Consider the following 56,565-nt stretch of genomic DNA (forward strand, 5'->3'; position numbering starts at 1 on the left):
GGCGGTCGGCCTCGGCGGCGGCCCAGTCGAGAGCGCGGTCAGAGTCCTCCGAGCCGTCGACGCCTACCACGATGTCTCCGGCCCAGGTGCTGGTGGTCATGGCTGCCTCCCGCGCTCATCGCCCCGCGTACTCGGCCGCCGCCCGCACAGCCTCCTGGCGTGGGGACCTCTTCGGCAGCCGTCTCCCGGATGGTCCGCGCCTCGGACTCGGCCCCCTCCAACAGGGCCAGGGGTGGTGCCAGCTCCGCGGAGCGGTCGGCGGGAACGCCGGTGGCCGTCGGCCCGGGAGCGCTGGCCGGACGGAACCGCGTCAGGAAATCCCTGAACCCAGCCACGAGAGACCTCCTCACGGTGAGCCTCTGCCTCCGCTGCCTCTTCCAGGTTCTCGTACGGCCGGACACCTGTCGTCTGGAGAGGCGGGTTTCATTTGACTTCGGGGCGTATGGCCCGGGTTCGGGGCTAAGGACTCATGGCAAAAAGGGGCCTTCAGGCGGCGCCAGCAGATGATGCTGCAGCCGAGGGTGAGGAAGGCTTCGTGGAGGTCGCTGCGGATTTCCCAGCGGGTGCGTAGGCGGCGGAACCAGTGCAGGAGTCCGAAGGCGGCTTCGACGACCCAGCGGTGGACACCCAGGCCAGGATCCCGCAGAGCACCCGCCGGTCCTCCAGCCGTCTGCGCCCCGGATACCGCCGTCTGCGCTCGACCACAGGCAGCAGTCCACCGTCCAAGTGCTCTATGCCGTCCGGAGCGGCGGTGTGAGACTGGCCTTGAAGGCAGGCCGTGAGTGTCGTGACGGGTGCTGCGGGAGGTCACGATGAGCCAGCACGAGCACCATGCCGCCGGGGCGCAGGCACGCGGAGCGGTTCCCGGCCGCGATTGGCGCCCCGACGAGGCACACCATCAGGAGACGCTACTGCGCTACCTGGGCGCGGTCGCCTCGGCATCAGCGGCGCATGCCACCGAGCGTCCACCAGCCCATGTTCTCGGCCAACCGGTCCCGGCGGCGGAACCGGAGCCTGAAGGCCCTGCGGGAATCCAGGTCCGGGACGTGATGGACGTGTCCGCCGTACCTGTCCCGGGCGACATGCCCTTCCTGGACATCGCCCGGACCCTTTCGCGGGAACACCTCGGCTCGGTACCGGTGGTGGACGCCGAAGACAGGGCGGTGGGCGTGGTGTCGGAGTCCGATCTGCTCTCCAAGGCCGCGGTCGAGGCCGCCGAGCACCGCCCTGGCCCGATCCGCAGGCTGAGCGCCTACCGGCTGTACGAAAAGGCCAGGGGTGAGACGGCGTCCACGCTGATGACCAGCCCCGCGATCACCGTGCTGCCCGGCACTCCGGTCGTCGAGGCCGCCTGGTTGGCCGCCCGCTCCCGCCCGAAGCGACTGCCAGTGGTCGACTACAGGGGGCGACTGGTCGGCATCGTCCGCGGGGACGCGCTCCTTGGTGCTCTGGTCCGCGATGACGCGAAGATCCGGGAAGGAATCCAGTCCAGGATCATCGAGCACGACTTCCACCTCGATCGCGCCTCCCTCCAAGTCAGCGTCGACAACGGCGTGGTGAGCGTCGGTGGCACGCTCGACTCCACCCCGACTTCCCCAACTACTGGACGAGATCAGGCAGGTTGAGGACGTGACGGACGTGGTCGATCGGCTCACCGCCGTCTGACAGCGGACCGGCAACGCCCGGACATGGCACCCAGCGATGCGGGAGGAGACCATGGCAACTCCCCGAACAAAACGCCCCGTTGTCGTCGGCGTGGACCCGGACCCCGCACATCGCCTGGCCCTGAACTGGGCGGCCGACGAGGCGAGCCTACGACACCTGCCGCTGCGCCTGGTGCTCGCCCAGGGGATGCCGACCATCAGGGTCACCGAGGCGGACCTGGTCCCCTCCTGGGAGGAGTGGAACCGAACGCTGCACACCACGGGCCAACGCGCACTGGACGACGCGGTCGCCTTCGTCGAAGCCCACTACCCGCAACTCCCGCTGTCGGCCCAACTCGCGGAGGGCGAACCGGCATGGGTGCTGCGTGAACAGGCGCGGGACGCGGCCATGGTCGTCCTCGGCTCGAACCGGCTGCCCGCCGCGAAGGAGATGTTCACCTCCGCATCCGTGGCCCTGCCGCTGATGGCACACGCCCCGTGCCCCGTGGTGGTCGTACGCCGCTCCCAGGACACCAGCGAGGAGCGCCCCCACTACGTGGTCGGCGTCGACGGCAGCCCGACGTGCCAGGCGGCCATCAACTTTGCCTTCGAGGAAGCGGCGCTGCATCACGCCTCGCTGCGCGCGATATGGGCCTGGCACCGGCCGGTCCTGGGCAGTCTCGACGAACACGCCGCGCAACAGGAGTGCCGCGAGCTGCTCTCGGAAGCGGTGTCCGGCCGGGCGTCCGTCTATCCGGACGTGGAACTGCACCACGAGGTCGTGCCCGGCCACCCTGTCGACGTACTCACCAGGGAGTCCGCCCACGCGCTGGGCCTCGTCATCGGGACGAGAGGACACGGCGGCTTCACCGGCATGCTGCTGGGCTCCGTGGGCCACGGCGCACTGCACCACGCGGTCTGCCCGCTGATCACCGTCGGCCCGCAGACGGAATGAGACGTGGACCAACCCGGCAAACGAAACCAGGAAGCCCGAACATGAAGATCTCCGACCTGATGATCTCGCCGCCCGTCACCGTCGCCCCGCAAGCGTCGGTACGCGCGGCGGCATTCCGCATGGACGAGCAGTCCGTCGGATCGGTACTCGTCGCCGAGGACGGCACCCTGAGGGGCGTGCTGACCGATCGTGACGTCGTGGTGCGGGCGGTCGCCCCCGGTCTGCCGACGGACACCACCACCGTCGCCGAGTTGATGTCCACCCACCCGGTCACCGTGGACGTCACCGACAGCGTCGACGCCGCGTACCGTGCCTTCCGCAGGTCAGGGGTGCGCCGCCTGCCCGTGGTGGACGGTCGTCGACTCGTCGGCGTACTCACCATCGACGACCTGTTCCTCGACGTCTTCCAACGCTTCGCGGACCTCCTAGGGCCGGTCTCCTGGAGCACCCTCCAGGAACCACCGGCGCGCCAGCAGCACCGCCCCACCGTCCAGTCCTGACCGCGTCGCCGCGATGGCTCCCACTCAGCCAACCCGACCGCGGACGATGACGACCGGGCAGGGGGCGTGCTGCGTGCAGTGCTGACCGACCGAGCCCAGGAGCGCCTCGGCGAACCCACCGTGGCCCCGGCTCCCCACGACCAGCAGCGAGGCGCCGTCGGCGGCGCGTAGCAGGACGTTCGACGGGTTGCCGTGCTCCACGGTGGTACGGATCTCCACCGGCGGCTCCGGCCCCACGGCTTCCTTGATCGCGTCCGCCAGAATCTGCTCGGCGATGCCCTCCAGATCGAGTGCCTTGGCGTCGGGTGGCAACCAACCGAACGAGGCGTAGGCCAGCGGAATGTCCCAGGCGATCACCGCCTCCACAATGCCGTGGGTCAGTTCCGCCTGTCGTACGGCCCAGCGGAGGGCTTCCTTGGACGAGGTCGAACCGTCCACGCCGACGACGATCCGGGCCGTTTCACCGTGGCTTTTCGACATGACCACCTCCACTGCTCAGTTCGCCGCCGCTTCCCTTTCGGTATCGATGGCTGCCGCGGACCCCGTGAGAGATCGTTCGACCGGTTCCGTCAAGCGTGCCCGTGCGTCCAGCGTGGCTCCACCTCGGCCCACTCCCGCTCCCACGCCCGAGCACGGTGTCGTTCCAGTTCGAAGCGGACCACGGCCCGCCGGGCGCCAGCCGCCAGCGCACATACCCCGATGGCGACGCAGCCACCCGCCAGGTCCGCCAGCGCCGCCCTGTCGTCCGAGCCCAGTGGCGGATGGCGAAGTCGGCCCTTGGCATCGATCCAGACCGTTGTCGACGTACCAGCCTTGGTTCCCGCCGGCACTTCCGTGGCCGCGCTACGGGTGGAACGGTCCGGTGCCGACCACCGCACCGTCGCCTCGGCCTGCCCGGTGTCCGCCGCGCCGGTCGTGGTGAAGGCGGCGTCACCCGTCAGCACGGCCGCGGTACGGTGCCAGCCCTGCTGCTGGTGTACCAACAGCGCACTGGTCGCTTCGGCGGCAACCACCCCCGCCAACGGTGCGAACACGGCCGCCAGCAGCACCGTCAGCAGTCCGACGCACGCCTCGACGACGTCGGAACCGCGTCGAAGCGGACAATGCCGCCTCATCAACCGCCAGGTCTGCGCACTCATGGCCGTCACCCTCTTGTGCTTCCGGGCCCAGCCTGCCTCCACGCTCACGCGTCCGCACCTGCGCGGTGAACGCCGACCTGCCGTTGCCAGGGACCGTCCGTCCAGGAAGGAAAGCGGTCATGGTGCGAGGCCTTGTCCCCACGGACCACCACGGCGAGGCGTGTGTCCGGTGGCGTGGCCTTGGCCCATTGGGCCGAACCTCCTCGTTCGAAGGCCGTTGCGCCCACGCCAGCCGGCCCGCGGACTGACAGGCTGCGGAGTGAGCCCCACCGTGATTTCACCGAGAGGCGGCGAAGAGGCATGTCCCTTCCCTTGGTCGTGGGCACCGACGGTTCGGACGCCGCACTGCGCGCGGTGGACTGGGCGGCCGACGAAGCCGCCCTCCGCGGGGCACCGCTTCGCATCGTGTACGCGTCACTGCTGGCGCACTACGAAAGGGTCGTGCCGTCCGTGCGTACCGCGCCCGCCTCGGGAGCGGTGTTCGCCGAGCACATCGTGGCCTCCGCCAGCGAACGCTGCGAGCGGCGCCACCCCGACCTGACCGTCTCGACCGAGATCCTCGCCGAAGACCCGGCGGAGGGACTGCTCGGGCAAGGCCGCAACGCCCTCGCGATCGTCGTGGGCAACCGCGGGCGCGGTGAACTCGCGGCACTGCTGCTGGGCTCGGTCGGCCTGTCCGTCGCGGCCCGCGCCCAGTGCCCGGTGATCGTCGTACGGGGCGAGGAAACGAAACCAGGCAACGGCCAACGCTGGATCGCGCTCGGCCTGGGCGACCGGGGCACCGGGACGGCCACCGTGGACTTCGCCTTCACGGAAGCGGTGCTCCGCGGCACCGGGGTAGCCGTCGTCCACGCGTGGCGAAGCAACTACCCGGAGACGCCGACAGCCCATACGGGCCAGTTGGACGATGCCAGACAGTCCGCGCAACGCGAGGCCGAAGAGTGGCTGGAAGAGGCGCTGCGCGACGCCACGGCCAAGCATCCCGAGGTCCGGGTACGTCGTGAGGTCGTCGAGGGACACGCCCGCCAGTCGCTGCTGGACGCGGCCCGATCCGCCGAACTGCTCGTGGTGGGCGCCAGGCGACGTTCGGACGCCTTTGGCCTGCAACTTGGTCCGGTGAACCACGCGATGCTGCACCACGCCCCCTGCCCGGTCGCCGTCGTTCCGCACCAGTAGCGGCCGAAAGGAGGTGCAGCTTCATGACCGGCCGAAGCCCCAGCCTGGGCTCCACGTTCCTTGGCGGGATCCCACCAGCCAAACAGAAGACCCTGATGGAGCTGAGCCACGAGGTGACGTTCGCGGCCGGCCACCGCATCTTCCACGAGGGCGGCAGGGCCGACCGCTTCTGGGTGCTGCGCTCTGGCAGGGTCGCGCTCGACCTCCATGTGCCCGGGCGCCGGGCAGCCGATGTGGAGCTGCTGGAGTCGGAGGACCTGCTGGGCTGGTCCTGGCTGTTCCCGCCGTACGTGTGGCGTCTGGGCGCGAGAGCGCTGACCGAGGTACGTGCCGACGAGTTCGACGCCGAGGCGGTACGCGCCCTGTGCGCGGGAGACCCGGAACTGGGACAGGCGGTCGCCGTGGGCGTGGCCGCCGTCGTCGGCCACCGCCTGGTGACGGCCCGCACCCGACTGCTGGACCTGTACGCGCCGTACGGCAGCGGCGAGCGCGGATGAGAACGGCACTGACATCAACGCACCTGGATCCGATGGCCGGTTCGACGCTCCGGGACACCACCCACCCGCCCGGGCCGGGCGGCCCATGGGCAAGGGCCCTTCGTCCGTGTGCGGGGCCGGACGTCGGATCGGACACTTGTGGTGAGGGTCATCCGACCCGGTGAGCGCTCGGGCCCGCGTCTGGCCATGAGAGGAGACGGGGATCATGCGGCATCGAAACGTCAGCGATCTCATGACGACCTCGGTCATCACCGCACGGCGGGACACGACGTTCAAGGAGATCGCCGGACTGCTCGCGGAACATGACATCACGGCCGTGCCCGTGGTGGACGACAACGACCGCCCGGTGGGCATGGTCTCCGAGGCCGACCTGCTGCGCAAACAGGCCGGGCAGCCCGACCCGGCGGGGCTCCTGGCGGAGGCGTTCGAGCGCTCCGAGCCCGGGACGGACGCGTGGCACGCGGACATGGCGAAGGCCGCTGCCACGTCGGCGGAGTGGCTGATGACCACTCCCGTGGTGACCGCCCGTCCCGAGTGGACGGTGGTGGAGGCGGCCCGGGTGATGGAGCAGCACAAGGTCAAGCGGCTGCCGGTGGTCAACGAGGCAGGGCAGTTGGTCGGCCTGGTCAGCCGTGCTGACCTGCTGCGGGTCTTCCTCCGCCGCGACCAGGCAATCCGGGAAGAGATCATGGACGACGTCCTCCTGGGAACACTGCGGCTGGCGCCGACCGACGTGTCCGTCAACGTCGTCGACGGACAGGTGAGCTTGACCGGCACCGTCGAGCGCCGGAGCCTGGTCCCGCTGGTGGCGCGGCTGTGCCGGGGTGTGGACGGCGTCGTCAGCGTCGACGCACGGCTGCAGTACCGGCATGACGACAGCAGCGGGGCCTAGGCCCGCCCCGCGGAACCGAGGCAGCGATGAACACCCTGTCCGCGGACATCGTCGTTGTGGGATTCGACCGGTCACAGGCCGCGTCGCAAGCGCTGGACTGGGCGGCCGACGAGGCCGCCCGGCGTGAGACAGAGCTGCACATCGTGCACGCCCTGGGCGTCTATATGCCGGACACCACCTATCAGGGCGTTCCCGACCAGCACCTGCTGGAAGCCGAGGAGGACTTGGAGCGGTCAGCACGTCGTGCCCAGGAGGGCCGTGACGGTCTGGTGGTGACCTGGGAGGCGGTCTGGGACGAGCCGGTGACCGCGCTGCTCCGCATGGCCAGGCAGGTCGCGCTGGTCGTGGTCGGTGCCCGGGGGCTGAATCGGTTCTCAGCGGTGCTGCTCGGCTCGGTGAGCCAACGGGTGGCCGCACACTCGGCCGGACCTGTCGTCGTTGTACGCGGCACACAGGACAAGGCCAACACCACCATACCGAGCGCGGTCGTGCTCGGCGCCGCCCCCGGCGAGTCGCCCGAGGCTGTGGAGTTCGCCTTCGCCGAGGCTGCCCGATGGCACGCACCACTGCACGTGGTCCGGGCGTGGTCGTACCCGCAGGCACTCCCGGGCTACCTAGCGGTGCCACCACCGGACGCCGAGGAGCACGTTGCCAAGGAACGCGCCGAACTGGCAGAAACGCTGGCCAGCGGCCGCTACGCCTTCCCCGACGTGGACGTGACGGAGGAGATCCGGCTGACCGAGCCAGAAGAAGCGCTGATCAACGCCTCCCACACGGCCCGCCTGGTGGTCGTGGGCGCACGACGCCAACGTCCCCCGCTCTCCATGCCCCTGGGCAAAGTGGTCCAACGCGTCCTGCACCACGCCTCTTGCCCGGTCGCGGTGATACCGATCTGACCGTGAGCCAGGCGGTGCGCCGGTGGTCTCCGCCTAGCCGTCCGTAGCGTGGACCCCATCAAGGCATTGAGGAGGCGCGTCTGTGCCTGGCAAGAAGCACCCCACAAGGAGCAGGACACCAAACAGCCCGCCGGGAGAGCGGCTGCCCCGGCCGGTGTACGAGCGGGAGCTGCTCCGCCTTCAGACGGAGCTCGTCAAGTTGCAGGAATGGGTACGGGTCAACGGGGTTCGGCTCGTGGTTGTCTTCGAAGGGCGTGACGCGGCCGGAAAGGGCGGTGTGATCAAGCGGGTCACTGAGCGGCTGAACCCGCGCGTCACTCGCATCGTGGCGTTGCCCGCACCGACGGAGCGCGAACGCGGTCAGTGGTACTTCCAGCGCTACGTCCAACAGCTCCCGACGGCGGGCGAGATCGTGCTGTTCGACCGTAGCTGGTACAACCGCGCCGGTGTCGAGCACGTCATGGGGTTCTGTACCGCCGAGGAGTACGAGCGCTTTCTGTACCAGTGCCCGATCTTCGAGCGGATGCTGGTACAGGACGGCATCCTGCTGCGCAAGTACTGGTTCTCCGTCAGCGACGCCGTACAAGAGCAGCGGTTGCGCAACAGGCTTGAGGATCCCGTCCGCCGCTGGAAGCTCTCCGCGGTCGACATGGAGTCCATCACGCAGTGGGAAGCGTATTCCCGCGCCAAGGACGAGATGTTCGCGCACACGGACATCCCCGAGGCACCCTGGTACGTCGTGGAAAGCGACGACAAACGCAGTGCCCGGATCAACATGATCGCCCATCTGCTGGCGTCGGTGCCCTACCGGGAAGTCGAGCCGGAGCCACTGCGCCTGCCAGCCCGACCACCGGCAACTGGCTATCAGCGGCCACCGCGTGACCAGCAGAAATACGTACCCGACCACGCCGCGCTCATGAACGAAGACGCAGGCGACGGATAGCGCGGCGGGTGCCGTCAAATGGTGCCGGTCAGAGCAGATTGCCCGTCAATGGCGGTTTGGCGAGGAACGTTTCCTGGTTGGCGAGCGTGGGCTCGTGCTGGGGGCCGATCGGCATCCCACCATCCGCCGGAACGCGACGTAGTGCAGTTTGGCCTCCGCCTCCACGTTCCCGGCGAAGTCAGCGACTTGTACAGCTCCCCGCATAGGTCCCGCAACGACTCCGGGGCCTCGTCGAGGATCGCCTGCACCGGCTTTGGTCGCCGCCACAAGCTGACGACAAGCCGCAGTCGGCCGACTCCTGCCGCGCTGCTCCTCGCGCCGACTCGGAGGAACCCGGCGCGGACTCCATCAGCAGCAGGCTCAACAGGCCAACAGTGAAGAGGCGGTAGCGCACGCGGTCGATGCGGTGACCCATGGGTGCACCGCGAATCGGTCGTGGCGGGTGAAGTCGGCAGCGATGCACACCACCCGTGGATGGCGCCGGTCGATACTGTCGGCCGCCGCGTCGCCCAACTCCCGCTTCACCAGGGCCTGGAACTCATGGCGACTGGCCCGGAGCCACGACAGATACGACACAGCCTGAGTGATTACGCCCTGGTCGCTCGTCCGCTTGTACTCGACGATCACCGGCGTGCCGTTCTCATCCAGCCCGAGAGTGTCGATCCGGCCCCGATGCCAGGGACCCGTCGAGTACTCCGACGCCAGAAACCGGATTCCGAGTATGACTCCCATGTTCCGCTCGATGATCCGCTGCAGGTGCCCCTCCAGGGCCACCGTCCTGCCTGCCACCTCAACGGCCCGACCACCCTCGATGCGCAACAGCTTGAGATCGCACCTAGCCCCGATCCTCCCCATGTCGTTCATCCGCAAAGGAACAATCGGCAATGACCAGACTGTCGGCCGCCGCCGATTACCGGGTGCGCTCAGTACGGTCGTCGATTACCGGGTGCGCTCAGTGCGGTCGTCGTACTCTTCGCGGGCGGTGATGACTTCTTCGATATGCAGCACGGACCACTCCGTGAGCGCCTTCAGCGGTTCCCGCAGCGTCTGGCCGAGCGCGGTCAGCTCATACTCCACGTGTGGCGGCACCTCTGGGTAGACGGTCCGGCTGATCAGCCCGTCGCGTTCGAGGGTGCGCAGCGTCTGGGTGAGCATCTTCTCGCTCACGCCCGCCAGCGCCTGCCGGAGCTGGCCGAACCGGGAGGTCCCGTTCTGGCCGAGTTCGCCCAGTACAAGGACCGCCCACTTGCTGCCGATCTGGTCGAGCAGGTCCCGCGACGGGCAGCCGCGCTCGTACGGGTCGAATGACGGTATGGACTCGGTCACGTTCTCGACAGAAGCCATACGGCTCACCTCAATGCTATCGGTCCGGTAAGTACCGTACCAAGAAGTGGCTACTCCCCAACAGTGAGTGTGCAGGTCATTCTACGTGCCATCCCGCCGCGGACGGACCGCTGCAGGCGTGCGAGGCACGCGCGGATGGAAGGAATGACCATCATGTCGATCGTCGTCACTGGAGCCACCGGCCAGCTGGGCAGGCTCACCATCGAGGCACTGCTGCGGCGCGGGATCCCGGCCGCGGACATCATCGCGACCGGCCGGGACATCGCCAGGATCAAGGACCTGGCCGACCGAGGCGTCACGGTACGCCGCGCCGACTTCGCGGACAACGACGGCCTGGCCGAGGCATTCGCGGGGGCGGACAGGCTGCTGCTGATCTCGGCCTCGGTCCCCGTGGGCGAGCGGGTCGCCAACCACCGCCGCGTGATCGACGCCGCGGCGTCCGCAGGCGTGTCGCTGGTGGCATACACGAGCACGACGCACGCGGACACGGCCACCACCGTCATCGGTGCCACGCACGGCGAGACCGAGGAGTATCTGCGGGACCGCGGAATCCCCAGCGTGCTGCTGCGCAACGGCTGGTACCTGGAGAACTACACCAGCCAACTGCCGCAGATCCTGCAGAACGGCGCCGTCGTCGGCGCCGCAGGCGAGGGGCGGATCAGCGCCGCGTCCCGCGCCGACTACGCCGAGGCCGCAGCGGTCGTCCTCACCACTGAAGGCCACACTGGCGCCGTGTACGAGCTCGGGGGCGACGAATCCTTCACCCTGACTGAGCTCGCCGCCGCGATCTCCGCCGCGGCCGGAAGGCAGGTTACCTACGCTGACCTCCCGGTGACCGACTTCGCGCAGGTACTGGCCGCCGCGGGCCTACCCGCCGAGCTGGCGGAGGTCCTCGCTGACGCTGACCGCGGCATGAACCGCGGCGAGATGTACACCGACTCCGGCGACTTGCGCCGCCTGATCGGCCGCCCGCCCATGACCCTGGCCGAGGCACTCGCGGTCGCCCTGCATTCATATCTGCGCGGGTGAGAACCGTAGTTGTCGGCCTATGCGGAAGCTCGGGATCTGCTCACGCACGTGGTTGTCGTACACCCAAGAGACTGGCTTCCCCATGGCCAATTGGTCAGCGAGTGAGACGCTTGATGTGCAAGGGTCTGTTGCCTCAAATCACATACATCTGGCAGCCCGGTGCCGCCTCCAGCACCGACGCGACTTTCGACAGGACGTCAGCCAACTCGCCCCCCTTGCGGGTTGCGCGCGCATGGTGACGAAACGGCCGATCGTGCGCGTGGACATATCGGGAGGGTGCCGAACGGACCGGGCGGTTCGCGGTCGCTACGGCAGGTATCGGCGGGCCGTGTGCTGATGTGTCGCGATCCGCCTGGCGAACGCATCTGGAAGTGTGTGCTGCTACATCTCGCCACTCACCTTACTGGCGCTCGCTGGCTACCAGAGAGCCCCACAACGGCCAGGCGCCGCCCGTGGGGCACACCTGCTCTGCCCGCCAGCATGCGGCGGGCACCAGCGGGGCGCAGTCTGGGGTTGATGGATGATCGGCATCCGCCCGTGGTGGTGCACTCGCCGGGTCTGGCAGGTCGGCGAGTGACGATCAACGGTGAGTACGCGGGTCGAGTGCACCGGCCACGGGAACTGCGGGCTCTGCTGCACCGTGAAGGCGTGACCCCGGGCAGAGTACGGCTGGACGACCCCTCGTTGATCGAGTGGCGCGGTGGGGGACCGGAGGTGTGGAGCTAGTGATCTGGTCTTGAGTTCACGTTTCGCCACGTGAGTCGTCGTTCGTTTCAGATTGCGGTCTGGGCGGTGACAGCGGCCAGTCGGCTGCGGTCTGCTGGAGGTGTGGGCGACAGCAGGCTGCAGCCGCTGGTGTTATCCGAGGACGAGCGGCTGGTGTTGCAGGGGTGGGCCAAACGCCGGACGACCGCGCAGGGGCTGGCCAGACGGGCCCGGATCGTGCTGGCCTGTGCGGACGGGCTGAACAACACCGCAGTGGCCGCACGGCTGGAGACCGATCGCGCGACCGTGCGCCGGTGGCGGACCAGATTTCTCCAGCGTCGGCTCGACGGGCTGTCCGACGATCCCCGTCCCGGTGTGCCCCGCACCATCACCGACGCCCAGGTGGAAGAGGTGGTGGTGCGCACTCTCGAAGAGGTGCCCGAGGGTGCCACCCACTGGTCCAAGCGGGAGCTGGCCAGGCGGGTGGGGATCTCGCCGACGAGTGTGCTGCGGATCTGGCGGGCCTTCGGGCTTCAGCCCTGGCGGACGGAGGACTTCAAGATCTCACCGGACCCGCTGCTGATCGACAAGATCCGTGATGTGGTCGGGCTGTATCTGGCCCCGCCGGCGAACGCGGCGGTCTTCGCGATGGACGAGAAACCGCAGATCCAGGCCCTTGAGCGGACCGCTCCGGTGCTGCCGATGATGCCCGGTGTTCCCGAACGGCGCAGCTTCGACTACGTGCGGCACGGCACGGTTGACCTGTTCGCGGCCCTGAACACCGCGACCGGAAAGGTGATCGGCAAACTGTCCGCGCAGCACCGGGCCGTGGACTTCCGTGACTTCCTGGACGAGATCGACCGCCAGACCGATTCCGGCCTGGCGGTCCACGTGATCTGCGACAACCTCTCCGCCCACAAGGCACCGGTGGTGCACAAGTGGCTTCTTGCGCATCCCCGGTTCGAGCTGCACTTCACCCCGACCTACTCGTCCTGGATCAACCAGGTCGAGCGATGGTTCGCCGAGCTGGAACGGCGCTGCCTCGAACGCGGGGTGTTCTGCTCACTCGACGAACTGAAGACCGCGCTCGAGGACTGGATCAAGACCTGGAACGAGCAGGCCAGGCCCTTCAGATGGACCAAGACCGCAGACCAGATCATCGACCGCATCTGCCGCTACTGCGACAGGATCTCCGGACCAGATCACTAGGGCGTTGAGCCCGCCGGAGCAGGGCTGCTCCGGCACGTCCTCGGCTGTAAGGGTGGATGCGAGGACGGCCGCGTGTGCGCGGATTGCGGCCGGGGAAACGTCTCGGCTGACCCCATGCCGCATACGCCGCCGTTCGAGAGGTTCTTCTGTGAACAACATCCGCCGTACCACCGCGACCGTCACGGCAAGTGCCCTGCTCGCCCTGGGAGGCATCGCTCTGGCCACCCCCTCCCAGGCACAAACCCGCACCACCTCGTCTGGCGGTGCGGCCACCGGCACCTTTCAGAGCGCCCCAGCCGTGGGCCAGATCCTCCGGGGCGCCGGCTTCCTCCTCAGCGCGCTTGTCTGACCGCCCGGACTTGACCTAGCCGCTGGTCAGGCGCTGCGGCCGGTCTTCTTCGCCGAGGTCCTTCTGGGCCGTGGCCTTCTTCGCTGCCGTCTTCCAGGCGGGCTGCCTGGCTGCGGCCTTCCGCGCGGCAGGCTTCCTCGCCGGGCCGCCGGGGCTTTCTTGCTCTGACGTTCGAGCGAGGCGCGGGGTTCGGTGCCTGGCGTGAGCTGGCCGCGCACATCATGACCACGGGCTGGGTACTGAAGAACGAGTACGCGGGTTTCCCGCTGCTTTATCACTGGCGGGTTCTGCCTGACAGTCCCCCTGCTGACTTCGCTGATGAGTTCGGGGGCATTGAGGGAGCTGTCGCGAATTGGGATGGGTCGCCGGCGGTGCGCCGTCGACTGGAGGCCATTGGAAGGTCCTCCTTCAGCCTGGTGCTCTTCCTGGAGCATGTGCCCCAGACGCTCGCTGCGTGGCTCGGCGGTGCCCGTGATGCGGCCTGGCCGGAGCCAGGAGGCGAGTTGTCCTATCGGTGGGTCGAGGATGAACTGCTGCGGGGGACGGAGTTCATGAGCACGCGCGGGCTGGTCCACTTCGACGCGCACTTCGGCAACCTGATCACCGACGGCCAGCAGGTGTACTTCACGGACTTTGGGCTCGTGTTGAGCCGCGACTTCGAGCTATCAGCGGAGGAGGGCGCCTTCCTTGCCGATCATCTTGTGTACGACCGCTGCTACGTACAGGGCCACCTGCTTCGTCATCACCTGCCCGACGGCGTGCGTGGTGGCACCGAGCACGGGACCTTCCTGCGCGAACCGGGCCAAGGCCACCGACCCGACGGCGTTCCGCCCGACATCGGCGCGCTCATCGACCGTCACGCCCCGCACGTGATCGTCCTGGACGACTTCCACCATCGACTGCTCACGCAGAGCAAGCGCACTCCGTCCCCGGCAGCAGAGGTTCGGCGGGCCCTGGCCAGCACGTCATCGTCAGAGTAGTGACAGGCCAGTTCGCGTCCTACGCCCGCACGCGCCCGTACGTCTCGTCGTTGGCCGTCTCGATCATCAAGTCCCGGCTCCTACTTTGCGGCTGGCGTGTGAGTTAGGGACTGCGGGGCCGTGTACTTCAGGTGTGGTTTCCGGGCCGGAGCCTCAACTGTTCGCCAGGGTGCGATCAAGGAGGGGGAGCAGGCGGTCCCAGTGGCGCTGCAGTGCGGAGGGGTTGAAGGCGTCGGTGTCGGACATGGTGTAGCCGTGGATGGTGCCGGGATAGATCTCGATGGTGTAGCCGACGCCTGCGGCATCCAGGGCCTGGCTGAGCTTGCTGATGGACTCGGACGACATGTCGTTCTCGGCGAGGCCGAGGTGGACTTGGGCACTGATCTTGGGGACGAGGCGGTGCGGGCTGTCGGGCGCGTCCGTGACCAAGAAGCCGGGGTGGAATCCGGCGACGGCGGCCACTTGGCCGGGATGGGCCGCTGCGGTGCGCATCGCCAACGCGGCGCCTATGCAGTAACCGATCACGGCGACCGGTCCGGCGCTGACCTCGGGCTGGGCGGTGAGGAACCTGAGGTAGGCGTCGGCGTCGCCCAGTACACGTTCGCTGGTGTGCTCCTCGACCAAGGGCATCAGCTGGGCGATGACTGCGGGCCGGATCTCTTCTCCGATGTGCTCGGGAAGTTCGATCACCGGGGCCGCGCCGTGCCGGTAGTAGAGGTTGGGGACGAGCACGTAGTACCCGTGCTCGGCCAGTTCGCGAGCCATCTCCACTAGCACGGGCCGCACACCGAAGGCGTCCGTGTAGAGCAGCACCCCCGGGCGCCGCTCACCGCCGTCGGGGAAGGCGGCGAAAGCGTCGGCCTGGCCATCCGTGGTGGGAATCTGCAGCGTCTTGGTGGGCATGGCGTATCTTCCTTCCTCGGACTGATGCCAGTGCGCCTGACAACTGATGCCGTACTGGCCTGCTGATCAGAACGGCAAGAGCCGTGTAACGGGCGACTGTTACGCACGGTTCTGTGAGAGCCGAGGGGTGAGAATCCCCTCGGCTACTCGGCAGCACGATGGGGCCTCCGAGCTGCTGGTGAACCGCGTCCAGCAAGACGGCGAAGTCCTTCTCCCGAAAACCTTTCCGCTCGCCCTTACGGCCATGGTGCACCAGCGTCCGGAAGATGAGCCGGGTGCGATGACCGCGCCTGCGACACACCACGCCGACGAGATACGCCCCGAGCCCGAGGCCCGGACGGAGACGCAGGGCGTGTGACCACGCCGGGACCAGGTCCGTGCCTTCGGCGGCCGGAGCACCGCAGGCGGCGCTGTTGCCCGACCGCTATTCGCCGAAGCTGCTATGGCAGTTCCTGCGGCGGCACTTGGACGCTCTCAAGTTGGGCGGCTGACCTCTGGAAACGCGCTGTCCCGAAACGGGAATCGACTGACGCGCGCTTAGCAGCCAGGATAGGAAAGGCTCAGTATGTACGCCCCCGGGGCGTCGACACACTGTGGCTGGCCGTTCGGCGATAGACAAAGCATGTGACGGCTGGCAGTGACCCGAAAGCGGCGACCTTCATGGGACTCGTTCGCACTGTATGTGACAGGATCCATCGTGGGCTGTTCCACATGCCTTCCCTGCTTCCTCCGGAGCAGCAGGGAAGGCTCTTGCGGGCCTGTTTCGAGCACAAGCACAGACGACCCGATCCGTGGGGCCACGCGGTGGATCCCTACGAGGCGTTCAAGTATGCGCAGACCCTTGCTTGTGTGCCCCGGCGACAGTACCGGCGGATCGTGGACATCGGTTGCAGCGAGGGGACTTTCACCCATCTCGTGGCCGAGGCCCATCCAGCCGCGGACGTTTTGGGCGTCGACATCTCCGAGCGTGCGCTCACTCGGGCGCGAAGCCGCGCCACAGCGGCTGGCCGCGAGATCACGTTCGAAGCCCTGGATGTCCTCACCCATAGTCCTCGCCATAGGTTCGATCTTGCTTTCTGCTGCGAACTGCTCTATTACCTGGGCAGAAATGACCGACTGTCGTTGGGTTGCGCGCGGATCGCCGCGCTGCTCGCTCCGGGGGGAATGCTGGTGCTCGTTCATCCATGGCCGGAGTCCCGCGGGTTGTACCGGCCCTTCGATGACAACACGGCGCTCATCCTGCATTCCGAGCAGGTTTGGACGACATCGCATCGTCCGTTCGCTGTGACCGTATACGAACGCACTTGACGCCGCATGACGTCCTGGATCAGGAGTGGCTCGGCTTGAGCAGCGACGGCGGCAGGCCGTGGCCGCCCTCGTCCCTACAGTGTTGTGCTCCCCTGGGAGTTGCCGTTTCCCGTCCCTGGCGGGGCCAGGACCGCGGCTGCCAAGTGGTCGCGGAACCAACGGTGCCCCGGATCGGTCGAGTTGCGGGGATGCCAGGCCATTCCGAGGTCGAGTGGTGCCAGGTCGAGGGGTACGGGGAAGGTACGCAGCCCCAACGCGGAGATGGTGTCGGGGAGCCAGTCGGCCAGGCTCAGCGCAACGAGGTTGCTGTCCCGGGCGAGCATCATCGCGCTCGTATGGCTGGGTACGACGACCGCGATGCGGCGCCGCAGCCCGAGTTCCGCGAGCGCGCCGTCGATGGGCCCCAGGCGCTTGCCGAGTCGGGAGATGCCGATGTGGTCGGCCGCGGCGAAACGGCGGGCGTCGATCCGCCCGTCGAAGAGGGGATGACCGCTGCGGGCGATGCCGACCAGCCTCATCCGGGTGAGCCGCCGGGTCCGGATCTCCGGGTCCAGATTTCCGAGGACGCCGAGTTCGACGTCCACCCAGCCCTGACGCAGCCCGGGGCCGCCCTCCACCGCCTCCGGCAGGAAGACGACGTCCACGTGCGGGGCCTCCGTGTGTATCCGCTCGGTCAAGGTCCCGGCCAGCCCCACCAGGAGCAGGTCGGTGGCCTGCACAGTGAAGGTGCGCTGGAGATGCACGGCATCGAAACCAGCGCCGGGCCGCAAGACGTTGTCGCAGCCGCGCAGCAACTCGCTGACCTCCTCACGGAGTTCCAGGGCTCGCGGGGTCGGGACCATCCCCTGGCCCGCGCGGACCAGTAGAGGGTCGCCGACGGCGCGGCGGAGCCGGGCCAGGGTACGGCTGGCGGCTGCGGGCGACGTGCCGAGTCGCTCCGCGGCGCGGGTCACGCTGTTCTCCTGGAGCAGGGCGTCCAGGGCGCGCAGCAGGTTGAGGTCCAATTGATGCTCCTGAGCTGCAATTTTGCGTATGAGTCAATTATTGGGTGCCGATCTTTGCATTGTCGCGGAATCCGCTTGCGCGGAGAGTGGGGACGTCCGCGATGACGCGTGGCACCTCGTTCGCCCCGTTGAAGGAGCACGCTGTGCAGCAGTCCCCCCGCGCCGGTCGAGAAGGCGATGTTCTGGCCGTTGTCAGTCAGAGCGGGCCGACGGTCTCGTTCTTCGACGCCGCCTCCGACCGCCACCTCGGTACGGTGCAAGTCCTCGCAGAGCCGCACGAGTTGTGCTTCGACCCGACGCAGCGACTGCTGTGGTGCACAACGGCGTATCACTCGGGCTATTACCACGCGAACAGCGGCCGACGCACCGAGCTGACCGTGATCGACCCTGACTCGCGCCGCATCGTCGAGGTCGTCGACCTCGCCCCGGAACACGGGCCGCACGGGCTGGCGTTGGACACGGCGCGTCGTCGCCTCTACGTCAGCGTGGAGGGTTTGGCGGATCGGCCCGGCGGTGTCGTGGTGATCGACACGCAGACCCGTCGGCTCGTGGGCCGGATCGACACGGACGCGCCCGGCCCGCACTGGTTCGCCATCGATCCGGCGGGAAGGACGGGTTACGCCACCAACAAGGAGGCGCCGTTCGTGTCGGTCGTCGACCTCGAACGCGGAACGCTCACCGCGAAGGTCGAGGTGCCGGGCAGCGAGGGACTCGCCGTCTCCGACGACGGCACGCACGCCTTTGTCGCCTCGCCTTACGGGGGTTCCTTCTCCGCCACCGACGAGGATCGGCCGACCACCGGGATCCGGGTCATCGACGCCCGGACGGCGTCCGTCGTCGACACGCTGCCCACGAAGGACATCGTCCTGCCAGTGCACCTGACGTCGACGGGAAAGGTGCTCGCGGGCGAAGTGCCCATGGAATCCGACCCGGTGTCCCGACTCGGCCGCCACGCGCCGGGTCGCCTCACGGTTTTCTCCGCTGACACCCGCGAGCAACTGGGCCGGATCGAGGTGGGTCTCTGCCCGCTGACCATCACCTCGTCGCCCGACGGCCGGATCGCCTATGTGGCCTGTGTCGCCTCGTCCACCGTCGACATCGTCGACCTGGAGACTGTGCGGGGCCTGGCCCGGCTGGACATCGCCAAGCTCGGCGAGCCCGGCGCCCACGGCCTGGCCTACATCCCGCGCCCAGCCTGACCTCCCGGTCCAGCACTCAGTCACTGCCGCCCTGCGACATGCGGCGAGCGTCCCGACTCCGGCCGTTCGCGCGCACCTCCCGCACGGCATTCGCGACGCGTTCACCAGCAACACCAGCGTCGGAGTCGGCGTCGGGTCGTGCCGCTTCCGATCATGACCGCCGCTGCGGCCCACCAACACCTCAAGGAATGGAAAAGGACAGACATGATCGTCATCACCGCGCCCACCAGCGCCATCGGCCGCCTGCTCGTCGATGAACTGCTCGATCGCGGGGCGGCCCTGCGCCTCGTCGCCCGTGACCCCTCGCGGCTGGCCCCCGAGGTGCGTGAGCGGACCGAGGTTGTGGAGGGCTCGCACGGCGACGCGGCCGTCATCGACCGGGCGTGTGACGGCGCTGAGGCCGTCTTCTGGCTCGCGCCGGACGATCCGGCCGCACCGAGCGCCGAAGCCTCCTACGTCGACTTCACTCGCCCCGCGTGCGACGCGTTCACACGCCACGGCGTCAAGCGCGTCGTGGGCATCTCCGCGCTGGGCCGCGGGACGCCGATGGCCGACAGCGCCGGCCTGGTCACCGCGTCGCTGGCGATGAACGACCTGATCGCCGCCTCGGGCGTCGCCTACCGGGCGGTGGCATGCCCGTCATTCATGCACAACCTGCTCCACCAGGTCGGCGCGATCAAGGAACAGGGCATGTTCTTCATGATGATCGACCCGGACCTGAAGAGTCCCACCGTCGCCACCCGTGACATCGCCGCCACCGCCGCACGGCTGCTGCTCGACGGCTCATGGGAGGGGTCCGGCCAGGTCCCCTGCCTCGGGCCCGAGGACCTGTCACCCAACGAGATGGCGCGGATCATCTCCGAGGTCCTCGGCACCGAGATCGGCTACCGGCAGATTCCGGGAGCGGCGTTCAAGGAGCGCATGACCGGCTTCGGTATGACCGACGGAATGGCGCAGGCGATGGTCGACATGTTCGACGCCAAGAACAAGGGCCTCGACAAGGCCGAGCCGCGCACCGCGGAGTCGACGACCCCGACGACGTTCCGGCAGTGGTGTGAGGAGGTCCTCAAGCCGGCCGTCACGGCCTGAGTCCGCAGCCCAACGATTTGCCCACCAGTCACTTCGCGCCTGCGTCTCTCGCTGGCGCGGAGTGACCGGTGGGCGTTGGCAGGCGGTGGGGCGAGTGACCAGCCGCCGGATCTCCGTCAGACCAGCACCGCAGATCACGCAGCGGCTGCGAACTCCGTTGCGGCCTGGGGCCGGTGGGATGTGCGGCACGGCATCTGGACGTCGCCGAGGAAGGGGCCCAGCACGGGCCTGCGGGCCCATTTGGCTACACCATTTCGCTGCTCAGGGGTGCATGCGCGCGCCTTTGAGTACCTTGTCCACCGCGTTGCGCGGCCCGTAGACGGCCATCCCCACCAGATCGAGTTGGTCCCTGCCCACGGCCCGTACGGCTGCCCGGTTGTCCCGGTCGTTGCCCGTGCTGAACAGGTCCGAGGTGAACACAGCGGTCTGCAGTGAGCGGGACAGCGCACGACGGTGCGCGGTGGTCAGCATCTCCTTCGTGCCCTCGAAGACCAGCACGGGCTGGCGGATCATCGGCAGATACGCGGTGTCGTCGGCGTCCGCGTACGGCTCGCCGATCACCTCGGGCGACGCCGTACCCAGCCCGCTGACCACGAAGGCGGTGACGTTCAGCCGCTGCCAGGGCTCCAAGTCGTCGCGCAGCAGGACGGCGATCTTCGTATCGAAGCGAACAGGCGCACTCTGTGTTCCGGCACCGTTCCCGACCCCGGCCCACGTCTCGTTCTCATCCCTCGTTCTCATGCTGTGAGACTGCAGGCCGCGTGCCTTCGCCGTCTTGTACGTTCTTTGCGTGACAGGCTGGCAGGAGATATCTGCTTGGCGCCCGTCGGTCCCGGGCGTCACGGAGGTGTTCCACGCTCACTTCACCGAGCACGCGTACCCCATGCACGTCCACGACGCATGGACGCTGCTGATCGTCGACGACGGTGCCGTCCGCTACGACCTGGACCGCCACGAGCGCGGCACCCCGAACGACACCGTCAGCCTGCTCCCGCCGCAGGTTCCGCACAACGGCTCGCCCGCCACCGCTCAGGGCTTCCGCAAGCGAGTGCTCTACCTCGACATGACGCAGCTGGACGAGAGCTTCATCGGGGCGGCGGTCGACGGTCCGGACCTCGCTGACCCCGTGCTGCGCAGGCGCGTGGGACAGTTGCACGCAGCCCTCGCCAACCGCGGGGACGAACTTGAGGCGGAGAGCCGTCTGGCGCTCATCAGCCAGCGACTGCGCGAGTGCCTGCGCCCGAGGCTGGCCGTCGGCGGCCCGCTGCCCGACCGCGGAGTCGCCCGGGACCTGCGTGACGTACTGGACGAGCGACTGCTTGACGGCATCACTTTGGCGGAGGCCGGGCGGCTGCTCCACGCCCATCCCACGCATCTCGTACGTGCCTTCGGCGCCGCGTTCGGCATCGCACCCCACCAATACGTGACGTCCCGCCGCGTCGACCTCGCCCGCCGTCTGCTCCTCGACGGACGGCCCGCGGGCGAGGTGGCGTCCGCCGCCGGCTTCTACGACCAGTCCCACCTCACTCGGCATTTCAAGCGGGTCCTGGGCATCACACCGAGCCGGTACGCCCGTACTGCTGCGGCCGGTTGACGAGCGTTCGTCGCCGGCGCAGCAGGGCTGAGCGGAGGTCGGCCGTCAGTCGAGTTCGATGTTGAAGTCCCAGATCGCCACGACCTTGCCGTCGTGGCGCCAGGTCAGCTGTGCGGCGCCGGAGTGGTACGTGCCCGACAGCACCAGGTTCGCGGACTTCCCCGAGGCGGCGGTGACGGCTGTGGGGCCGGTGGGTGTGAGGGAGATGTCCTTGCCCTGCTCGTCGCGGGAGGAGAAGTCGCCGGCCTTGACGGTGAGCGGCCCGGTGGCCTGGCTGACGGTTACGGTGATCGTCCCCTTCGCGTGGTCGAGCACCTTGCCGCTCGCTGACGGAAGGTCCTCGACCGGCCCGCTCGCCACCACCAGGGCGGTGACGCCGGGCAGTTGGGCGCGGATGGGTGCACCCATCGCCACCAGTTGCAGATGGTGTTCATCGGCCGTCGGAGTGGCCTGCCCGGCGGGCTGCGACGGGATCGGCACTGCGCCCAGACGGTGGACGGTGCTGGCCGCGTCGCCGTTGCCGTCGGTGGACGAGGGGTGGCTGGCACAGCCCGCCAGCAGCGCCAGCACGGCGCAGGCCGGAAGGGCCAGGCGCGGGAGGGGGAGAGCGCGCCGGAGGCCGGGCCGACCGAGGTCGGCCCGGCGAGGCGCCGCGATGCGCGCAGCGTTCATCAGTTGCGTGGTCCTTGCGGGGATCGGTCGGTCAGTGCCCGGCGGGTGACGGGTTGACGATCGGGTGTTCCGCCTCATGGCTGCTGGCCACGGCGGGGTAGACGACGCTACCCGAGGCGGCGGGAGGCAGGGCGCGACCGGAGGGGTTGTTGTAGACATCGGCGCCGAAGGAGCGCAGGCCGTCGGCGCCGGCGTAGCCGAGGTGGCCGTGGCCGTCGGTGCCGCCGTGGTCGATGCCGAAGAGGTCTTCCATGCTGCGCAGCCAGCTGTAGTGGTTGTAGGGCTGGTCGCTGACGGACCCTGGCTTGATGAACCGGGAGATGAGCACGGAGCCGGTGATGCCGCCGCCGGGCGTGGTGTCCTGCCCGAACGCCTGGAAGCCGGGCTGGGTGGTGTTGGGGCCGGGCAGCTCGTTGCAGCACGCGACGATCGACTGGGAGGTGTCCGTCGGTGTGTTGAGCGACTTGTCGGCGTTGCCGGTGTAGTCGGCGATGGAGTTGCCGTACATCTTGTAGGGCGGGAAAGCCTCATCGAAGACGATCTGGATCATGCCGTCGTGCTGGAAGGCGGGCGAGGACATGATCTGCGGGATGACCTTCTCCAGGAACAAGTCCGAGGCGTACAGGCCGCCTTGGTGGTTGTTCGGGTCACCGGAGAGGTTGTCGCCCTTGCAGGTGGCGTCGTGCGCGTCGGAGCAGTTGTCCGGAGTGATCCAGGAGAACCTGGGTGTGGTGGCCTCGTGCTTGAGGTCCTGGACGAGGCTGTTCTCCGCGCGGTGGCCCTTGGTGGCGGGCAGTCCGTTCAGCGGGACGACGTTCGCGCAGTCCTTGGGGTTGTCGAAGACCGAGTGGAACCAGGCGGCCGGGTTGTGCTTGGGCACGTACTGGTCGCTGGCGGTGGCGCTGCCGGGGTCGGGGACACCGGCGCCGGACGGGTTGCCGGGGATGCCGCACTGGTAGGCGTTCTCCCTGGTGGGGTTCTTGCCCATGTCCTGGGCGTAGACCTTCCAGGGCACGTGCTTGTCGTCGAGCTGGTTGAACAGCGTCTTGACCGATTTGGGGTAGACGCAGCCGGAGGAGGCGAGCGTCTGGCCGTCCGCGGCGGGGGTGCCGGGAGTGACGTTCTTGTACTGCGGACAGTCGTTCTGGTTGTCCGGAGCCGGTGCCTGGCCGGAGACCAGGCTGATGTAGTTGTCCAGGCTGTAGTGGCCGGTGCCGTAGTACTGGCGCAGCAACTCCCCGTATCTGGGGAGTGTCTTCCACAGGTAGCTGTTCTGGTTCAGGCCGGTGAACGTCGACTCGTAGGACTTGTTCTCCAGGATGATCGTCCACACGTGGCCGATCTTGTGGGCCGTGGGCCGGTTGTCTTCCTGGGCCGAAGCCGAAGCCGGGGCCAATGTGGCCGCCGCCATCGTCAACGCCACCCCGGCGGCCAGGCGTTGCCACCGGCGGCCGAGCGCGAACCCTGCCATAACGCTCCTTCAACATGACCGAGCGGCGAAGGCACTCTTCGCCGACCTCATGCACTCTGCACCAACGTCGGGACATACAACCAAGGTTCGAACGAACATTCAGGTAACCGAAAGATAAACAAAAGGTGACGTGGTGTCGAGGATGTGATGCGGTTGGTCCGCAGACCAAGTACCCGCCGCAGACGCGAGATTGGCCTCGGCGCCCATGGCCTACTGTCGCCAACTGGTCGGCGCAGCTGGTGGAGGCCGGTCAGAACTCGGGCCGCCCCGTGAGCACTTCGCGGCCCGGTGGACTCTCGCCCGGGACCGCCTTCGGCCAGCCCTGGTCGACCGCCTTCCGCGCCTTCTCCAGCTGCGCGTCCGTCGGAAACTCGGGCGTCCCCTCCACCGTCGGCAGTTTCGCGGCGGCCGCCTTGTCCAGGGTGCCGTTCTTCGCCATCGCCGCCATCAGCACCGGGCGTGCGTAGCCGCGCAGTCGCAGGTTCTGGCCCTCGGGGCTGAAGAGGTATTCCTCCCACAGCCGTGCGGCGGCCGGGTGCGGGGCGTTCTTGTTGACTGCCTGCGCGTAGTACTGGGCGAAGCTGCCGTCGAAGGGGATGGAGACCTGCCAGTCGACGCCCCTGCCGCGGAGCTGGTCGGTGTAGCCGAGGTTGACGTAGTCCCAGTTGATGGCGATGGGAGTCCGGCCGTTGTCGACCGTGGCCGAGGTGGACGGCACGGGGTTGAGGTTGCCGATCCTGTTCAGCTTGGCGAAGAAGTCGAGACCGGGCTGGATGTTGTCGAACGACCCGTTGTTCGCCAAGGCGGCGGCATAGACGCTGGCGAAAGCGGTACCGGAGCGGGTCGGATTGCCTTCCAGCGCGACCTTGCCCCTGTACTCGGGACTCAGGAGCTCGGCGAAGGTCTGGGGGCAGGGCCTGACACGCCTCGCATCGCAACCGATGGAGATGTAGCCCCCGTAGTTGTTGTACCAGCGAGCCCGCGGGTCCTTCTGACTGCTCGGGATCGCGTCGTACTCGGTGACCTTGTAGGGGGCGAGCAGCTTCTGCTCTGAGGCCGCCCGCGCGAACGTGTCACCCACGTCGACCACGTCGGGGGCGTCGGGCCGGCTTCCACTCCGCGCCACGGCGCCTACCTCGTCCTCGCTGTGGCCGTTCGGATCGCTGACCGTGACCTTGATGCCGTACTTCTTCTCGAAGCCGTCGATCAGGCCACCGTAGTCTGCCCAGTCGCGCGGGAGCGCGATCGTGTTGAGCCCGCCTTCCTTCCTGGCCGCGCTGATCAGTGCGGCCATGCCGCCAACGTCCGCGGCGGACGTGGCCACTGATGGCTTCTCTGGTTTGGCGGGCGGTGTGGGGCCGCAGGCGCTCAGTCCCAGGGCCGCGAGGGCGAGGCAGCCGAAGGCGGTTTCCGCTCGGACGCGAGGTGTGGTCACGACGGCTCCAGGCCGGGCAGACAGGGGCGAGCGGTTGTCACCGGTGGACGTCTGGTCGTTGATGGATCCGTCGCGTCGCGGCGTTGAGCCGCTGATGAACTCCCCTGGGGCGACTCGCCGTTGCTGTGTGTCGAGTGCTGGCCGTGCGGCCCTGTCCCGGAGTTCCCGGAGGCTGTCAGGCCGAGGTCGTCGGCCACCAGGGCGGTGCCGTTGTGGAGGGCGTGCTCGGCCCAGATGACTTTGCCGGTGGGGGTGTAGCGGGTGCCCCATCGATCGGCGAGCTGGGCGACCATGAAGAGGCCGCGGCCGCCCTCGTCAGTGGCCTGGGCGCGGCGCATGCGGGGCGAGGTGCTGCTGCCGTCGGACACCTCGCAGATGAGGGTGCGGTCGCGCAGCAGCCGGACGGTGATGGGTTCGGTGCCGTAGCGGACGGCGTTGGTGATCAGTTCGCTGAGGGTGAGTTCGGCGGCGAAGGCGATGTGCTCCAGGCCCCACTCCTCCAACTGGCGGACACAGGCGTTGCGCACCGGCGGCACCGCTGCGGGATCACGGGGCACGTCCCACTCGGCGACCTGGTTGGGGGCGAGCCGGTGGGTACGGGCCACCAGCAGCGCGACGTCATCCCTGGGTTGGGCGGGCAGCACGGCCTCCATCACCGCCGCGCAGGTGGCCTCCGGGGTGCGGTCCGGCCCGGCCAGGGCACCGCGCAGGGCCTCCAGCCCGGTGTCCAGGTCACGATCGCGGTCCTCGACGAGGCCGTCGGTGTAGAGCACCAGCCGGGAGCCCTCGGGCACGGTCAGCTCAGCGCTCTCGAAGGGCAGTCGGGCGGCCAGGCCCAGCGGCGGGTTGATGGGCACCTGGGGGAAGCCCGCGCTCCCGTCGGGGTGGACCACCGCCAACCCCGGATGGCCCGCGGTGGCGGTGACCACCTGTCCGGAGACGGGGTCGTAGACCACGTACTGGCAGGTGGCGCCGATGATCCCCGGCGCGCCCGCACCCGCGGCCTCCTCGGCATCGATCCTGGCCACCAGCTCGTCGAGACGGCCGAGCAACTCGTCGGGAGGCATGTCCAGGGCGGAGAAGTTGAGAACGGCGGTGCGCAGCCGACCCATGGTGGCCGCGGCGTGCAGGCCGTGGCCGACGACATCGCCGACCACCAGGGCCACCCGGGAGCCCGACAGCGGGATGACGTCGAACCAGTCGCCGCCGACCCCGGCATGGGCGGGAAGGTAGCGGTAGGCCACATCGAGGGCGGTCTGCGCGGGCAGTTCGCGGGGGAGCAGGCTGCGCTGCAGGGTGACGGCCATGGCGTGCTCGCGGGTGTAGCGGCGGGCGTTGTCGATGCACACCGCTGCCTGGGCGGCCAGTTCCTCGGCGACGGACACGTCCTCCTCCTCGAACCGCGGGGAGGCGTTCGCCCGCCAGAAGGCGACCGTCCCGAGCACCACTCCACGGGCCCGCAACGGGACCACGAGCAGGGAGTGGACGCCGTGGTCGAGGATCCGCTCGGCACGTTCGGGGTCCTGGGCCCGCCAGCCGTCGGAGGTGCTCAGGTTCGCCGCGAGGACCGCCCGACCGCTGACGACGCCCGCGGCGATGGGGTGGGAGGTGGAGAACCGGATCAGCTTGCCGACAGGGTAGAAGGGACCGCCCCCCTGCAGGCCCGCGGCGGCGGTCCGGCGTATCTCGGTGCCCGCACCGGGCGGCTCCTCACCCCGCAGGACGGGATCGAAGAGCTCGACGGTGGCGATGTCCGCGAACCGGGGGACCGCCACGTCCGCCAGTTCCCGCGCGGTGCGTTGCACATCCAGCGTGGTCCCGACACGTCCTCCGGCGTCGTAGAGCAGCTTCAACCGCTCACGGGCCGTCTCGGCCCTGCCGTAGAGGGCCCGCAGCTCGGTGGTGTCCCGTAGCGTCACCACACTGCCGGCCGAGCCGGCGGGTGCGGCCAGCCGCTTGCTGACCGCCAGCAGCCGGTCGGCCACCAGGTACACCTCGTCGGTGGCCGCACGGTCGGAGGTCAGCAGTTCGGCGAGGTCCGCCTCCAGTCCCAGATCGGTGATGTGGCGCTGCTCCGCGTCCGCCGGCAGTTCCAGGAGCCGTCGCGCCTCGTCGTTGGCCAGCACCAGCCGACCGTCACCCCCGATGATCAGCACCCCCTCCCGTACCGCGTGCAGGACAGCGTCGTGGTGCTCGTACATCCGGGTCATCTCAATCGGGCCCAGGCCGTGCGTCTGGCGCCGCAACCGTCGGCTCACCAGACCTGCCCCACCCGCGGCGATGACAAGGGCCCCGGCCGCGCTGCCGAACAGCACCGGCACCTGCCGGCTCACCCTGTGCTGCACCCTCTCGACCGTCAGCGGACAGGAGACGATGGCGACGACGGAGCCGTGGACGTCCTCGACGGGAACCGCCGAGACCACCGAGAGCCCCAAGGAGCCCTGGAAGGTCCTGGTGAACGGCTGCCCGGCCGCGGCCTGTGCGTAGGGGCCGATGACGCGCTTCCCGATCTGGCTCGGATCGCTGTGGGTGAGGGTGATCCCGTCCAGCTTGTACACGATGATCGCGTCGACACCGGCGGCCTTCCGGGCCGCCTCGGCGCTCGGCTGCAGCACCGCGGTGGGATCCGGGCTGGCCAGCGCCGCCAGGATCCCGGGGGAGTTCGCGAACGATTCCGCGGCGGCAAGGGTCCGGTCACGGGCGTCGGCCGTGCTGTCGTGTTGTGCCTGCACCACGAGGGCGGCCAGCGCGGCGGCGACGACCAACACCACGACCGCCGACTGCAGGAGGAACACCTGCCCGGCGAGGCTGCGCACGCCCACCAGGGAGCCCATACGGCCAAGCAGCCACCGGGCCTTCTCCTGGTGCGGTCGGCTGTGCTCCGGGTGCTTTCCACGTCTTGGATGGGGAGGCCGGCCGGGCACATGGGTTCCTTCGGACGAGCTACGCCCAAAGGGCCCGGAACCTCCGTACATAACACCATTTCTATCGCTTCTGGGTCCCGATCACAGGGCGATCGAGGCGGAGCCAGCCGTTCCGGCGGCGTAGGAGGCCGCTGTCGTTGGTGCCCGTGCGCCGTCTGGGGGACGGGACTACGCGCTACCAGACGGCGGGATGGCGCGGCGACCGCGCCGGTCTATCCAAGGAACGCGCCGCCGACCAGCAGAGCGGCGACCAGGGTGGCCACGAGGGCGTAGCGCCATTCGCCGGCCTTGAGCCAGCGGGCGACCGTGGTGATGACCCCCAGTGCGGGGGCGGTGGCGAGTGTGATCACTCCGATGCCGAGCAGTAGGGAGCCGGTTCCGCGCTGGGAACCGAGCGCGGTGAGCGGTAGGCCGCGGGCGGTGCGGTCACCGGTGGCGAGGCTGACGACCAGGCCCGTCAGGATCAGCGTCAGGGCGAGGGCGCAGACGCCGGTGAGGACGGTGGCCGTGATGCGGTTGGTCCGGCTTTCCCGCGCGATCCGCGCCCGCAGGGTTCCGGTGGCCTGGCCTGCGGAGGTGCTCGTGGACGAGTCGGCCTCAACCTCGCTGTGCGGCTGCGTGGACGCGGCAGTGAACGGCTTACGCGGTTTCGCGTCAGACATGGAGGACTCCCAAGGCGCCGAGCAGGAAGGAAAGTCCGGAAGCCAGGACGGTGGCCATGTAGACCGCTTCTATGCCCCGCACCGAGACCCTGCCGGACAGTCGCGATCCGAGGTACGAGCCGAGCGTGATGCCCAGGACGACGGGGGCTATCAGAAGCGGTTGGACGACGCCGGCCGCGTAGTAGACAACGAAGCTCGCCACAGCGGTGATGCCGATCATGAACTGGCTGGTGGCGGTCGCTACCCGAACGGGAACGTGCATCCCCGTTGTCATCGCGGGCACTTTGAGGAACCCGCCTCCGATGCCGAGCATCCCCGAGAGCATCCCGGCCACCAGCGAGGCACCAGCGCCGATGATCGGGCGTCGACCGCGGTAGCCGACGGCGGTGCCGTCGGTCTCGTCGGCGATCAGTCCGTCCAGCGCGCAGTCACCCTCGATCGCACGCAGCCCGTGCTGGGTCAGTGCGTCAGGTGGTGGCCCTGCCGGACGGGACGCGCCCACCGGTGCCGGTGTGTGTCGCGGCGCACGCCGCTTGCGCTGCCTGGTCAGTTCGGCGGAGAGGAACTGGGAGGCGCCGAAGACGGCTTCCAGGGCGGGGCGTGGGATGAAGGCGGTGACGAGGCTGCCGGTGATGCCGCCGACCGTGGTGGCCACCTCCAGGCTGAAGGCGAGCCTCTTGTGCGTCAGCCCCTGCCGTAAGTAAGTCGCGGACCCCATGGCCGAGTTGGCGATCACGGCGGCCAAGGACACCGCCACGGCCGTGCGGAAGGGTACTCCGTACCCGAGCACGAGAGCGGGGACGACGATCGCTCCTCCGCCGATTCCAGATAATGCTCCGACTCCCCCCGCTGCCACGCCCATCAGCAACAGCACGGTGAGGTTCAGCGAAGACAGTGTCATAAGCGCATGCCTTTACCTTCTTGGGAAGCTCGCCGTTTTCCGGCGAGGAAGCGTAGCGGGTTCGGCCCCGGGCCGGCCTGTCCCATATCCCGCTCGGCGGGTACCCGGTGTGAGAGATGGCCGGATATCAACGGCCGACCAACGCCCCGCCTTTGCGGGCCGTTAACGCCGAACGCCGGTGCCGGACCACGGTCGTCCAGCGGTGGCCGTCACTGCCAACTCCCCTCTCGGGTGGCCGGTGCAGGCTCCCCACCAGGGCAGACGGGTCGCTCCTTAGGGCAGGCGGGACTGAGGCGCCAGTACTGAAAGGCCTGCCGGGTTACCGGAAGTACAGGGGAGTTCGGCCCGCGACGGCAATGTCGGCACCCTCGGTTGCTGTGATGTACAGCATCCGCCGACAACCGGCCATTCAATGTGTGGTGTAACCGCAACGTAATGACCGGATGGCATGGTCTGAGTGGGACTGTTTCAGTCACCACACAACGCAACTTCGAGTTGAAAGGCCCACCCGTCACCATGTCGAACTTAGCCGCGCCCATGCCCGCCGCCGCCGTCACAATGGTCGCAGACGCCGATACCGAGGCGTTTATCCGCACGGTTTCCCGTTTCGCACAGGAACGACTGGCGCCGGTGGCCGAGGCCATCGACCGCAGCGACGACATCGGCGAGGAGTTGTTCGCGGAAATGGCCGGCCTCGGCCTGTTCGCCAACGCCTTTCGTTACGACTCCGACCAACCGCACGGCGGCGCCGAGCGCCTGTACTTCCTGCTGCGCGTCTTCGAGGAGTTGGCCCGGGTGTCGCCGACGGTCGCCAAGGCTGTCATGGACCAGAACCTCGGGCAGATCGGCATGTTGCGCGAGTACGCGCCCGAAGCGCTGCGGGACTCCTACCTCCAGCAGATCGCCGCAGGTGACAAGTACGCGGCCTTCGCGATGAGCGAGCCGCAGACCGGGTCGAACATCGCCCGGTTCAGCACCGTCGCCACCCCTGTCGACGGCGGCTTCCGGATCAACGGCCACAAGGACTGGATCACCGGTGCCGCGCACCGCCTGGTGCACTTCGTGGTGGCCAAGCCGGCAGCCGACTCCCGGCAGATCGGCCTCTTCCTCGTTGACCGCACCCTGCTCGGCCCGCAGGGCGGCACGGTGGAAATCGACGACCGCAAGCAGAAGCTCGGCCTGCGCGGCCTCGGCGAGTACCACGTCCACTACAACGATGTGTTCGTCCCGCACGAGCGGGTGGTACTCGACTTCGACCGGGGCTCGCTTCGCCGGGTGATGCGGCACTACAACGCCAAACGCCTCGGCCAGGCGGCCATTTGTATCGGCCTGTCGAAGTCCGCGTTGCGTACTGCCTTCGACTACACCAGCCAACGCCACCCGGCAGGATCCCCTCCCCATCTGACCATGCGGACCACGCTCGCCCCGCTCGTCAGCGAGGTGAAGGCGGCCGAGTCGATCACCACGTGGGCCGCCAGGGAACTGGCGGCCGGTGACGACACCGGCGCACCGAGCGCCATGGCCAAGTACGTCGCCGGTGAACTGGCGATCCGGGTCACCAACGCGGCAGCCCAGATGTGTGGTGCCAACGGGCTGTCAGACAAGTTGCCACTGGCCCGGCTGATGCGCGATGCCCGCATGCTGACGATGGCGGGTGGCGCCTCCGAGGTGCTGCGCGGCACGGTGGCCCACAACCTCGAACGGCTGCTCGCCTGAACCTCGTTGCGGGCAGACACCACCGCGCAGTGCCACACGCCCATCAGACACGCTTCACATCACCGTCGAACGCACATCGGGGGAGGAATCTTGCGAGTTGCCACCGTCCGGTTGGCAGGCAGGGAACGACTGGCATTCGTCAGCGAGGACCACGGCCACCTCGTCGTCCCAGAGGACGACGGCACCCAGCCACGCACCGTACCGGAGCTGATCCAAGCCGGTCCCGACCTCTGGCGCGAGGCCCAGCGGAAGGCCGGGGAAGGCCACCGGATTCCCATCAGCGAGGCCGAACTGCTGGCACCGCTCCCACGCCCGGAGAAGAACCTGTTCGCCCTCGGACTCAACTACACCGACCACGGGGAGGAGGCGTACCAGAAGGCGGGTCGGCCTTACCGGCGCCCGAAGCACCCGGTGGTGTTCACCAAGGACAGGGCCAGCGTGGCTGGACCCCACGGCCCGATCGCACTCGACTACTCCCTGTCCCACGAGTTCGACTGGGAGGTCGAACTCGCCGTGGTCATCGGCCGCCACGCCCGTAAGGTCGCCGAGAGCGAAGTGTTCGAGCACGTCTTCGGCTACTGCGTCGCCAATGACATCACCGCGCGGGACCTGCAAACCCGGCACAAGCAGTACTACCTGTCGAAGAGCCTGGCCGCCAGCTGTCCGCTGGGCCCGTGGATCACCACCGCGGACGAAGTCCGTGACCCCCACGACCTGGCGATCACGCTGACCCTCAACGGCGAGGCCCGGCAGACCTCTTGTACCAGCCAGATGGTCTTCGGGGTAGCCCGGACGATCGCGGAGATCTCCCGCATCGTGCCACTCGAACCCGGCGACATCATCTTGACGGGCACCCCGGCCGGTACCGGATTCGCCGCCCAACCGCCCCGGTACCTCAAGCCGGGCGACTCCGTGGAGTGCTCGATCGAGGGGCTCGGGACGCTCTCCAACCGGATCGCGGCTTCGGACTTGTGACGTCAGGCCGTGAACGCCGTTCCTCGCGCCTTTCGGCGGGGACGACGGTGGAGCGGGTCGCGGTCCCCGCGGCCCGCTCCCGCCACATCCAGCAGGCCGACCGACCAGCACTCGGTTTGCGGACGGTGGTTCGCGTTCATGATGTCGGCCGGTGCGGACGGTCGTTGAGGAAGGCCAGGACGGCGGCCGCGAGTTCGGGGCTGGTGAACGCGGTGAAGTGGTCGCCGGGCACTCGGGCGAACCGCGCGTCGGGAAGTGCCGCGGCCAGTTCCTGCGCGGTCGAGTGAGCGTTGTCCTGGTCGCCGACCGCCACCAGGGTGGGTGCCGTGACCTGGTCCAACGCGGTGTTCGGCGTCGCAACGAGGGTGTCCAGGACATGGCGGAGTGCGCGCGGGTCGCCGCCCAACTGGGTGATCCAGTGTGCCAGTTCCTCCTCCGGTGACCCGGGCTCGATCGTCTCCTGGTCGGCGAGAGCGCTCAACACCCGGCGGTACCGGCCGGTGCGGCTGGTGACCGTGTTGATGGCGTCGAGTCCTTGACCCGCCACGATCGCGCGAGCCGGTCGGGCACCGCGGACCAGCATGCGCAGCACGATCCGTCCGCCCAGCGAGTATCCACCGAGGTCGTAGTCCTCGAGTCCAAGCCAGTCGACCAGTGCGAGCCCGTCGTCGACCAGGGCATCGGGCGGGTAGGACGCCGGATCGTGGGGACGCGAACTGTCCCCGTGACCGCGCAGATCCGGAAGGATGACGCGGTAGCCGTGCTCGGCGAGGGCGGCCGCAGGGCCGTGGTGGATCCACTGCGGCCCGGTGGACGTGAACCCGTGGAGCAACACGACGGGCCGGCCGCTGCCCGTCTCCCGGTAGGCGAGTTCCAGGCCGTCACGGCCAGGGAAGTGGTGCACAGGTGGTTCAGCCATCTCATGGTGTCCTTGTCGTTTCCCTTGGGTTGGGGCGGGGTCTACGCGGGGCGGCGGCCCCAGCAGGTGATGAGTGGGGCCGTGGTGACGTCCAGGTCCTCACCGCGGAGGTTGGCCAGGTGCTGGTCGATCTCCGCCTCGGTGGCCAGTCCGTTCGCCACCAACTGCTGGCGCAGCTGGCGTACGGTGGCGGCCTCCAGCTCCCGGCAGGCTGGTGAGGTGAGGGGGAGGTAGCCTTCGGCCCGGACGTCGCCCAGCCCCGCGCCGCGCAGCAGGGCGGGCAGGGAGCGGCCGAAGGCGAGGTCCACACCCCGCTGGGCGAGCAACGTACGGAAGCCGCGGCGGATGTGGTTCGCCAGTTCCTCGGCCCGCCCCCGCTCGTCGGGGCAGGCCAGCGGCTGGAGCGCCGGGTCGGCGTCCTCCACCACCAGCCAGCCGCCGGGCCGCACCGCCGCGGCCAACCGGCGCAGCACCTCGGCCCGCTCGGGCAGATGGACCAGTACCAGACGCGCGTGCACCAGGTCGAAGTCCCCGGCCGGTGGCTCGTCCTTCGCCACGTCGTGCCGCCGCACCTCCACCGGGGCGGTCAGACCGGTCAGCCAGGAGGCGTCGATGTCCGTCGCCAGTACGAGCCCGGTGGACCCGACGCGTTCCGCGAGCGCCGCGGGAATCGAGGTCCCGCCCGCTCCCACCTCCCAGCAGCGCCATCCGGCCGTCAGCCCAAGCCGGTCGAGGTGGTCGAGCGTCCAGGGATCGAAGATCTCGGCAAGGGCATCGAACCGGCGACCGGCCTCGCGTTGCCGGTTGTCCAGCAGATAACCGTCCTCATGGGTCATACGGCCCATCGTTCCCTACAACGGCGGCACCTCCGGCAGCGGCACACCTCCGCTGTCCAGACCCGTGCCGTCCGTGCGGCCGGTGAGCCAGCCGACGAGGGCGGAAGGGGAGCCGGTGACCGTGAGCGGCGGGCCGTCCGTGCGGCCGGTTGGCCAGCGTTCGCCGTCTTCGGTGGCCAGTACCAGGGCGGGCACCTTGGGGTGGCCGGCGAACTTCACCGTTGCCAGGAAGCTCAGTTCGGCCGTGACGAACCCGGGTGGGAGCTGGTCGACGGTGTAGCCGACGTCAAGGTCCACATGGTGCAACTCGACCTCGGCCAGCCGTCGTAGGGCCAGCCGGTCGGCGCGTTCGACGACGCCGTTGCGCATCTCGACCTCGTAGCCGTAGCGGTCGGCGGGCAGTGCGGCGGCGGCCGCGTCGAAGCGGGTGGCGGTGGCGCGCAGGTCGGTCAGATGCTCGGCCAACGGCCGGTCGGCGCCGCGCTCGATGTCGGCGGCGCGGGCCTCGGCGCTGGCGTACATCGGCGTGCGGACGTCGGTACGCGCCCAGTTGAGGAGGTTGACCAGGGCGTCGGCGTTGCGTGCGAGGTGCGCGAGTACATGGCCTCGCGTCCAGCCGGGCAGCAGCGAGGGTTCACGGGCGGTCGAGTCGTCCAGCTTGCCGACGGAGACGAGCAGGCGGTCGGTGGCCTCGCGGACGGCTGCCGCGTCGTGCCGGAAGTCGAGCGGGGTGCCGGTCATGGTCCAAAGCTAGCGCCGCGGCGCGCGATTGGGGAGGCCGCCGCACCAACCACGCGGGCCGCACCAACCACGCGAAGTCACACCGGCCACCGCAGCCGCCGCCACGGCAGGCCCCTCCCTCCCGTGGCGGCGCGGCGCAGCTCAGCTGCCGGTGCCCCTCCTGTCGATCACCGACCGCAGCTTCCCGCTGGTCGCGGTGCGCTCGAAGTCGTCCGTGTCGATCAACTCCACCGAGCAGTCGAGCAGTTCCTCGTCCACCGCGCCCCGCAGCTCGGGACAGCCGTCCAGGAACGCGGTACGCGCCGCCTTCGGGTCCGGAGCGTACCGACGGTCAAGGCGCAGCGTCAGGTGCTCCCGGTCGGCGCCGGGGGCCAGCACCATCTGCAACTCACCGCGGTAGCCCAACCGCTCCTGCGCGGTGCGGACGAACTGGCGGTAGTTGTAGAAGTACGTACCCACCCGCACCACATCGCCGTGCCGTCCCAGCAGCTCGATGCGCGGGGTGCGGCTGCCGCAGCCGCACTCGCCCGGCACCGTGCGGCCCAGGTCGCCGATGTCGTACCGCTCAAGGCGTTGGCCCTGCCGTACCCGGCTGGTGAACACCAGCCGACCGGGCTGCCCGTCCGGCACCGGACGGTCGTCCCGCGGGTCGAGCACCTCCAGGGTGTGCAGTTCGGTCAGCAGGTGGTGCACCGAGCCTTCGGCGTACGCGCACTGGTAGGCGAGCGGTCCGAGGTCGGTGCTGCCGTAGGCGGCCGAGCGGATCACCTCCACCCCGAAGTCGGTTTCCAGCGTGCGGCGTTGCTCCGCGGTGAAGTGCTCACCGCCGTAGAACACCTTGCGTATCCCGCCGTACGGGCGGAGCAGGTCGGCCTGGGAGTGGAACAGCTGCCACAGGTAGGACGGCATGCCGAACACGGTGTCCACCCGGTACTCGATCAGCGCCTCGGCGATCGCCCGGTGGTCCGGGCCCGCGGCCATCGGGATCTGGGTGGCGGTCAACCGCTCCAGGATGGAGAAGAAGCTGATGAAGCTCCCGTACATCCCGCCGCAGAAGAACAGGTTCGCCGCCCTGTCGTGCCGTGGGTCGAACCCGGCGGCCAGCAGGCCGTGCGCGGAGGCGCGCATCTGCGTGTCGTAGTCGTCGTGGGTGAAGACCGACAGTGCGGGGGACCCCGTGGTGCCGCCGCTGCGGAAGTACAACTGGGCGTCGTCCGGGGCGATGTCACGCAGCGCGCGCTGCACACCCGCCTTGTCCAGCAGCGGCCCGGTCGGCGGCGCGGGCGTGGTGATCGGACGCACCAGGTCGTCCAGGCACGCGACGTCGGCGAACTGGTCGTCTGCCTGGACGCTTACCCGTCGGCTGTAGCGCTGGAGGGCGTACACACCGTCGTGCGGCTCGCCGTGGTAGCTGTCCGGCATCGCGCCGACCGGGGTCACCCGCAGCACACCGGCCGCGATGGCAGCCCTGGACAGCGCCGCGATGTCCGCCCTGCTGCCGCCGATCGCCGCGGTCTGCAGGTACCGGCGCATCGGCCGCAGCACGGAGGTCATCCGGGATCGAGGCAGCGGCTTGACCCAGATGCTGCGGTGCAGCGGCGAGGCGGTCAACGCGGGCCGGGAGTCGGCCAGTACCCGCCAGGAGCCGTCCTCGGCCGTGAGGACCTGGGTCAGCCCGAGATGGCTCTCCAGCCGGGCGATCAGCTCGGTGGTGGTGATCTCGGCGCGGGCCGCCTCGTCGGTCTCCGGCGCCGGGCGCTCGGCCGAGACCTCGCGGAGCACGGCGGCGAAACGCCGGGCGAAGTCGAAGACCTCTTCGGTGTCGTCGGTGTCGAGGTAGACAACCTGCGGGCTTGAGCAGGCCTGTTGCTCGAAGCGGCACACGTCGGCCGCCAGCTCGGCCAGCGTACGCGGATCGGCCCAGACATCGCGGGTCAGATAGCCGAACGAGATCTTGTGGCCCCATTCGACCAGTCGGCAGCCCGCCGGAACATGCGCGGCCACCCCTTCGACGGCCGCCTCGCCGCCCCACACGGCCACCGCGTCCGCGGGTGCGCAGATGTCCCGCAGCCACTCCTGTCGCGACGACGGGAAGCGCAGCGCGATCAGCCGGGCCTCGATGGCGCCGGTCGGGTCGGCCGCGGCCAGTTCGGCCAGCAGGAGTTGGGCCAGCGCGGTGTCACCGCTGCTGGTCTTGAGGACGTTGACGTTGCCCGCGAGCAGGCCCTCGATCACGCTCAGCGGGGCCACGCCCGCCGAGTTGCCCGGTGCGATGTGCACCACGAGACCGACCGGCGCCCATGCCTCGAACACCGTGGCGCGTGCGTCCGGCCGGGTCAGCCGCTCCGGCGCGGGACCGCCCAACTCCCTGCGCAGCTTGCGGGTGAGCGCGGTGCGGCTGATGGCCGCCGCGATCTCGGTGAGCACCGCGTCCGCCTCTTCGGCGTCCGTACCGGCGTCGACCAGCGGTCGCGCCAGCCGGGCGCGTACGTCCCGGGCCGGGTCGCGCAGCGCGGCGCTGAGCGCGTCGCAGGCGGCCAGCACCGTCTCGGTGTCCAACGGTTCGGCCAGTGCCCGCTCCACGGCGGCCGGAAGGTCGGCCAGCCGTTTGGCCGCCTCGGCGTCGTCGATGAACGCCCCCTGCCAGAAGTGGTGGTTGGCGCTGGTGCCCTCTTGTTCGCTTCTCCGCCCACGCGGCGCAGGTGCGGCGATCGGATTCTTCTGCGGCTCGGCGGCCGCGCGTGCGTCGCTCACGCCATTCCCTTCAGTAGTTCGGCGGCGGCCACCGCGCAGCTGCGGTTGCGGCTCAGTCCGGCGCGCCCGTGGATGGTGAACCAGTCGGTGCCCAGCGGGCATTCGCACGCCTCGCCCGGCTGGAGTGAGGCGAGGTCGCCCATCAGGGCGCTGTGCGCCGGAACCGACGTGATGTACGGGGAGACCAGGTGCAGGTAACCGCGCTCGCCGTAGGGCAGTCGCTCCAGCGTCTCCGTGGAGCGCACGGCCGCCCGGGACCAGACGGGTACGTGCAGGCGGTGGCGTTCGCACTCCACGTACGGCACGCAGTGCTCGACGGAACCGTAGGTGTCGCGGATCCGCTCGCCGGGGATGCCGAGTTGCTCGGTGACGGCCGCGTAGAACCGGTCCTTGGGGATCTGCCGGTCGGTGTGGCCCTTCCAGCCGCCGCCGAGCACCACCAGTGAGTCCTCCGGCAACCGCACTGCCGGCACGCCGAGTTCGCGCATTCGCTCCAGGGTGAAGTGCAGGAACGCGGGGAAGCCCAGGATGCGTACCGGCAGCCCCTCGTCCGCGTAGCGCTGGAGCGCGTTCAGCACGCCGAAGACATCGAACTCATGGCTACTGCCGGTGTGCCTGAGGGCGTACGTGACCTGCCGGGCGGGGGCGAAGTCGCACAGGTAGTTGTCGGTGAACGAGGTGCCCAGCCGCATCTCGGGCGCCGGTTCATAGCTGTACAGCAGGTAGTTGACCGGCTGGTCGGGAGTGATCCACCCGTAGAAGTCGAAGATCCGGGCGACCATGCGCTGGGCCGCGCGGATGGTCCACTCGTCGAAGAACATCTGCGACTTCTGGCCGCTGGTGCCGGAGGAGGTCAGATGCAGGAAGACCTCGTCGCGCGGGATGGACAGCACCTCGTGCAGCTTGAAGAAGTTGGCGTGCACCAGCGGGGCGCGCACCGGGCCGAGGGTGCCGTTCGGGGTGTCGGCGAGCAGCGAGCGGAAGAACGGTGAGCGTTCGGCGTGCCAGGCGTTGGCTTCGCCCATGGCGGCCCCGAACAGCTCGTCGGCGTCGGTGGTGTACGGATCGGCCAGGTCGCACAGCCGCTGTACGTGGGGCAGTGCCGCGGGGTCGGGGACCTCGACGGGGGCGAGGTGCGGGTTGGGCGGGGCGGCGGGGGTCATGAGACAACCTCGGGAAGGGGCAGGTACGTCGATGTCCAGGCGGTCAGATAGGCCGTCAGGTACCCCTGGAGCAGGCCGTCCGCGGCGATGTCGCGGAAGTCGATCTGACGGCTGGTGCGGGAGAGCACCACGTAGTCGTGGAAGCGGTCGGCGGCCCGGCGCATCGCCGGGTACACGGCGCCGGGCACGAATCCCTGGGCCAGGAAGGCGGCAAGGCCCGCGGTGTCAGCCAGCGGAAGCAGCGCCTCCACGTAGTCCGCTCCGGCCCGCGCCACCGCGTCCATCAGCGGCTCCAGCGAGTCGGTGACCGCGCCGAGGTGCGGATGCACCGCGACCAGCGCGCAGCTCCCGGCCGCCCGGTCCAGCTGCGCGTACGCCTCGAAGCGGCCGTCGCCGGGCAGCAGTACGGCGTTCGGCGTGTGCAGCGGGAAGAAGCGGCTGGCCGGATCGGGGAACAGCTCCAGGAACCGGCGCCGTACGAAGCCGGGCGCGTCGAGCAGTTCGAAGCCGGCCCCCGAACGCCGGGCGGAACGCGGCGGGTTGGCGGCGGCCGGTGCCGCGGCCACCGGGCCGAAGCCGATTCCCGTGCTGTCCGCGCAGGCACGCAGGAGCGGCAGCAGCGCCTCCGGCACCTCGGCCACCTGCTCCCGGCGGGTCAGCACACCGTCGGCGTAGCGCACGAACAGCGCCAGGCTCTCGCAGCCCTCGACCTCGGCCGCGTTGGGCATCAGGCCGACCGGTACGAACCCGTTGCGCAGCACCACGTTCTGCGGGCCGCGGGTGACCATGCGGACCGTGGCGTAGACCGAGTCCACGCAGCCGCCGTCGAAGGCCGCCGCGCACACGGAGCCGGTCAGCTCCCCGGCCAGGCCGGCCTGGCGGTGCGCGGGATGCACGGCGAGCCCGACGAGCTTGCCGACGCGGGTGCCCGGATCGGTCTGCACGACCGCGGAACCGGCCAGTTCACCGGTGCCGCTACGGCGGGCGGTGAGCCAGAAGGTGTTCGGGTCGGCGATCAGCCGCCGCATCACGGCCGGGTCGCTGCCGAGCGCCACGGGGTAGCCGTGGCCGTAGACGTCGAAGTACAACTGCCGCAGATCGGCGATGTCGCGCAGCGTCGCCGACGTGATCGTCATGGTCATCACCGCTCACCTGCCATCGCCACGGCCGCGTCCAGCGGCTCGTCGTCCTCGACGGGTTCACTCTGGTTGCGGCCGCCCAGCAGCCACAGCGCCAGGGCCGCGGGCACCAGCCCGGCCGCCTGTATCAGGCACAGCGACCGAGGCGAGAGGTGGTCGCCGAGGAAGCCGAACACCAGCGAGGAGACCGGGAACGTCGCCCCCAGCAGTGCCTGCATGGCCGCGAAGAACACCGGCTTGTCCCTGGTGGGAACGAGCCGTTGGAAGAGTGCTACGAACCGCACCCCGACAGCGCCCACGCACCATCCGGCGATCACCAGGGCGCCCGCGACGGCGGCCTGGTTGGCGACCACACCCGGCAGCCCCAGCGCGGCGGCCATCGCCACCAGGCAGGCACCGCCGGTGGTCGCGGGACCGCCCGGCAGTCGCCGACCGGTGAACGACCCCACCAACGCCCCGATGCCCAGGGCCGATTCGAAGGTGGCCACCGTGCTGCCGTCGGAGTGCAGCACCGAGCGCGTGTACAGCGGCATCACCACGTAGACGGAGGTGGTGAACAGGTTCGCCGCCGTCAGGCACAGCAACACGCAGCGCACCAGCGGGTGTCCGGTGAGCACCTGCCGCAACGTCCGCCGTTCGACGGGGCCCTGCGCCTCGTCCGGTCCCGGCGCCGGGGCTACGGCGAAGCGCGCCAGACCGAGCAGACCGGCCGCCGCGAGATACGCTCCCGCGCATCCGGCGAGCACCGCGGGAAAGCCACCGGCGTCCACCACCAGTGGCCCCAGCAGTCCGCCCGCGAGCCCGGCGAGAGACTGGGTGGACAGCTCGAACCCGGTGGCCGCCTCGATGTCCGCGTCGTCGACCAACTCCGGTACCGAGGTGGTCAGACAGGGGTCGAACAGGGCCTGGCAGGCGGCCAGTACCAGCGCCGCCGCGTAGGCGGCCACCAGCGCAAGCGCGTGCAGATACGCCCAGCCGGCCACGCCGGCCGCGACGACGCCCGCCACGGCGGCCGACACCCGCAGCACCTCCCGGTGCGGGCACCGGGCGATCACCCGGGCCACCACCGGGGCGAGCGCCACCGCGGGCAGTGTGCTCACCGCGAGGAAGGCACCGGAGGCCAGCCCCCGGTCACCGCCGATGGCGTAGCCGACCAGCCACCACACGGCACCGACCTGGAACATCCGGTTGGCCGCCTGGGTGAGCACCTGGGCGGACCAGACCGCGCCGAACGCCCGGTTGCGCAGCACCAAGGGCAGCTGCCGCGTGCTTGCCGTCGCCGTCATGACCGCGGCCTCTCGTCCAGCACCCGGATCAGCTTGCCGGAACGGGGGTTGACCGCCATCTCGCCCATGCGGGCCCACTCGACCGTCGGCGGATGGATGTGCCCGGCCTGCACCGCCTGGCCGTACAGCGGGCGGGCCGCGACCAGCTCCTTGACGACGGCCGCGGCCAACTCGTCGAGTCCCGTGGTGTCCTGGTCGGTCGCCATCCGCAGCACCAGACCGTCGCGTCCGTCCCAGCGGCGGGTCACCAGTTGGATGCCGATCACCCGACCGGCGAGGTCGGCGGCGCTGACGATGTCGTGCACGTCCTGCGTGTACAGCGACACCGGGCCGACTCGCACGCCCTCCTCGGAGCGGCCGAGGATCCTGAAGTGCCCCGCGTCGACGTCCACCCACTCGGCACGGTCGCCGACGGGGTAGCGCAGGATCGGCATCAGCCGCCGCCGCAGGTCGGTCAGCACGGCGCGGCCCGGCACACCGTTGGCGGTGATGGGGTGCCCGGTGTGCTCGTCCAGGATCTCCATGACGGTGTACGGCGAGAACGTCCGGTGCACCCGGGGGTCGTCGCCTGGTACGGCGGCGCCGAGCAGTCCGGCGTCCACGCTCGCGTAACCGATCGAGCGGGGACGGGCGTTGGGGAAGGCCCGCGACAACAGTCGGTGCTGGTCCGAGAAGAGGCTCTCGCCACCGAAGAACAGCAGCTCGACGCGAGGGAGTTGACGTCCGGACGCGATCAGGTGGTCGGCGAGTGAACACAGCGTGGTCGGCGTTCCGGCCACCACCTCGACGTCGAACTCCTCCAGCGTGTGCGCGGTCGACTCCAGAGGTGCCGCGCCGCCGATCGGCAGCCGTACGTTGCCGACGGGGGAGTGCTGGAGCGAGTCCAGGATGAACGTGTAGCTGGCGTACAGCTCGCCAGCGTAGAACAGGTCGGCGACCCGGTGCCCCGGCCGCAGTCCGGCCCCGACCAGGTTCTCCCCGAACGCGGTGGTGAATTCGAGCCACTCGTCGCGTGTATAGAAGGAGAATTTCGGCGCCCCGGTGGTGCCACCGCTTTTGAAGACCACCGCTTCCGCAAGCGGGCCGGTCAACAGGCGATTGCCGCGCGGTGAGTTGGCTCGCCAGAACTCGGCCTGCGGCACCACCGGAAGGTCCGTCAGCTCGGTTACGTGGTCCGGCAGACCGGCGTAGAGCTCGGAGTAGAACGGTGAGTTGCGACGCACGAAGCGTATGAGTTCCGTTGTTTGTTGAACGGGCATCTATTCCTGCTTTGTGGCATGCGAAGGAGAGTGACGTCACATGGTTGTGAGATCACTTGACGGGTGCGGTGCCGCCGCACGGGCCGCGTCGTGCCGATGGCAGCGGTCCGTCTCCCATGTTTCGGGAGTATTTCCGGCGGGCGGGGAGCACGCTAGCTGTAGCCGCGGTGACCGGGGCAGGCGAGCAGGCGATTTCCAGCCGGTTGCGGCTGGAAGGAAAACGCCAGGCGAATAGTTGAATTCTGGCCAACTCGCAGTATGCTCGGGCCGTTTGTTGTCCCCACAGTGCAATAACGGTACCACCCCTTCCGGTCCGATTCCGCATCGTGCTCGCGGGCCGCTGGGATACCGCAGTGCCGGAGGCGTGGTATAGGCGACGGCCTCCCGAAAGCGCTGCGGCCCGCCCCGAATGGTCGGGACGGGCCGGAGGGTGCCGGGCGGATGGATCAGCGCCAGGTGTCGTTCAGTGTGACCGAACCCGAAGCGCCGGTCGTGTACGAGCGGTTGGGATCGCTTTCCCAGGTGATGCTGCCGTCCGGATTCTTCTTGATGTACTTGTACTGGACAGCGGAGTTCGCCGGCAGCGATACCGTGCCGCTCCACACCGGGTACGACGCCGAGGACAGCGGCACGGACTTGGCCGGGTCCCACGAGCCCAGCGCCGGAACGGAGCCCACGACGAACACGTTCTGGCCCCAGGACGTGGTGGCGTTCTCGTCAAAGGTGACCGAGACCTGGTTCGGCGGGCTGCCGTTGGCGTACCGCTGGGCCACGACCGCCGGTGTGTCCACCGTCTTGCCCGCCGAGATGTCGATGGCCAGCCGCACGTACTGCGCCATGGTCCACATCAGCGGCGTCGCCGAGTTGTCCGGCTGTCCCTGGGCGAAGCCGTCCGCACTGGCGCCGGGCCAGATCTGCTCGGAGATCTGGTAGCCGGAGTTGGCCGCGTCGGCCATCGAGGTCAGCATGGCCTGGGCGCCCGTCAGGTCACCGGTCTGCACGTCGTACTCGCCGCGCTCCCCGCTGAGCACCGGCCACGGTCGGCCGACGCCCGCACCCGTGTAGTCGCCGCCGGACGCGGTCTCGCCGTAGCCGTCGTGGTTGTAGCGGCCCCAGTAGGTGCCGTAGCCGGGGATGACCGTCTTGATCGTGGCGTCGATGGCCGCCAGCGAGTTGCCGATCTGCGGCGACGACGCGGGCTTCACCCCGAGCCGGGACAGCTCCAGGAAACCCTGGTCGACAACGGCCCGCTCGTCGTACGTTCCACCGCCGTTGGCGACGGAGACGGTGTCACCGTTGTTGGGATTGCCGTTCGGGGTGATCCGCACGTAGTACGAACCACCGGCGATCGGCCCCGTGGTGGTGTAGGTGTCGGAGTCCACCGCCGACTGGATGGCGTCGGCCTTCGCCAGGTAGGTGGCCGCCTCCGAGGAGTCGCCGTTCGCGGTGGCGATCTGTGCGGCGCACACCAGCCCGGCCACCTCGGCGGCCATCGTGGACGGGGAGTAGCCGCCGTTCTCCTCCCACCGCTCCTGGCCGGTGGCCGGGCCGTTGCTGACGATGTAGTCGGCGAGCAGTTTCACCTTCGACCAGGTGGTCGCGTCGGTCCTGCCCAGCTGGTAGGCGAGCACGATCGGAAAGGCGACCTGGTCCTCCTGGACACCGCCCCACTCCTGGGTGCCGTCCAGCCAGCTGTTCTGCTTGACGTAACCGCTGGATGTCTCCTCGTAGTCGAGGACGTAGGTCAGCGCGTCGTTGGCATCGGTGGTGTCACCGGCCGCCAACAGGGCGGTGGCCATCTGGTACTCGTCGCGCGTCCACACCAGGTGGTAGCCGTGCGCACCCGCGCTGTCGGCGCTCACGCTGCCGCCCCACGGGGTGAGCGGAGCCGCGACGAAACCGCCGACGTGGGTCTTGTCCTCGTCCGCCTTCACCTCCATCAGCGAGACCTCGTACTGCTGCTTGAGCTTGGAGCCCGAAGTCACCGACGCGGGCGGCGCGTTGAGCCCGCCGAGCCAGTTGTGCCAGCCGGACTGGAAGCCGCTCTCGGCGGTGTCGAAGCCCGCGCCCAGCGAGGCGGTGGCATCACTGACCGCCGCGCTGGTGCTGCTGCCGAAGGCCAGGGCGAGGGTGAAGGTGGTGCTGCCGCTGGCGGCCACCGGGATCCGGGCGGTCTGCGCGATGTGCCCCGCGGTCGGAGCGGTCTGCCCGGGAGTGCTCAGTTGGTGACCACTGGTCAGCTCGTTGGCGCCGTCGCTGGCGGTGCCCGCGTAGCCGGTGGAGGACGCGGTGAACCCGGTGGACGCGGCCAGCGCGCTGGCCACCGATCCGTTTGCCGCGGTCAGATCACCGGTGCCGCCGTCGGTGGCCCCGGTGTTGCCCATTCCGTCGTTGCCCAGCGCCGGGTCGTACTGCGCGTACAGCGACAGCGGAGCGCTGGAGAGGTTCTGGAACGTCGTACGCACCAGGACGACGGAGCGGGCCGGGTCGGCCACGTACGTCTTGGTGATCTTGTACTTCCCGTTGCTCGCGGCGTTGGTCTGCTGCCACTCCAGCGAGGTGGGATCGACCAGGGAGACGGCGTGGCTGGTGTTGGCCACCTCGCTGTCGGTGAAGGACGAGCCGTCCGTGACGTAGTACTGGAGCCCGAACGTGTCCGGGGTGTCGACCTGCGGGTAGAACACGTTCTGCAACTCGCCGTCGCCGAGGGTGTACCAGACCTTCGACTGGGCGGACAGCGCGTCGGCGAAGCCCTGGACGTGCGGCTCGTTCCAGAACGCGTTCGCACCGGGCGCGCCGGGTGCCGGGTCGGCGGCCGCGTCGCCCGCCGAACCGGCGAGCGCGGCGGCGGCCAGGGTGACCGTGGCGGTCAGCAGGGAGGCTCTCCGCAGCAGTGGGGTGCTACGCGGCCACGACGGTGATCTGCCGGGTGGCCGGCTGGGCTGGCCGGGGGGCCGCTTCCTCGACATGTTGAACATATCGCTGCACTTGTGCCTTTCGGTCGCCAGGGGGTGGGGGACCTCGTACGACGTCGAACGTGATCGAGGCGCCGCAGGGGGCGCCACCGTCCTGAGGTGCTGGAACGGTGCTGCGTGAGCCTCCTCTGGCGACGCGTACCTGTCAAGACTTCAAGCACGAGTCGATGGAACGCGGTTGCCGCCTTCAAGCTGTGAAGGAATCGCGGCGTCGCCGTATGGACGCATCCCACGTGCGCGGCCGTGGGGCGCCACTTAATGTGACGGCATGGGTCTCGTCCGGTCACGATCGCCGCTGTCCGGTATGCGGGGACGCCGCGGACCGGGCGGCATCTGGATCATCGTGCTCGCCGTGCTCGCCGTGGTGGTGCTGGTGCTCGCCGTGCTCGCGTACGCGGCCACCCTGCCCTACGCGCCGTTCAACCCGCCCTCCGACTCCCGTGACCCACGGCCGGACCTGCGCCGCTACTACCAGCAGACCCTCACCTGGACGCACTGCGGGCGGCACGGCGTGAGCGGCGCCGTGCGGGTGGGCGCCGCGGTCTCGGGCATGCAGTGCGCCTGGCTGAAGGTGCCGCTGGACTACTCCGCCCCGGCGAAGGGCAGCGTCTCGCTGGCGGTGAGCCGCTTCGCGGCCCACGGCGCGCGGCACCGGCTGGGCTCGCTGGTGTTCAACTTCGGCGGCCCCGGCACCTCGGGCGTCGACCAACTCGCCGCGCGTGTAGGCGGGTTGTTGCGGCTGCGCGAGTCGTACGACCTGGTCGGACTGGACCCGCGCGGCTGGGGCCGCAGCCATCCGCTCACCTGCGTCGACCCGCGAGGCGCGGCCCCCGTCGCGGCGTCGGCCGACACGGCCGCACCGAGCGGCGGCGACCCGGCCGATGACGCCGCGGTGCAACTGCGCGCGGAGGCCCAGCAGTACGCCGATCACGCACACGACTGCCCGCGGCTGTCCGGCCCGATGCTGCCGTACGTCGGCACCACCAACATCGCCCGCGACCTGGACGTGCTGCGGCAGGCACTGGGCGACCGCAAGCTCAACTACTTCGGGATGTCGTACGGTTCACAACTCGGCGCGGTCTTCGCCCACCAGTTCCCGCACCGCACCGGGCGCCTCGTGCTCGACGGCATCGTCGACCCCACTCTGGACACCAAGCGGATGGCCCTTGCCCGGGCCAACGAGGACGAACGCGGCATCCGCGACTTCCTCGCCGACTGCCTGCGCCGGCACACCGCGGAGTGCCCCTTCCACGGCGCGGTGGACAACGCCGAGGCCCGGCTGCGGCGCGGCTATGACGCGCTGGACGGCCATCCACTGACCGTACGCGGTGCGGAACTCGACCAGCAGACCTTCAGCCGCGCCATCGCCGACTCCGTCTTCGACCAGCGCGAATGGCGCGCCTTGCGGTTGGCGCTGCGCGCCCTGCTGGTCCGTCACGACGGCCTGCCGCTCGCCCGGCTCGGCGGTGCGACCGGGTCGGGCGGCCGCGGCGCGGCCCGGCCCGCTCGCGCCGGTGACCCTCCGGCGGACAACGCGTACGCCGTGAGCCTGGCCGTACGTTGCCGCGACACCGCCGACCGCTACACCCCGCAGGAGGCGCAGGCGGTACTGCCCAGCCTGGTGCGGGCCTCGCCGATCCTCGGCCCGTTGAGCGTGCACGAACTGCTGGCGTGCACCGGGTGGGTCGGCGGTGGGGACGACTCCTGGCGTGACGTACGGGCCGAGGGCGCGCCGCGCATCCTGATGGTGGCGACGGCCACCGACCCGGTCACCCCGTACGGTGGCGCGCGGCGGATGGCCGAGGCGACCGGTGTCGGCGTGGTGCTCACCTACCGGGGGCAGGGCCATGTCGCCTACCGGCTCAGCGAATGCGTTCGCCAACGCGCCGACCGCTTCCTGCGCACCGGCCTGATGCCGGCGGACGGCGGCACGTGCGACTGAAGCCCCGCCTCCCTCGGCGCACGGTGACCGTGAGGACGGCGGTGCGCTGCGTGAGACGGCTGAGTCGGCTCATGATGTGCGTTCCCCTTGCTGGCGAGCCGGTTGGGGTGAACGGCGCGAGGGATGCCGGAAAGTTGGGGCCGCCCTCGGCCGCTCCCCGCTCTTACGGCTGGCAGGTGACGGGACGTCAGCTTCCGTTGCCGTCCGGCGCATCACCGGTGGTAACGGGCGTCACCAGGGTGTGAGGGTCAGGGTCAGTCCCGTCGGTGCCGAGTCCTGGATGTAGCTGGCGAACCCGGCGACGTCGTCGAAGGCGAAGCCGTATGCCTTGCCGTCGACGGTCGCCGAATGCACCGCCTTCGCATAGTGGTTGGTGGTGTCGACGGTGTAGAACGCGCCGGGGTCCGTGACCGGCTGGGTGTGCTGGGCGGCGAGTACGGAGCGGTTGAACCCGGCGCCCAGGACCGCCGCGACCGGTCCTGTCGTTCCGTCGTTGGGCGCGGCGAGCGCACCGTCGCAGTACAGCACGTCACGGGTGGACGGTCGGGAGAAGGAGACCGAGCGGGGGCCGTTGAAGGTGAGCGTGTCACCGCTGACCCGGCCGGTGAACGTACCGGAGTTGACGGTCACCGTCAGATCCGTGCTCCGGTAGGTGTCCCAGACCTGGTTGACGTACGAGTCGTAGTACGACGACGAGAACAGCCCGGAGTCCAGCCCGTGTCCGGGGGCGATGACCCGCAGCTTGTTCCCGACGACCAGCTTGTCGAAGCCGGGCGCGGCGGCCACCGCGGAGAAGACGGCGTCCCGGCCGCCCTGCCGGATCGTTCCGGTGGTCTGGTCGGCCGCGCCGGTCAGCCGCAGCGCCAGCGGCACACTGAACTGGTCGACGGCCGTGGTGTTGCAGTACATCCCGCCGGAGTTGAACGTGAACTCCGAAAAGTCGTGCAGCACCTGGTAGTTGGGGTCGGACGACACCCAGCCCGCCGGGTACTGGAGCGCGGGGCGGCCCGCGCCATCGGTGACCGCCTTGAACTTCAGCTTGTCGCCCAGGGCGACGTAGATCCGGCCGGACATGTTCGGCAGCGTGAGCCGGGTGTCACCGGAGGCGGCCAGTGGGATGGAGTAGTCGGTGTATCCATCCGGCCCGTTGTCGGACAGCGACACCCTGGCGAGCGTGCCGTCCGGTTTGACGTAGGCCTGGTTTCCGGTGGCCAGGTCGGTGCCCACGATGTAGATCCGGACCGAACCGTTGGCGTAGTTACCGGAGTTGTTCACCACGGTGAGCGGCAGGGTGCCGGCCGAGGCCGGCCCGGCGAAGGCACGGGAAGTGAAGATTCCGGCGGTGGGTATGGTCACTCCCGCCAGCCCGAGAAGAAACGATCGTCGCTTGAGCATGGCTCATTCCCTGAGATGTGGGGGGCGCGACGGTCCCTCACGTTGCCTGAGAGAACGTCACGTTCAGGTGTTGTGCGGAAGCCAAGCAGAAGTGGTGGATTTCTTTCAAGAGGTGTGCTGGATCCGCTGTCCCTTGGGCGTTTTTGAGCCGACCCTTCCCAATCGCCTTGACCCAGGAAGCCGACTTGCCGACGAGCCCGGCGAGGACGTCCCGGCTCACCGTCAGCGTGGGCGGGCCGTGCCGACGGGACGTGGAACGTCCGGAAAGTCGCCCAATGGCGGCTAGCATCACCAGCGCCCGATCCGAGGAACGGAGTTCATCCGTGCGTCACCCGCGCGTTGGCGTCGCCATCTTGACCATGGGCACCAGGCCCACCGAACTGGCCGATCTGCTCGACTCGGTGGCCAAGCAGGACACACCCGCGACGCGGGTGGTGGTCGTCGGCAACGGCTCACCGTTGCCGACGCTCCCTGAGTGGGTGACCGCGCTGGAACTGCCGGAGAACCTGGGCATCGCCGGTGGCCGCAACGCCGCCCTGGCCCGGCTGCGGGAGTTCGGGGACGTCGACGTGGTGGTGGACCTGGACGACGACGGGCTGCTGATCAGTCCGGACGTCTTCACCCGGCTCGTGGAACTGTACGCGGCCGACGAGCGGCTGGGAGTCGTCAGCTTCCGTATCGCCGACGAACTGGGCCGCACGCAGCGCCGTCACGTCCCCCGCCTGCGCGCGGCGGATCCGATGCGGCGCGGCTATGTGACGACGTTCCTCGGTGGCGGACACGGGCTTTCCATGCGGATGTTGGAGGAGGTCGGCGGCTGGCCCGAGCCGTTCTTCTACGCGCACGAGGAGACGGACCTGGCCTGGCGGGCCCTGGACGCGGGCTGGAAGGTGCTCTACGAGCCGGAGTTGGTGCTGCGGCACCCGTGGACCTCGCCGACCCGGCACGCGGTCTTCTACCGCATGGTCGCCCGCAACCGGGTCTGGCTCGCGAAGCGGCACCTGCCCGTCGTCCTGGTCCCCGTCTACCTGGGGCTGTGGACCGCGCTCACCGTCGCGCGCACGCGGTCGGCGGCGGGACTTCGCGCGTGGTTCGGCGGCTTCGCCGAGGGTCTGCGCACCCCGTGCCCGCCCCGCCGTCCGATGCGGTGGGCCACGGTATGGCGGATGACCCGGCTGGGCCGACCGCCGGTCATCTGAGTCCGCACGCGGCGCCACTGGCGCGAGGCGTAACGTGCGGTTACCGCCTGGCGGGCCGTGTCAGCCCTCGGCGCCCGGCATCAGCGTGTCGGCGACCTCGCGGGCGACCGTGAGGATGTCCAGGTCGGGCAAGTTGAGGTCCTGCGCGGCGAAGCTCGCGAGGTTGACGCTGAACAGGGCGACCCGGGCGCGCAGTTGGTCGGCCGGTGCGGCGTCCGGGCCGAGGATCAGGTCGACGAGTTCGGTGATGCGCCCCCGTACGCCGCCGCGGTCGGGAGCGAGGTCGCGGATGACGTGCTGGTTGGTGGCGGCGAACCGGGCGATCTGCAGACCGCGGCGACCGGCCATGTCCACCCACCGGGCCAGCAGCTCGTCCCGTAGCGCGGCGCCGCGGGGCTGGCTGCGGCCCCAGGCCAGTAGCTCGTCGAACTCCTCCATGTACTCATCGAACAGCGAGCGGATGATGTCTTCCTTGCCCGCGAAGTGGTAGTACAGCGCGGCCTTGGAGATGTCCAGGCGCTCGGCGATCTCCCGCATGGAGGTCGCCTCGTAGCCGTTCTCCGTGAACAGTTCGAGGGCGATCTCCTGGATCTCCGCCTTGGTGTCGCTGCCCTTGCGCCGCCGCTCTGCCATCTCGTGCCTCATTTCTCGTCCGTCGCCCTCGATCTTCCCTCATCGCAGGCACTCGCTTGCCGACCGGTCGGTAAGTAAGCTACCGTCTCATCATACCGCTTACTGACCGGACGGTAAGTGAGCGGGTTGGATCCCCTGGAAATCCCTTGGACGGACCTCATGGCAAACGACACCGTGGCGGCCGCGGACGCCGCATCGCCTGAACGTGTTCGGTTCAGCAGCCGCCAGATCCTCGTCGCCATGAGCGGCCTGATCATCGCGATGTTGCTGGCCCAGCTCGACAACATGATCGTGGCCCCGGCGCTGCCGACGATCGTCGGTGATCTCGGCGGTCTGAACCACCTGGCCTGGGTCACCACCGGCTACATCCTGGCCTCGACGGTGGCCACCCCGCTGTGCGGCAAGCTGGGCGACCTGTACGGCCGCAGGTCCAGCTTCATGTCCTCGATCGTGATCTTCCTGGCCGGCTCCGCGCTGGCCGGCATGTCGCAGAACATGGCCGAGCTGATCGGCTTCCGCGCTCTGCAGGGCCTCGGCGCCGGCGGACTGATGGTCGGCGTGATGGCGATCATGGCCGAGCTGGTGCCGCCCCGCGAGCGCGGCAAGTACTCGGGCGTGATGATGGCCGTCATGCCGGTGGCGATGATCGGCGGGCCGCTGGTGGGCGGTTTCATCACCGACCATCTGACCTGGCGCTGGGCGTTCTACGTCAACCTGCCGCTGGGTGTCATCGCCCTGGTGGTGTGCTGGTTCACCCTGCGGCGGCTGCCTTCCGGCAGCGGAGCCGCCCGCGTCGACTGGAGCGGTGCCGCGCTGCTGACCGTCTGGATCACCGCCCTTGTGCTGATCACCAGTTGGGGCGGCAGCCAGTACGCCTGGGGCTCCTGGCAGATCGCCGCGCTCGCCGTCTGCACCGTCGTCGCCTTCGCCGCGTTCGTCGCCGTGGAGCGGCGCGCGACGGACCCGATCATGCCGCTGAACGTGTTCAAGGACGTCAACTTCTCGCTCGCCGGGGCACTGAGCTTCATCTCGGGCTTCGCGCTGTTCGGCGGGGTGACATTCCTGCCGCAGTTCCAGCAGTTCGTGCAGGGCGCCTCGGCCACCAACAGCGGTCTGCTGCTGATGCCCATGATGATCTCGGTCATGGTTGTCTCGCTGGTGGGTGGCGTCCTCATCACCAGGACCGGCCGCTACCGCGCCCTGCCGATCATCGGCAGCGCCCTGGTCGTCGTCGGCCTCGCGCTGTTCGCCACTATGGACGTGCACACCTCCAGCACCACCACCGCGCTCTACATGGTGGTGCTCGGCGCGGGCATGGGCGGTCTGCTTCAGACCACCTCGCTCATCGCCCAGAACAGCGTCCCGATGCGGGACATGGGAGCCGCCACGGGAGCGTCGACCTTCCTGCGCAACATGGGCGGTTCGCTCGGCGTCTCCCTGCTCGGCGCGCTCTACACCACCCACCTGAGCGACTACCTGACCGCCCACGGCGCCGCCGCCCACCACACCGGCTCGGCCGCCCAGATGACCCCCGCGGCGCTGCGCGCCCTGCCCGAGGCGGCCCGCCAGCTGTTCCAGGGCGCGGTGGTCAACGGCATCGGCGCGATCTTCACCTGGGGGGCGGCGATCGCCGCTGTCGGGTTCGTCCTCGCCTGGTTCATCCGTCACGTCCCGCTGCGCGGCGCGGCCCCGCAGCCGGTCGATTCCGCCACGGCGGACGAGCGGGAGTCACTGACGGTCTGACCGGACACGACACGTACGGCCCTACCGCGCGGGCGGTAGGGCCGTCGTGCTGTCAGCGGCTCGCGTAGACGTCCTCCACGTAGCGGCCCTGGTCCACCAGCTCCCGCCACCAGAGCTCCGCCCTCGCCGCGTCCGCGCCCTTGTGGTGCGCGTACAGGCGCTGGAAGGCGGTGCGCACTCCGGGGGCCATCCGGGCGCCGTCGCCGCAGACGTACACCCTGGCGCCGGAGGTGAGCAGCCGCCACACCTCGTCGGACTCGGCGGCGATGCGGTCCTGCACGAACGGGAGGCCGTTCTCCGGGGACTTGAAGAACGCCGGCCGCATCGAGACCGCGCCCTCCGCCTGGGCGCCCTCCAGTTCCGCGCGGTGCAGGTAGTCGACGTCCGGGTGGTCGCAGCCGAAGTAGCACAACGCCGGTGCCAGCGAGGCTCCTTGGCGTACCAGGGCGAGCCGGTCGGCGATCGCGCCGCGGAACGGCGCCAGACCGGTACCGGCGCTGACCATGATGACGGGAGTGTCCTGACCCGGCTCGATACGGAAGGAGTCGCGGCACGGCTGGATCCGTGCGTACACCGTGTCCCCGGGCCGCACCCGGTGCAGATACCCGGAGCCCACGCCCTGGAACGTGCCGCGCCCGGACCTGGCCGGAGCGCTGAGCAGCGACACCATCAGGTCCACATGGTGTGCGTCGGCCGCGGGGGAGGAGGACACCGAGTAGTGGCGCGGACGCATCGGGGGCAGCAGTTCCAGCAGTACCGGCCAGCTCAGGCGGCCGTGCAGGGCCGGGTGGTCCTCGATCACGTCGAGCAGGGTGGCCTGCGTGCCCTCGGCGGCCAGTCCCCGCAGTGCGGCCTGTTCGGGCGGGCACGGATTGAGGTCGGCCAGCAGGGCCAGCTGCCGGGCGGTAGGGGAGTCCTGCAACTCCACGTAGCGGCCGAGGAGTTCGAGAACCGGCACCGGGCGGTCGAGGGGGAGCGTGCCGCGGTTCGGGCGGTGCGCGCGGATGTTCAGCAGCGTGGCGGGGTCGGCGCCGATCAGCCGGATCGCCCGCTCGACCAGCTGCGGATCGTTGACCGGGAGCACGGTCAGGTGGTCGGCCGTCCGATAGGCGACGCCCTCCGGCAGCGCGACGCGCACGAAGCGCTTCGACCGGCCCAGGGGGTGTCGCAGATCCGCGAGGTCGCCGGTTCCCACCACCGTCATCGGGACCATTCCGTGCCGCTCGGCGAGCGCGTCCAGCGGCGCGCCGACCACCTCGGTCACCTCGTACGTGTGGCCGGGGCCGTCGGGCGCGTCCGGCGCCGCGTCCGGGGCGCCGTAACGTTCCAGCAGTGTGCCGCGCAGTGCCGAGGTGAAGCGCTCCACGGATCCGGCCAGGTCGCCCGAAGCGTCTGCCTCGGCGCGCGGCAGCAGCCTGGTGCCGCCCAGCTCCGCGAGGCGGGCGTCGATCAGGGTGGGGACCCGCTGGTAGGTGGCCGCCCAGTTGCGGTCGCCGACCCCCAGCACCGCGAAGGGCACACCGTCGGCGGTGCCCGGTTCCGCGTCCGCCAGCCATGTGACGAACGCGCTCGCGTCATCCGTGGGCTGGCCGTTGTAGGAGGCGGCGACGATCACCACCGGGGCCTCGGCGGGCAGTGCCGCGGTGCGGTCGTTGAGCGCCGCCACGGTCACATCGCACCCCAGGTCGCCCGCGACGTCGGCGAGTTGGGCTGCGTACTCGCGGCAGGTGCCGAAGTTCGAACCGTGCAGCACGGTGACGGCGGTACCGGGCTTGACCCGGGAGGGCAGCCCCGCGTCCGCCGTGGCCGCGGTGGTGTGCTGGGCGGCCGTGCGGGAGGCGGCACCGCGCTGGCGGTCCTGTGCGGTGCGCGGCGCCAGGGTCAGGGTGAAGCCCTCGGGCTTGAGGGTGAGGGTCTCCTTGATGCGCAGCTGGTATCCGGTGTGGTCGAGGAAGCGGTAGCGGTGGATCAGCAGCCCGAGCAGCATGGTGGCCTCGTGCAGCGCGAACTGCCGCCCGATGCAGGCGCGTTCGCCGGTGCCGAACGGTTTGAACGCGTTCGGGGAACGGGCCGCCTCGGTCTCCGGTGCGAAGCGCTCGGGGTCGAACTCCTCGACGTTGTCGCCCCACGCCGGGTCGCGGTGCAGCATGGGCGTGAGCACCACCATGCACTGCCCGGCCTTGATCGGATACCGCCCGCCGATCACGGTGTCCGCGAGAGCCTCGCGCTGGAAGGCGGCTGCCGTGGGCCACAGTCGCAGCGTCTCGTTGAGCACCTGGCGTACGTAGCGCAGCTTGCCGACGTCCTCGAAGGACGGCTCGGGGTCGGCGGTGTCGCCCCACAGCGCGTCCACCTCGGCCTGGGCCAGTCGCAGCACCTGCGGGTTCTTCATCAGGTAGTAGAGCGCGAAGGACAGGGTGCCGGAGGTGGTCTCGTGTCCGGCGATCAGGAACGTGATCACCTGGTTGCGGATGTTGGCCTCGTCCAGCAGTTCCCCGCTGACCGGATGCGGCGAGCCCAGCATCAGGCCGAGCAGGTCGTCCGTGGAGGTGTCGCCGTCGGCCTTGCGCTTGTCGATCACGTCGTCCACCACCTCGGCCAGGAAGGCGGCATCGGCCTGGAACGCCTCGTCGTGCTCCGTGTAGTCGACTCCCGGCACCCGCGCAAGGCTCTCCTGGCTGTAGGCGAGCGCGCGCACCAGCGCCTGGACGAACGGATGCGGATCGCTGCGGCGGAAGGACTCGAAGTCGTAGCCGAACCCCGACAGCCCGATGGTGTCCAGCGTCATCCGGGTCATGTCATCCGCGACGTGCACCGGCCGGCCCTGTGCCAGGTGCCGGTCCCAGGAGTCGACCAGCCGCCGTGCCACCTTGAGCATGGTGGAGTGGTATGTGCGCATGGAGCCGAGTGCGAAGGCGGGCAGCAGGATGTCGTGCGCCTTGGCCCAGTTGGGCTCGTCGTGGTACGCGGTGAACAGGCCGTCGGCGGTGATCCCGCGGACGTTCTCCAGGGCGACGCCGATCCCCTTGCGGAACCGCGTCTCGTCGGAGATCTCCTCGACCAGTTCCAGCGAGGTGACGAACGTCGTTTCACGCTCGTGGAAGCGCTGGGCGAAGAACGGGCCGTGCCGACGGGCGATGGCGATGGCGCGCTGCAGCGGTGTGCTGGTGGGTTCCGCTGTCGACAGGTCGACGGTGGGCAACTCCAGGTCCGGGTACGCCCGGAGGGCCTGGATCTTGACGGTGCTGGTGTCGATCATGGCCGGTGCCTCTCCCGGTGGTGTCGGGGCCGTTACCGACCACGATCGCCGAGTTCGGCGGCGATTCTGATCAAAGAACTACACAATCTTGTAGTCGGTGCGGCGTGTCCGTATGGGCAGCGGACGGCGATGTGTGCTACCAGGGGAGAGACGCCTGGGGCGGACGGCTCGCGGGGAACCGAGGTCAGGGACGGAGAGGAGCGCACGATGGCGGACACGCCGGAGCAGCGGGCCGCCCTCTGGCGCAACCGGTTCATCAGCCTTCTCGACCGGTCCCCGGTGCCCATAGCGATCAGCCACACCGACGGCGTGATCGCGGGCGCCAATCCCGCCTTCGCGGCCGTCTGGGGGCTGCATCCCGGCCAGTTGACCAGCCGTCAGCTCATGGATCTGTTCACCCCCACCAGCTCCGGCCAACTGCGCAAGCTCGACGAGGCGCTTCGCCACGGGCGCCGTTCCCGCTACCCGGTGCGGGTGCGGTGGACGGCGGGCGGTACGAGCCATGACGGCCAGCTCGTCGTGGAGCCGGTCAGCGACCCGGAGGGCGAGTCGCCGCCGCTCCTGGTCACCCTGCATCCCGACGCGGAGCCGGAGGCGGTTCCGGCGCGCCCTTATGGCGCCGGGGCGGCCGTGGTGGTCAGCGCGCAGGAGTCCCGGATCCTGGCGCTGGTCGCGGCGGGCAACACCACGGCGGCGGTCGCCCGGGTGGTGGGGCTGAGCGCGGACGGGGTGAACTACCACCTGAAGCGGCTGTGCACCCTGCTCGACGCCTCCAACCGCACGGCCCTGGTGGCCAGGGCGTACGTACTGGGGCTGCTCGACCCCGGCACCTGGCCGCCCGCGCCGCCCCCGGGCGCGGGCTGAGGCGTCCGCCTCGGCGGCGGTGCGGTGGACCTGGCGCTGCCGCGCCCGGCTAGGCCGAAGGCGGGGCCGAGGCCCCCGGCGCGGTTGGCCGCGACAGATGCCGGGCGCCGGAACGGACAGCCCAGTAGAAGATCGCCAGCGACACCGCCGCGACGGTGAAGGAGTCGTAAGGTGCGGGAAGCCGTCCCGAGCCCTTGAAGGTACCGAGCCAGGACAGCAGCGTCAGCACCGACAGATACACCACCAGCCAGGCCCCGACGCGCAGTTCGTCCCGCAGCGCCGCTCCGTAGCCGCCCCGCCACATGGCCAGGAACACCAGCAGCCCGGCGAGCACGAGCGGCAGCGCCA

General features: G+C 69.6%; 50 protein-coding genes and 2 pseudogenes (1 of these 52 only partly in view). 23 read left to right on the top strand and 29 right to left on the bottom strand.

The window, feature by feature from the left end; all coding sequences use genetic code 11:
• Together P3G67_RS36235 and P3G67_RS31205 are read right to left on the bottom strand one after the other, a co-directional pair.
• The coding region (locus tag P3G67_RS36235; RefSeq protein WP_276096234.1) for a universal stress protein at positions 1-100 on the bottom strand (100 nt) is incomplete at its 3' end.
• 396 nt (positions 101-496) lie between these two features.
• Positions 497-634, bottom strand: a pseudogene (locus tag P3G67_RS31205) (IS5/IS1182 family transposase); the annotation flags it as partial.
• Between the two features lie 178 nt (positions 635-812).
• Here P3G67_RS31205 and P3G67_RS31210 point away from each other — a divergent pair.
• From P3G67_RS31210 to P3G67_RS31220, 3 genes are all read left to right on the top strand, one after another.
• The gene (locus P3G67_RS31210; RefSeq protein ID WP_276096493.1) at positions 813-1,625 is read left to right on the top strand and encodes a CBS domain-containing protein; all 813 of its coding nucleotides are present in this window, start codon (positions 813-815) and stop codon (positions 1,623-1,625) included.
• A 91-nt stretch (positions 1,626-1,716) separates the two neighbouring features.
• The gene (locus tag P3G67_RS31215) at positions 1,717-2,598 is read left to right on the top strand and encodes a universal stress protein (RefSeq protein WP_276096494.1); all 882 of its coding nucleotides are present in this window, start codon (positions 1,717-1,719) and stop codon (positions 2,596-2,598) included.
• 41 nt (positions 2,599-2,639) lie between these two features.
• The gene (locus P3G67_RS31220) at positions 2,640-3,098 is read left to right on the top strand and encodes a CBS domain-containing protein (protein ID WP_276096495.1); all 459 of its coding nucleotides are present in this window, start codon (positions 2,640-2,642) and stop codon (positions 3,096-3,098) included.
• 24 nt (positions 3,099-3,122) lie between these two features.
• On the opposite strand, the gene P3G67_RS31225 is transcribed toward P3G67_RS31220, so the two are convergent.
• Both P3G67_RS31225 and P3G67_RS31230 read right to left on the bottom strand, forming a co-directional pair.
• Positions 3,123-3,578, bottom strand: coding sequence for a universal stress protein (locus tag P3G67_RS31225; RefSeq protein ID WP_276096496.1), 456 nt, complete (start codon positions 3,576-3,578; stop codon positions 3,123-3,125).
• A gap of 89 nt (positions 3,579-3,667) precedes the next feature.
• A complete protein-coding gene (locus P3G67_RS31230) occupies positions 3,668-4,237 on the bottom strand; it encodes an Rv1733c family protein (RefSeq protein ID WP_276096497.1) in 570 nt (189 codons plus the stop codon).
• Between the two features lie 300 nt (positions 4,238-4,537).
• Here P3G67_RS31230 and P3G67_RS31235 point away from each other — a divergent pair, with 300 nt between their 5' ends.
• The 5 genes from P3G67_RS31235 to ppk2 all read left to right on the top strand — a co-directional run bounded on the left by P3G67_RS31235 (position 4,538) and on the right by ppk2 (position 8,641).
• Complete coding sequence (locus P3G67_RS31235) at positions 4,538-5,413, top strand: universal stress protein (protein WP_276096498.1); 876 nt, start codon at positions 4,538-4,540, stop codon at positions 5,411-5,413.
• Between the two features lie 23 nt (positions 5,414-5,436).
• Positions 5,437-5,910: a cyclic nucleotide-binding domain-containing protein gene (locus tag P3G67_RS31240; protein WP_276096499.1), complete on the top strand. Its 474-nt coding sequence runs from the start codon at positions 5,437-5,439 to the stop codon at positions 5,908-5,910.
• Positions 5,911-6,115: 205 nt separating this feature from the next.
• Positions 6,116-6,802: a CBS domain-containing protein gene (locus P3G67_RS31245; protein WP_276096500.1), complete on the top strand. Its 687-nt coding sequence runs from the start codon at positions 6,116-6,118 to the stop codon at positions 6,800-6,802.
• A 26-nt stretch (positions 6,803-6,828) separates the two neighbouring features.
• Positions 6,829-7,698: a universal stress protein gene (locus P3G67_RS31250; protein ID WP_276096501.1), complete on the top strand. Its 870-nt coding sequence runs from the start codon at positions 6,829-6,831 to the stop codon at positions 7,696-7,698.
• Positions 7,699-7,780: 82 nt separating this feature from the next.
• The gene (gene ppk2, locus P3G67_RS31255) at positions 7,781-8,641 is read left to right on the top strand and encodes a polyphosphate kinase 2 (protein WP_276096502.1); all 861 of its coding nucleotides are present in this window, start codon (positions 7,781-7,783) and stop codon (positions 8,639-8,641) included.
• 360 nt (positions 8,642-9,001) lie between these two features.
• Here the strand turns inward: ppk2 and P3G67_RS31260 are convergent, their stop codons facing one another.
• Together P3G67_RS31260 and P3G67_RS31265 are read right to left on the bottom strand one after the other, a co-directional pair.
• Positions 9,002-9,505 (bottom strand): endonuclease NucS domain-containing protein, encoded by a 504-nt coding sequence (locus tag P3G67_RS31260; RefSeq protein WP_276096503.1) that lies wholly within the window; start codon positions 9,503-9,505, stop codon positions 9,002-9,004.
• Positions 9,506-9,580: 75 nt separating this feature from the next.
• On the bottom strand, positions 9,581-9,985 hold the full coding sequence (locus P3G67_RS31265; protein ID WP_276096504.1) for a winged helix-turn-helix transcriptional regulator: 405 nt from the start codon (positions 9,983-9,985) through the stop codon (positions 9,581-9,583).
• A 144-nt stretch (positions 9,986-10,129) separates the two neighbouring features.
• On the opposite strand from P3G67_RS31265, the gene P3G67_RS31270 reads away from it, so the two are divergent.
• The 5 genes from P3G67_RS31270 to P3G67_RS31290 all read left to right on the top strand — a co-directional run bounded on the left by P3G67_RS31270 (position 10,130) and on the right by P3G67_RS31290 (position 14,257).
• On the top strand, positions 10,130-11,014 hold the full coding sequence (locus tag P3G67_RS31270) for an SDR family oxidoreductase (RefSeq protein ID WP_276096505.1): 885 nt from the start codon (positions 10,130-10,132) through the stop codon (positions 11,012-11,014).
• Positions 11,015-11,530: 516 nt separating this feature from the next.
• Positions 11,531-11,740: a hypothetical protein gene (locus P3G67_RS31275; RefSeq protein WP_276096506.1), complete on the top strand. Its 210-nt coding sequence runs from the start codon at positions 11,531-11,533 to the stop codon at positions 11,738-11,740.
• A 102-nt stretch (positions 11,741-11,842) separates the two neighbouring features.
• Positions 11,843-12,928: an IS630 family transposase gene (locus P3G67_RS31280; RefSeq protein WP_276096507.1), complete on the top strand. Its 1,086-nt coding sequence runs from the start codon at positions 11,843-11,845 to the stop codon at positions 12,926-12,928.
• A 148-nt stretch (positions 12,929-13,076) separates the two neighbouring features.
• Positions 13,077-13,277, top strand: coding sequence for a hypothetical protein (locus P3G67_RS31285; protein WP_276096508.1), 201 nt, complete (start codon positions 13,077-13,079; stop codon positions 13,275-13,277).
• A gap of 164 nt (positions 13,278-13,441) precedes the next feature.
• Positions 13,442-14,257 carry a hypothetical protein gene (locus P3G67_RS31290; protein WP_276096573.1) on the top strand — a complete coding sequence of 272 codons (816 nt, stop codon included), beginning with the start codon at positions 13,442-13,444 and terminating at the stop codon, positions 14,255-14,257.
• A 153-nt stretch (positions 14,258-14,410) separates the two neighbouring features.
• Here P3G67_RS31290 and P3G67_RS31295 read toward each other — a convergent pair whose 3' ends face one another.
• Together P3G67_RS31295 and P3G67_RS36390 are read right to left on the bottom strand one after the other, a co-directional pair.
• Positions 14,411-15,160 (bottom strand): dienelactone hydrolase family protein, encoded by a 750-nt coding sequence (locus P3G67_RS31295; protein ID WP_276096509.1) that lies wholly within the window; start codon positions 15,158-15,160, stop codon positions 14,411-14,413.
• A 151-nt stretch (positions 15,161-15,311) separates the two neighbouring features.
• Positions 15,312-15,559: pseudogene (locus tag P3G67_RS36390) on the bottom strand (IS630 family transposase); the annotation flags it as partial.
• 312 nt (positions 15,560-15,871) lie between these two features.
• Here P3G67_RS36390 and P3G67_RS31300 point away from each other — a divergent pair.
• A complete protein-coding gene (locus P3G67_RS31300; RefSeq protein WP_276096510.1) occupies positions 15,872-16,468 on the top strand; it encodes a class I SAM-dependent methyltransferase in 597 nt (198 codons plus the stop codon).
• Between the two features lie 74 nt (positions 16,469-16,542).
• Here P3G67_RS31300 and P3G67_RS31305 read toward each other — a convergent pair whose 3' ends face one another.
• Positions 16,543-17,472, bottom strand: coding sequence for a LysR family transcriptional regulator (locus tag P3G67_RS31305; RefSeq protein ID WP_276096511.1), 930 nt, complete (start codon positions 17,470-17,472; stop codon positions 16,543-16,545).
• A gap of 143 nt (positions 17,473-17,615) precedes the next feature.
• Here P3G67_RS31305 and P3G67_RS31310 point away from each other — a divergent pair, with 143 nt between their 5' ends.
• Positions 17,616-18,671, top strand: coding sequence for a YncE family protein (locus P3G67_RS31310; RefSeq protein WP_276096512.1), 1,056 nt, complete (start codon positions 17,616-17,618; stop codon positions 18,669-18,671).
• 204 nt (positions 18,672-18,875) lie between these two features.
• Positions 18,876-19,760 (top strand): NAD(P)H-binding protein, encoded by an 885-nt coding sequence (locus P3G67_RS31315; protein WP_276096513.1) that lies wholly within the window; start codon positions 18,876-18,878, stop codon positions 19,758-19,760.
• 261 nt (positions 19,761-20,021) lie between these two features.
• On the opposite strand, the gene P3G67_RS31320 is transcribed toward P3G67_RS31315, so the two are convergent.
• On the bottom strand, positions 20,022-20,501 hold the full coding sequence (locus P3G67_RS31320) for a DUF2000 domain-containing protein (RefSeq protein WP_276096514.1): 480 nt from the start codon (positions 20,499-20,501) through the stop codon (positions 20,022-20,024).
• A 49-nt stretch (positions 20,502-20,550) separates the two neighbouring features.
• On the opposite strand from P3G67_RS31320, the gene P3G67_RS31325 reads away from it, so the two are divergent.
• A complete protein-coding gene (locus P3G67_RS31325; protein WP_276096515.1) occupies positions 20,551-21,354 on the top strand; it encodes a helix-turn-helix transcriptional regulator in 804 nt (267 codons plus the stop codon).
• Positions 21,355-21,399: 45 nt separating this feature from the next.
• On the opposite strand, the gene P3G67_RS31330 is transcribed toward P3G67_RS31325, so the two are convergent.
• The 6 genes from P3G67_RS31330 to P3G67_RS31355 form a co-directional block, all read right to left on the bottom strand.
• The gene (locus P3G67_RS31330; protein WP_269854681.1) at positions 21,400-22,026 is read right to left on the bottom strand and encodes a hypothetical protein; all 627 of its coding nucleotides are present in this window, start codon (positions 22,024-22,026) and stop codon (positions 21,400-21,402) included.
• Between the two features lie 31 nt (positions 22,027-22,057).
• Positions 22,058-23,497: an alkaline phosphatase family protein gene (locus tag P3G67_RS31335; RefSeq protein ID WP_276096516.1), complete on the bottom strand. Its 1,440-nt coding sequence runs from the start codon at positions 23,495-23,497 to the stop codon at positions 22,058-22,060.
• 250 nt (positions 23,498-23,747) lie between these two features.
• A complete protein-coding gene (locus P3G67_RS31340) occupies positions 23,748-24,932 on the bottom strand; it encodes an ABC transporter substrate-binding protein (RefSeq protein ID WP_276096517.1) in 1,185 nt (394 codons plus the stop codon).
• On the bottom strand, positions 24,929-27,766 hold the full coding sequence (locus P3G67_RS31345; protein ID WP_276096518.1) for a SpoIIE family protein phosphatase/ATP-binding protein: 2,838 nt from the start codon (positions 27,764-27,766) through the stop codon (positions 24,929-24,931). The genes P3G67_RS31340 and P3G67_RS31345 overlap by 4 nt, the downstream gene beginning before the upstream one ends.
• A 302-nt stretch (positions 27,767-28,068) precedes the next feature.
• Complete coding sequence (locus P3G67_RS31350) at positions 28,069-28,518, bottom strand: DUF1634 domain-containing protein (protein ID WP_276096519.1); 450 nt, start codon at positions 28,516-28,518, stop codon at positions 28,069-28,071.
• Positions 28,511-29,419, bottom strand: coding sequence for a sulfite exporter TauE/SafE family protein (locus tag P3G67_RS31355; RefSeq protein WP_276096520.1), 909 nt, complete (start codon positions 29,417-29,419; stop codon positions 28,511-28,513). Before P3G67_RS31355 ends, P3G67_RS31350 begins: the two co-directional genes overlap by 8 nt.
• Before the next feature lie 516 nt (positions 29,420-29,935).
• Here P3G67_RS31355 and P3G67_RS31360 point away from each other — a divergent pair.
• On the top strand, positions 29,936-31,135 hold the full coding sequence (locus tag P3G67_RS31360; protein ID WP_276096521.1) for an acyl-CoA dehydrogenase family protein: 1,200 nt from the start codon (positions 29,936-29,938) through the stop codon (positions 31,133-31,135).
• A 90-nt stretch (positions 31,136-31,225) separates the two neighbouring features.
• Positions 31,226-32,110 carry a fumarylacetoacetate hydrolase family protein gene (locus P3G67_RS31365; protein WP_276096522.1) on the top strand — a complete coding sequence of 295 codons (885 nt, stop codon included), beginning with the start codon at positions 31,226-31,228 and terminating at the stop codon, positions 32,108-32,110.
• 136 nt (positions 32,111-32,246) lie between these two features.
• Here P3G67_RS31365 and P3G67_RS31370 read toward each other — a convergent pair whose 3' ends face one another.
• From P3G67_RS31370 to P3G67_RS31410, 9 genes are all read right to left on the bottom strand, one after another.
• Positions 32,247-33,029: an alpha/beta fold hydrolase gene (locus P3G67_RS31370; protein WP_276096523.1), complete on the bottom strand. Its 783-nt coding sequence runs from the start codon at positions 33,027-33,029 to the stop codon at positions 32,247-32,249.
• 41 nt (positions 33,030-33,070) lie between these two features.
• A complete protein-coding gene (locus P3G67_RS31375; RefSeq protein ID WP_276096524.1) occupies positions 33,071-33,865 on the bottom strand; it encodes a class I SAM-dependent methyltransferase in 795 nt (264 codons plus the stop codon).
• Between the two features lie 15 nt (positions 33,866-33,880).
• Positions 33,881-34,606 carry a maleylpyruvate isomerase family mycothiol-dependent enzyme gene (locus tag P3G67_RS31380; protein WP_276096525.1) on the bottom strand — a complete coding sequence of 242 codons (726 nt, stop codon included), beginning with the start codon at positions 34,604-34,606 and terminating at the stop codon, positions 33,881-33,883.
• 141 nt (positions 34,607-34,747) lie between these two features.
• Positions 34,748-37,360: an acyl-CoA reductase gene (locus tag P3G67_RS31385; RefSeq protein WP_276096526.1), complete on the bottom strand. Its 2,613-nt coding sequence runs from the start codon at positions 37,358-37,360 to the stop codon at positions 34,748-34,750.
• Positions 37,357-38,523, bottom strand: a complete 1,167-nt coding sequence (locus tag P3G67_RS31390) for a LuxE/PaaK family acyltransferase (protein WP_276096527.1) — start codon at positions 38,521-38,523, stop codon at positions 37,357-37,359. Before P3G67_RS31390 ends, P3G67_RS31385 begins: the two co-directional genes overlap by 4 nt.
• Positions 38,520-39,665, bottom strand: a complete 1,146-nt coding sequence (locus P3G67_RS31395; protein WP_276096528.1) for a GNAT family N-acetyltransferase — start codon at positions 39,663-39,665, stop codon at positions 38,520-38,522. The genes P3G67_RS31390 and P3G67_RS31395 overlap by 4 nt, the downstream gene beginning before the upstream one ends.
• Positions 39,665-40,948 (bottom strand): MFS transporter, encoded by a 1,284-nt coding sequence (locus P3G67_RS31400; RefSeq protein WP_276096529.1) that lies wholly within the window; start codon positions 40,946-40,948, stop codon positions 39,665-39,667. Before P3G67_RS31400 ends, P3G67_RS31395 begins: the two co-directional genes overlap by 1 nt.
• A complete protein-coding gene (locus P3G67_RS31405) occupies positions 40,945-42,207 on the bottom strand; it encodes a phenylacetate--CoA ligase family protein (protein WP_276096530.1) in 1,263 nt (420 codons plus the stop codon). The genes P3G67_RS31400 and P3G67_RS31405 overlap by 4 nt, the downstream gene beginning before the upstream one ends.
• 446 nt (positions 42,208-42,653) lie before the next feature.
• Positions 42,654-45,176 carry a glycoside hydrolase family 15 protein gene (locus tag P3G67_RS31410; protein ID WP_276096531.1) on the bottom strand — a complete coding sequence of 841 codons (2,523 nt, stop codon included), beginning with the start codon at positions 45,174-45,176 and terminating at the stop codon, positions 42,654-42,656.
• 274 nt (positions 45,177-45,450) lie between these two features.
• Here P3G67_RS31410 and P3G67_RS31415 point away from each other — a divergent pair, with 274 nt between their 5' ends.
• Entirely contained in the window at positions 45,451-47,124 is a 1,674-nt protein-coding gene (locus P3G67_RS31415; protein WP_276096532.1) for an alpha/beta hydrolase, read from the top strand.
• A 231-nt stretch (positions 47,125-47,355) separates the two neighbouring features.
• Here P3G67_RS31415 and P3G67_RS31420 read toward each other — a convergent pair whose 3' ends face one another.
• Positions 47,356-48,519, bottom strand: a complete 1,164-nt coding sequence (locus P3G67_RS31420; protein ID WP_276096533.1) for a glycoside hydrolase family 64 protein — start codon at positions 48,517-48,519, stop codon at positions 47,356-47,358.
• Between the two features lie 323 nt (positions 48,520-48,842).
• Between P3G67_RS31420 and P3G67_RS31425 the strand changes: the two genes are divergently transcribed.
• Entirely contained in the window at positions 48,843-49,718 is an 876-nt protein-coding gene (locus tag P3G67_RS31425; RefSeq protein ID WP_276096534.1) for a glycosyltransferase family 2 protein, read from the top strand.
• A 60-nt stretch (positions 49,719-49,778) separates the two neighbouring features.
• Here P3G67_RS31425 and P3G67_RS31430 read toward each other — a convergent pair whose 3' ends face one another.
• Entirely contained in the window at positions 49,779-50,351 is a 573-nt protein-coding gene (locus P3G67_RS31430; protein WP_276096535.1) for a TetR/AcrR family transcriptional regulator, read from the bottom strand.
• A 117-nt stretch (positions 50,352-50,468) separates the two neighbouring features.
• Between P3G67_RS31430 and P3G67_RS31435 the strand changes: the two genes are divergently transcribed.
• Positions 50,469-52,094, top strand: coding sequence for an MDR family MFS transporter (locus tag P3G67_RS31435; protein ID WP_276096536.1), 1,626 nt, complete (start codon positions 50,469-50,471; stop codon positions 52,092-52,094).
• 52 nt (positions 52,095-52,146) lie between these two features.
• Here P3G67_RS31435 and P3G67_RS31440 read toward each other — a convergent pair whose 3' ends face one another.
• A complete protein-coding gene (locus tag P3G67_RS31440; RefSeq protein ID WP_276096537.1) occupies positions 52,147-55,353 on the bottom strand; it encodes a bifunctional cytochrome P450/NADPH--P450 reductase in 3,207 nt (1,068 codons plus the stop codon).
• 207 nt (positions 55,354-55,560) lie between these two features.
• Here P3G67_RS31440 and P3G67_RS31445 point away from each other — a divergent pair, with 207 nt between their 5' ends.
• Positions 55,561-56,217 carry a PAS domain-containing protein gene (locus tag P3G67_RS31445; protein ID WP_276096538.1) on the top strand — a complete coding sequence of 219 codons (657 nt, stop codon included), beginning with the start codon at positions 55,561-55,563 and terminating at the stop codon, positions 56,215-56,217.
• Positions 56,218-56,266: 49 nt separating this feature from the next.
• On the opposite strand, the gene P3G67_RS31450 is transcribed toward P3G67_RS31445, so the two are convergent.
• On the bottom strand, positions 56,267-56,565 hold the final stretch of the coding sequence (locus P3G67_RS31450; RefSeq protein WP_276096574.1) for an APC family permease. Its footprint extends 1,294 nt past the window's final position; only the last 299 of its 1,593 coding nucleotides appear in the window; its start codon lies off the right edge, out of view; it ends in the stop codon at positions 56,267-56,269.

The organism is Streptomyces silvisoli, assembly GCF_029269905.1.
In the GTDB taxonomy this organism is placed as follows: Bacteria; Actinomycetota; Actinomycetes; order Streptomycetales; family Streptomycetaceae; genus Streptantibioticus_A; species Streptantibioticus_A silvisoli_A.

Excerpts from the sequence above, each read along its gene's own strand:
- P3G67_RS31215 (WP_276096494.1), top strand. The coding sequence starts at position 1,717 with ATGGCAACTCCCCGAACAAAACGCCCCGTTGTCGTCGGCGTGGACCCG.
- P3G67_RS31420 (WP_276096533.1), bottom strand. The coding sequence starts at position 48,519 with ATGCTCAAGCGACGATCGTTTCTTCTCGGGCTGGCGGGAGTGACCATA.
- P3G67_RS31245 (WP_276096500.1), top strand. The coding sequence starts at position 6,116 with ATGCGGCATCGAAACGTCAGCGATCTCATGACGACCTCGGTCATCACC.
- P3G67_RS31240 (WP_276096499.1), top strand. The coding sequence starts at position 5,437 with ATGACCGGCCGAAGCCCCAGCCTGGGCTCCACGTTCCTTGGCGGGATC.
- P3G67_RS31225 (WP_276096496.1), bottom strand. The coding sequence starts at position 3,578 with ATGTCGAAAAGCCACGGTGAAACGGCCCGGATCGTCGTCGGCGTGGAC.
- P3G67_RS31375 (WP_276096524.1), bottom strand. The coding sequence starts at position 33,865 with ATGACCCATGAGGACGGTTATCTGCTGGACAACCGGCAACGCGAGGCC.
- P3G67_RS31430 (WP_276096535.1), bottom strand. The coding sequence starts at position 50,351 with ATGGCAGAGCGGCGGCGCAAGGGCAGCGACACCAAGGCGGAGATCCAG.
- P3G67_RS31405 (WP_276096530.1), bottom strand. The coding sequence starts at position 42,207 with ATGCCCGTTCAACAAACAACGGAACTCATACGCTTCGTGCGTCGCAAC.
- P3G67_RS31440 (WP_276096537.1), bottom strand. The coding sequence starts at position 55,353 with ATGATCGACACCAGCACCGTCAAGATCCAGGCCCTCCGGGCGTACCCG.
- P3G67_RS31370 (WP_276096523.1), bottom strand. The coding sequence starts at position 33,029 with ATGGCTGAACCACCTGTGCACCACTTCCCTGGCCGTGACGGCCTGGAA.
- P3G67_RS31230 (WP_276096497.1), bottom strand. The coding sequence starts at position 4,237 with ATGAGTGCGCAGACCTGGCGGTTGATGAGGCGGCATTGTCCGCTTCGA.
- P3G67_RS31330 (WP_269854681.1), bottom strand. The coding sequence starts at position 22,026 with ATGAACGCTGCGCGCATCGCGGCGCCTCGCCGGGCCGACCTCGGTCGG.
- P3G67_RS31335 (WP_276096516.1), bottom strand. The coding sequence starts at position 23,497 with ATGGCAGGGTTCGCGCTCGGCCGCCGGTGGCAACGCCTGGCCGCCGGG.
- P3G67_RS31275 (WP_276096506.1), top strand. The coding sequence starts at position 11,531 with ATGGATGATCGGCATCCGCCCGTGGTGGTGCACTCGCCGGGTCTGGCA.
- P3G67_RS31235 (WP_276096498.1), top strand. The coding sequence starts at position 4,538 with ATGTCCCTTCCCTTGGTCGTGGGCACCGACGGTTCGGACGCCGCACTG.
- P3G67_RS31300 (WP_276096510.1), top strand. The coding sequence starts at position 15,872 with ATGCCTTCCCTGCTTCCTCCGGAGCAGCAGGGAAGGCTCTTGCGGGCC.
- P3G67_RS31415 (WP_276096532.1), top strand. The coding sequence starts at position 45,451 with ATGGGTCTCGTCCGGTCACGATCGCCGCTGTCCGGTATGCGGGGACGC.
- P3G67_RS31260 (WP_276096503.1), bottom strand. The coding sequence starts at position 9,505 with ATGAACGACATGGGGAGGATCGGGGCTAGGTGCGATCTCAAGCTGTTG.
- P3G67_RS31220 (WP_276096495.1), top strand. The coding sequence starts at position 2,640 with ATGAAGATCTCCGACCTGATGATCTCGCCGCCCGTCACCGTCGCCCCG.
- P3G67_RS31320 (WP_276096514.1), bottom strand. The coding sequence starts at position 20,501 with ATGAGAACGAGGGATGAGAACGAGACGTGGGCCGGGGTCGGGAACGGT.
- P3G67_RS31250 (WP_276096501.1), top strand. The coding sequence starts at position 6,829 with ATGAACACCCTGTCCGCGGACATCGTCGTTGTGGGATTCGACCGGTCA.
- P3G67_RS31265 (WP_276096504.1), bottom strand. The coding sequence starts at position 9,985 with ATGGCTTCTGTCGAGAACGTGACCGAGTCCATACCGTCATTCGACCCG.
- P3G67_RS31395 (WP_276096528.1), bottom strand. The coding sequence starts at position 39,665 with ATGACCATGACGATCACGTCGGCGACGCTGCGCGACATCGCCGATCTG.
- P3G67_RS31350 (WP_276096519.1), bottom strand. The coding sequence starts at position 28,518 with ATGTCTGACGCGAAACCGCGTAAGCCGTTCACTGCCGCGTCCACGCAG.
- P3G67_RS31210 (WP_276096493.1), top strand. The coding sequence starts at position 813 with ATGAGCCAGCACGAGCACCATGCCGCCGGGGCGCAGGCACGCGGAGCG.
- P3G67_RS31345 (WP_276096518.1), bottom strand. The coding sequence starts at position 27,766 with ATGGGCTCCCTGGTGGGCGTGCGCAGCCTCGCCGGGCAGGTGTTCCTC.
- P3G67_RS31410 (WP_276096531.1), bottom strand. The coding sequence starts at position 45,176 with ATGTCGAGGAAGCGGCCCCCCGGCCAGCCCAGCCGGCCACCCGGCAGA.
- P3G67_RS31380 (WP_276096525.1), bottom strand. The coding sequence starts at position 34,606 with ATGACCGGCACCCCGCTCGACTTCCGGCACGACGCGGCAGCCGTCCGC.
- P3G67_RS31315 (WP_276096513.1), top strand. The coding sequence starts at position 18,876 with ATGATCGTCATCACCGCGCCCACCAGCGCCATCGGCCGCCTGCTCGTC.
- P3G67_RS31270 (WP_276096505.1), top strand. The coding sequence starts at position 10,130 with ATGACCATCATGTCGATCGTCGTCACTGGAGCCACCGGCCAGCTGGGC.
- P3G67_RS31360 (WP_276096521.1), top strand. The coding sequence starts at position 29,936 with ATGTCGAACTTAGCCGCGCCCATGCCCGCCGCCGCCGTCACAATGGTC.
- P3G67_RS31390 (WP_276096527.1), bottom strand. The coding sequence starts at position 38,523 with ATGACCCCCGCCGCCCCGCCCAACCCGCACCTCGCCCCCGTCGAGGTC.
- P3G67_RS31445 (WP_276096538.1), top strand. The coding sequence starts at position 55,561 with ATGGCGGACACGCCGGAGCAGCGGGCCGCCCTCTGGCGCAACCGGTTC.
- P3G67_RS31355 (WP_276096520.1), bottom strand. The coding sequence starts at position 29,419 with ATGACACTGTCTTCGCTGAACCTCACCGTGCTGTTGCTGATGGGCGTG.
- P3G67_RS31400 (WP_276096529.1), bottom strand. The coding sequence starts at position 40,948 with ATGACGGCGACGGCAAGCACGCGGCAGCTGCCCTTGGTGCTGCGCAAC.
- P3G67_RS31295 (WP_276096509.1), bottom strand. The coding sequence starts at position 15,160 with ATGCCCACCAAGACGCTGCAGATTCCCACCACGGATGGCCAGGCCGAC.